The sequence below is a fragment of the Solibacillus sp. GQ1 genome, assembly GCF_059758555.1.
In genome coordinates, this window is sequence record NZ_JCAXEX010000009.1 from 1 (window position 1) to 50,028 (window position 50,028).

General features: G+C 40.0%; 44 protein-coding genes and 3 riboswitches. Of the genes, 33 read left to right on the forward strand and 11 right to left on the reverse strand.

Going from position 1 to position 50,028, the window contains the following annotated elements; all coding sequences use genetic code 11:
• Positions 1-94 precede the first annotated feature (94 nt).
• The 6 genes from AC6CH1_RS18720 (at position 95) to tsaD (ending at position 4,549) form a co-directional block, all read left to right on the forward strand.
• On the forward strand, positions 95-1,186 hold the full coding sequence (locus tag AC6CH1_RS18720; protein ID WP_251691660.1) for an NADH-dependent flavin oxidoreductase: 1,092 nt from the start codon (positions 95-97) through the stop codon (positions 1,184-1,186).
• Between the two features lie 149 nt (positions 1,187-1,335).
• The gene (locus tag AC6CH1_RS18725) at positions 1,336-1,674 is read left to right on the forward strand and encodes a hypothetical protein (RefSeq protein WP_251691661.1); all 339 of its coding nucleotides are present in this window, start codon (positions 1,336-1,338) and stop codon (positions 1,672-1,674) included.
• A 265-nt stretch (positions 1,675-1,939) separates the two neighbouring features.
• Positions 1,940-2,392 (forward strand): tRNA (adenosine(37)-N6)-threonylcarbamoyltransferase complex ATPase subunit type 1 TsaE, encoded by a 453-nt coding sequence (gene tsaE / locus AC6CH1_RS18730; protein WP_427714244.1) that lies wholly within the window; start codon positions 1,940-1,942, stop codon positions 2,390-2,392.
• Entirely contained in the window at positions 2,389-3,093 is a 705-nt protein-coding gene (gene tsaB / locus AC6CH1_RS18735; RefSeq protein ID WP_427714246.1) for a tRNA (adenosine(37)-N6)-threonylcarbamoyltransferase complex dimerization subunit type 1 TsaB, read from the forward strand. Before tsaE ends, tsaB begins: the two co-directional genes overlap by 4 nt.
• On the forward strand, positions 3,093-3,536 hold the full coding sequence (rimI, locus tag AC6CH1_RS18740; protein WP_251691668.1) for a ribosomal protein S18-alanine N-acetyltransferase: 444 nt from the start codon (positions 3,093-3,095) through the stop codon (positions 3,534-3,536). The genes tsaB and rimI overlap by 1 nt, the downstream gene beginning before the upstream one ends.
• Positions 3,536-4,549, forward strand: coding sequence for a tRNA (adenosine(37)-N6)-threonylcarbamoyltransferase complex transferase subunit TsaD (gene tsaD / locus AC6CH1_RS18745; RefSeq protein WP_498318796.1), 1,014 nt, complete (start codon positions 3,536-3,538; stop codon positions 4,547-4,549). Before rimI ends, tsaD begins: the two co-directional genes overlap by 1 nt.
• Positions 4,550-5,124: 575 nt before the next feature.
• Here the strand turns inward: tsaD and AC6CH1_RS18750 are convergent.
• Positions 5,125-7,065, reverse strand: coding sequence for an ABC-F family ATP-binding cassette domain-containing protein (locus AC6CH1_RS18750; protein ID WP_498318798.1), 1,941 nt, complete (start codon positions 7,063-7,065; stop codon positions 5,125-5,127).
• Between the two features lie 244 nt (positions 7,066-7,309).
• Between AC6CH1_RS18750 and AC6CH1_RS18755 the strand changes: the two genes are divergently transcribed.
• The 3 genes from AC6CH1_RS18755 to tatC all read left to right on the forward strand — a co-directional run bounded on the left by AC6CH1_RS18755 (position 7,310) and on the right by tatC (position 9,093).
• Entirely contained in the window at positions 7,310-7,945 is a 636-nt protein-coding gene (locus tag AC6CH1_RS18755) for a redox-sensing transcriptional repressor Rex (protein ID WP_251691674.1), read from the forward strand.
• A 78-nt stretch (positions 7,946-8,023) separates the two neighbouring features.
• On the forward strand, positions 8,024-8,251 hold the full coding sequence (tatA, locus tag AC6CH1_RS18760) for a twin-arginine translocase TatA/TatE family subunit (RefSeq protein WP_008408483.1): 228 nt from the start codon (positions 8,024-8,026) through the stop codon (positions 8,249-8,251).
• Between the two features lie 17 nt (positions 8,252-8,268).
• Positions 8,269-9,093 (forward strand): twin-arginine translocase subunit TatC, encoded by an 825-nt coding sequence (gene tatC, locus AC6CH1_RS18765; RefSeq protein WP_251691678.1) that lies wholly within the window; start codon positions 8,269-8,271, stop codon positions 9,091-9,093.
• 88 nt (positions 9,094-9,181) lie between these two features.
• On the opposite strand, the gene AC6CH1_RS18770 is transcribed toward tatC, so the two are convergent.
• Complete coding sequence (locus tag AC6CH1_RS18770; protein ID WP_498318800.1) at positions 9,182-9,910, reverse strand: CPBP family intramembrane glutamic endopeptidase; 729 nt, start codon at positions 9,908-9,910, stop codon at positions 9,182-9,184.
• Between the two features lie 277 nt (positions 9,911-10,187).
• On the opposite strand from AC6CH1_RS18770, the gene groES reads away from it, so the two are divergent.
• Positions 10,188-10,472 carry a co-chaperone GroES gene (gene groES / locus AC6CH1_RS18775; RefSeq protein WP_008408486.1) on the forward strand — a complete coding sequence of 95 codons (285 nt, stop codon included), beginning with the start codon at positions 10,188-10,190 and terminating at the stop codon, positions 10,470-10,472.
• 115 nt (positions 10,473-10,587) lie between these two features.
• Positions 10,588-12,219: a chaperonin GroEL gene (gene groL / locus AC6CH1_RS18780; protein WP_251691682.1), complete on the forward strand. Its 1,632-nt coding sequence runs from the start codon at positions 10,588-10,590 to the stop codon at positions 12,217-12,219.
• A gap of 109 nt (positions 12,220-12,328) precedes the next feature.
• Here groL and AC6CH1_RS18785 read toward each other — a convergent pair whose 3' ends face one another.
• Both AC6CH1_RS18785 and AC6CH1_RS18790 read right to left on the reverse strand, forming a co-directional pair.
• Entirely contained in the window at positions 12,329-12,475 is a 147-nt protein-coding gene (locus tag AC6CH1_RS18785) for a hypothetical protein (protein WP_498318801.1), read from the reverse strand.
• Between the two features lie 128 nt (positions 12,476-12,603).
• Positions 12,604-15,258, reverse strand: coding sequence for a beta strand repeat-containing protein (locus AC6CH1_RS18790; protein ID WP_498318822.1), 2,655 nt, complete (start codon positions 15,256-15,258; stop codon positions 12,604-12,606).
• Between the two features lie 367 nt (positions 15,259-15,625).
• On the opposite strand from AC6CH1_RS18790, the gene AC6CH1_RS18795 reads away from it, so the two are divergent.
• Entirely contained in the window at positions 15,626-15,751 is a 126-nt protein-coding gene (locus tag AC6CH1_RS18795) for a hypothetical protein (RefSeq protein WP_498318802.1), read from the forward strand.
• 261 nt (positions 15,752-16,012) lie between these two features.
• On the opposite strand, the gene AC6CH1_RS18800 is transcribed toward AC6CH1_RS18795, so the two are convergent.
• Positions 16,013-17,101: a glycosyltransferase gene (locus AC6CH1_RS18800; RefSeq protein WP_498318803.1), complete on the reverse strand. Its 1,089-nt coding sequence runs from the start codon at positions 17,099-17,101 to the stop codon at positions 16,013-16,015.
• Between the two features lie 139 nt (positions 17,102-17,240).
• Here AC6CH1_RS18800 and AC6CH1_RS18805 point away from each other — a divergent pair, with 139 nt between their 5' ends.
• Positions 17,241-18,614, forward strand: a complete 1,374-nt coding sequence (locus AC6CH1_RS18805) for an S-layer homology domain-containing protein (RefSeq protein ID WP_498318804.1) — start codon at positions 17,241-17,243, stop codon at positions 18,612-18,614.
• A 147-nt stretch (positions 18,615-18,761) separates the two neighbouring features.
• On the opposite strand, the gene AC6CH1_RS18810 is transcribed toward AC6CH1_RS18805, so the two are convergent.
• Positions 18,762-19,508 carry an alpha/beta hydrolase gene (locus AC6CH1_RS18810; RefSeq protein WP_340733395.1) on the reverse strand — a complete coding sequence of 249 codons (747 nt, stop codon included), beginning with the start codon at positions 19,506-19,508 and terminating at the stop codon, positions 18,762-18,764.
• Positions 19,509-19,694: 186 nt separating this feature from the next.
• Here AC6CH1_RS18810 and AC6CH1_RS18815 point away from each other — a divergent pair, with 186 nt between their 5' ends.
• The 10 genes from AC6CH1_RS18815 (at position 19,695) to AC6CH1_RS18860 (ending at position 32,729) form a co-directional block, all read left to right on the forward strand.
• Positions 19,695-20,582 carry a LysR family transcriptional regulator gene (locus AC6CH1_RS18815; RefSeq protein ID WP_498318806.1) on the forward strand — a complete coding sequence of 296 codons (888 nt, stop codon included), beginning with the start codon at positions 19,695-19,697 and terminating at the stop codon, positions 20,580-20,582.
• A gap of 5 nt (positions 20,583-20,587) precedes the next feature.
• Positions 20,588-21,430: a tetratricopeptide repeat protein gene (locus AC6CH1_RS18820; RefSeq protein ID WP_498318807.1), complete on the forward strand. Its 843-nt coding sequence runs from the start codon at positions 20,588-20,590 to the stop codon at positions 21,428-21,430.
• Positions 21,431-21,573: 143 nt separating this feature from the next.
• Positions 21,574-22,065 carry a chemotaxis protein gene (locus AC6CH1_RS18825; protein WP_251691691.1) on the forward strand — a complete coding sequence of 164 codons (492 nt, stop codon included), beginning with the start codon at positions 21,574-21,576 and terminating at the stop codon, positions 22,063-22,065.
• A 144-nt stretch (positions 22,066-22,209) separates the two neighbouring features.
• On the forward strand, positions 22,210-23,595 hold the full coding sequence (gene hemG, locus AC6CH1_RS18830; RefSeq protein ID WP_498318808.1) for a protoporphyrinogen oxidase: 1,386 nt from the start codon (positions 22,210-22,212) through the stop codon (positions 23,593-23,595).
• Between the two features lie 87 nt (positions 23,596-23,682).
• A riboswitch (SAM riboswitch) is annotated at positions 23,683-23,780 on the forward strand.
• A 102-nt stretch (positions 23,781-23,882) separates the two neighbouring features.
• Positions 23,883-25,727 (forward strand): bifunctional homocysteine S-methyltransferase/methylenetetrahydrofolate reductase, encoded by a 1,845-nt coding sequence (locus AC6CH1_RS18835; RefSeq protein WP_251691695.1) that lies wholly within the window; start codon positions 23,883-23,885, stop codon positions 25,725-25,727.
• Entirely contained in the window at positions 25,720-29,151 is a 3,432-nt protein-coding gene (metH, locus tag AC6CH1_RS18840; RefSeq protein ID WP_498318810.1) for a methionine synthase, read from the forward strand. Before AC6CH1_RS18835 ends, metH begins: the two co-directional genes overlap by 8 nt.
• A 69-nt stretch (positions 29,152-29,220) precedes the next feature.
• Positions 29,221-29,733, forward strand: coding sequence for a GNAT family N-acetyltransferase (locus tag AC6CH1_RS18845; RefSeq protein ID WP_498318811.1), 513 nt, complete (start codon positions 29,221-29,223; stop codon positions 29,731-29,733).
• Positions 29,734-29,861: 128 nt separating this feature from the next.
• Positions 29,862-30,893 (forward strand): Delta(5) desaturase DesA, encoded by a 1,032-nt coding sequence (gene desA, locus AC6CH1_RS18850; protein ID WP_498318812.1) that lies wholly within the window; start codon positions 29,862-29,864, stop codon positions 30,891-30,893.
• A gap of 88 nt (positions 30,894-30,981) precedes the next feature.
• Complete coding sequence (locus AC6CH1_RS18855) at positions 30,982-32,118, forward strand: sensor histidine kinase (RefSeq protein ID WP_427714274.1); 1,137 nt, start codon at positions 30,982-30,984, stop codon at positions 32,116-32,118.
• On the forward strand, positions 32,115-32,729 hold the full coding sequence (locus tag AC6CH1_RS18860; protein WP_065216319.1) for a response regulator transcription factor: 615 nt from the start codon (positions 32,115-32,117) through the stop codon (positions 32,727-32,729). The genes AC6CH1_RS18855 and AC6CH1_RS18860 overlap by 4 nt, the downstream gene beginning before the upstream one ends.
• An 88-nt stretch (positions 32,730-32,817) precedes the next feature.
• On the opposite strand, the gene AC6CH1_RS18865 is transcribed toward AC6CH1_RS18860, so the two are convergent.
• The 3 genes from AC6CH1_RS18865 to AC6CH1_RS18875 all read right to left on the reverse strand — a co-directional run bounded on the left by AC6CH1_RS18865 (position 32,818) and on the right by AC6CH1_RS18875 (position 35,837).
• Positions 32,818-33,789 (reverse strand): proline dehydrogenase family protein, encoded by a 972-nt coding sequence (locus AC6CH1_RS18865; RefSeq protein WP_498318815.1) that lies wholly within the window; start codon positions 33,787-33,789, stop codon positions 32,818-32,820.
• 324 nt (positions 33,790-34,113) lie between these two features.
• Entirely contained in the window at positions 34,114-35,466 is a 1,353-nt protein-coding gene (locus AC6CH1_RS18870) for an ammonium transporter (RefSeq protein WP_251691705.1), read from the reverse strand.
• A gap of 29 nt (positions 35,467-35,495) precedes the next feature.
• Positions 35,496-35,837, reverse strand: a complete 342-nt coding sequence (locus AC6CH1_RS18875; RefSeq protein ID WP_079523171.1) for a P-II family nitrogen regulator — start codon at positions 35,835-35,837, stop codon at positions 35,496-35,498.
• 362 nt (positions 35,838-36,199) lie between these two features.
• Between AC6CH1_RS18875 and AC6CH1_RS18880 the strand changes: the two genes are divergently transcribed.
• The 8 genes from AC6CH1_RS18880 (at position 36,200) to AC6CH1_RS18915 (ending at position 46,217) form a co-directional block, all read left to right on the forward strand.
• Positions 36,200-37,669, forward strand: coding sequence for a nicotinate phosphoribosyltransferase (locus tag AC6CH1_RS18880; protein ID WP_251691707.1), 1,470 nt, complete (start codon positions 36,200-36,202; stop codon positions 37,667-37,669).
• An 18-nt stretch (positions 37,670-37,687) separates the two neighbouring features.
• Positions 37,688-38,512, forward strand: coding sequence for an NAD(+) synthase (nadE, locus tag AC6CH1_RS18885; RefSeq protein ID WP_251691731.1), 825 nt, complete (start codon positions 37,688-37,690; stop codon positions 38,510-38,512).
• Between the two features lie 152 nt (positions 38,513-38,664).
• Positions 38,665-39,606, forward strand: a complete 942-nt coding sequence (locus tag AC6CH1_RS18890) for an AAA family ATPase (protein WP_251691709.1) — start codon at positions 38,665-38,667, stop codon at positions 39,604-39,606.
• Complete coding sequence (locus AC6CH1_RS18895; RefSeq protein WP_498318816.1) at positions 39,606-40,793, forward strand: DUF58 domain-containing protein; 1,188 nt, start codon at positions 39,606-39,608, stop codon at positions 40,791-40,793. Before AC6CH1_RS18890 ends, AC6CH1_RS18895 begins: the two co-directional genes overlap by 1 nt.
• Positions 40,790-42,940 (forward strand): transglutaminase-like domain-containing protein, encoded by a 2,151-nt coding sequence (locus tag AC6CH1_RS18900; RefSeq protein WP_251691714.1) that lies wholly within the window; start codon positions 40,790-40,792, stop codon positions 42,938-42,940. Before AC6CH1_RS18895 ends, AC6CH1_RS18900 begins: the two co-directional genes overlap by 4 nt.
• 31 nt (positions 42,941-42,971) lie before the next feature.
• A riboswitch (purine riboswitch) is annotated at positions 42,972-43,073 on the forward strand.
• Positions 43,074-43,191: 118 nt separating this feature from the next.
• Positions 43,192-44,745, forward strand: a complete 1,554-nt coding sequence (gene guaA / locus AC6CH1_RS18905; protein ID WP_353056591.1) for a glutamine-hydrolyzing GMP synthase — start codon at positions 43,192-43,194, stop codon at positions 44,743-44,745.
• A 189-nt stretch (positions 44,746-44,934) separates the two neighbouring features.
• A complete protein-coding gene (locus AC6CH1_RS18910) occupies positions 44,935-45,084 on the forward strand; it encodes a hypothetical protein (protein WP_251691717.1) in 150 nt (49 codons plus the stop codon).
• A gap of 245 nt (positions 45,085-45,329) precedes the next feature.
• On the forward strand, positions 45,330-46,217 hold the full coding sequence (locus tag AC6CH1_RS18915; RefSeq protein WP_498318819.1) for a DUF2382 domain-containing protein: 888 nt from the start codon (positions 45,330-45,332) through the stop codon (positions 46,215-46,217).
• A gap of 283 nt (positions 46,218-46,500) precedes the next feature.
• Here AC6CH1_RS18915 and AC6CH1_RS18920 read toward each other — a convergent pair whose 3' ends face one another.
• Together AC6CH1_RS18920 and AC6CH1_RS18925 are read right to left on the reverse strand one after the other, a co-directional pair.
• On the reverse strand, positions 46,501-46,911 hold the full coding sequence (locus AC6CH1_RS18920) for a hypothetical protein (RefSeq protein ID WP_251691721.1): 411 nt from the start codon (positions 46,909-46,911) through the stop codon (positions 46,501-46,503).
• An 80-nt stretch (positions 46,912-46,991) separates the two neighbouring features.
• A complete protein-coding gene (locus AC6CH1_RS18925) occupies positions 46,992-47,399 on the reverse strand; it encodes an NUDIX hydrolase (RefSeq protein ID WP_251691722.1) in 408 nt (135 codons plus the stop codon).
• 199 nt (positions 47,400-47,598) lie between these two features.
• Positions 47,599-47,700: riboswitch (purine riboswitch) on the forward strand.
• Between the two features lie 141 nt (positions 47,701-47,841).
• On the opposite strand from AC6CH1_RS18925, the gene AC6CH1_RS18930 reads away from it, so the two are divergent.
• Positions 47,842-49,176: an NCS2 family permease gene (locus tag AC6CH1_RS18930; RefSeq protein ID WP_498318821.1), complete on the forward strand. Its 1,335-nt coding sequence runs from the start codon at positions 47,842-47,844 to the stop codon at positions 49,174-49,176.
• A gap of 96 nt (positions 49,177-49,272) precedes the next feature.
• On the forward strand, positions 49,273-49,749 hold the full coding sequence (locus AC6CH1_RS18935; RefSeq protein WP_427714293.1) for a GNAT family N-acetyltransferase: 477 nt from the start codon (positions 49,273-49,275) through the stop codon (positions 49,747-49,749).
• Positions 49,750-50,028: the final 279 nt, after the last annotated feature.

A 50,028-nucleotide genomic window follows, 5' to 3' on the forward strand; every position in this document is an offset into this window, starting at 1 on the left:
TTAAAATGAATATTTAAAATTAAAGAGGACCTCTAACTTGAAAATAAAATACAGTTTCGTTAAAGTACATACATAGCAAAAGGGAGGAATTTTAATGAAAGCACTTTTTGAAAAATTTAAATTGAATGAACAGGTTGAACTACGAAATCGTTTAGTTATGGCACCTATGACAACCTACTCTGCAAATGAAGATGATACAGTTTCCGATGAGGAAATCACATATTATAAAGAACGTGCTGAAGGAGCTGGAATGATCATTACAGCATGCGCATATGTTGCAGCAAACGGTAAAGCATTCCCAGGACAAATTGCCGCACATGAAGATCGTTATATTCCAAGCTTGCGAAGAATTGCACAGGCTATTCAACAAGGCGGTGCTAAAGCTGTTTTACAAATTCATCATGGCGGTCGACAATCACTTCAACATCTAGTACCAAATGGAGATGTTGTAAGTGCGAGTGTTGCTGTTACAATTGAGAAAAAAGAAGCTCGTGCATTAACTCTTGAAGAAACTAAAGAGATGGTTAAAGCATATGCGGAAGCCACAAGAAGAGCAATTGAAGCAGGTTTTGACGGCGTTGAAATCCATGGTGCAAATACGTATTTGATTCAACAGTATTTCTCTGCCTTTACAAATAAAAGAACAGATGAATACGGCGGGACATTTGAAAATAGATTGCGTTTCCCATTGGAAGTGGTAAATGAAGTAATTAAAGTTAAAAACACATATGCAGATGAAAAGTTTATCGTCGGTTACCGTTTCAGCCCGGAAGAGCCTGAAGAAGATGGTATTACAATGGATGATACAGTCAAATTAGTAGATGAATTAGCGAAAACAGCGCTAACATATTTGCATATTTCACTTGGAGATTTCAAATCCGAAACACATCGTTATGAAAACGGTCAACAAAACCGTATTTCTGTAATTCACAGCTTATTAAATGGACGTAAACCGTTAATTGGTGTCGGATCAATTTATACTCGTGAAGAAGCAGAACAAGCATTACAGTTAGGTGCAGATTTAGTAGCACTTGGTCGTGCTCTGTTAATTGAGCCGCATTGGGTGGAAAAGGTATACAATGAGGAAAACGTTGTAACAGCTTATGATGAAAAAATTGATACTGTAATTCCTGGTCCTTTAATGGAGAAGATCCTGTCAAGACCAGGTTGGATTCCGGGTATATAAGGCAGTAAAGATTATTAAAGAATATAAAAATTTAAGCTTATTTAAATAGGGAGGATGCGAATACGTTCGTATTCTCCTTTTCCTCTTGGTAATGTTTGAACCGTTTAATTTAGGGAATGGTTTCATAAGGATATTGAGGGGGGATACGAATGAATAAAAAGGCTTTTTATGTCTTCCTGTCTATTTGTCTCGTTATGTTGCTGACAATGCTAATAACAGCTTGTCAGGATGAAGTTTTAGAGATAGAGGAAAGTAATACATATGTTTGGCAAAAATACATGAATGAAGAAGAATATGAAGAAGTAAAAGAAGGGATGTCTTATTTAGAAGTAGTCCGCATTTCAGGAGGGGCCGGTCAGGAAGTAGAAAACGGTACTTATGAATGGAACGACGAAATTCTGCTGACGAAAGGATATCGCTTAAAATTTGAGAATGATGTATTGGTTAAAAAAGAAGTTGTGGAACGTAAAGGTAAGTCAAAGCGTTAGGATCGGCAAAAAATGTGGTTAAGCATGGGGATGCTCATAGTATTTCTCCAATAGCCTAAACAATCTCGAGAATGAAAATCAAATAAAGGGAAGTCCGAAAACATTCACTTTTTCTTAGAAAAGATGAGTGTTTTTCTTTTTTTCACAGCTACTTTATATTAACGTAGTTGAGTAAGAACCAATCTAAAAGTGATACATTTTGAACAATTGCTTCAGTTCAAGTAAACTAGAGATAATGGATTTTTTTGTGGAAGGAAGCAATCAAATGATATTTGAAAAAGATGTAAATACGCTGGAAGAAACGCAAGCGCTTGCGATGAGACTGGCAGACTTAGTCGAGCCACAGTATACGATTACCCTTGAAGGTGATTTAGGTGCTGGCAAAACGACATTTACACAGAGCTTTGCAAAAGGGCTTGGCGTAAAAAGAACGGTCAATAGTCCAACATTTACGATTATGAAGCAATATATAGGACGTATTCCGCTTAATCACCTGGATGTATATCGTCTGGAAGATAGCGATGAAGATTTAGGCTGGGAAGAAATTTTTTATGGAGATGCTGTAACAGTTGTGGAATGGGCACATCTTATACAGGAAGATTTACCTGAAGAGCGTTTAGCAATTGAAATTACACGCATCGATGAAACGAAACGCAAATTTGTATTGAAACCGATAGGCGAAAAGTATGTTCGTCTTTGTGAGGAGTTATTAAAATGATTTGGTTAGGAATAGAGACAGCAAATGCACCGCTTTCTGTCGCCATAGTACAAGATACTAAAGTAATTGCAGAAGTCGTGCAAAATATAAAATTGACACATTCAGTTGGTGCAATGCCGGCAATTGAAGAAGTTATAAACAGAGCAGGCTTAAAACCGGCACAAATTGACGCGATTGCCGTTTCAGAAGGTCCCGGCTCTTATACAGGAGTCCGTATTGGTGTCACTATTGCCAAAACTTTGGCCTGGTCATTGCAAAAGCCATTGGTTGGCGTATCAAGCTTGAAAGCACTGGCTGCAAATGCCCGTGTTGCAAACTTTGCAATTTGTTCATTAATCGATGCCCGTCGTCAAAATGTATATGCCGGTGTTTATGAATCAGATACTATGGAGCCGATTGTTGAAGATTATCATGATCATATCGACGGGTTATTACAGAAGCTTCAGCAATTAGAAAGACCAATATTGTTTGTCGGAACAGATGTCGATTTATACATGGAAAAAATTCAGCAAGTATTAGGTGATTCCGCTATCCGTGCGCCATATACAATGAATTTACCGCGTGCATCCGAACTAATTGCTTTAGCACAACAAATGCCATTACCGACAGTTGAGGCAGTCCATGCTTTTGTTCCCCAATATCGCCGTATTGCAGAAGCCGAAGCGAATTGGATAAAGGAACAGAAAAAGGAGCAACTTTAATGGTACAGTATCGCAGAATGACAATAGATGATGTTAAGGCTGTTCATAAAATTGAGCTTGCAACATTTCCTACACCATGGACATTGGATTCGTTTTATTACGAAATGACCGAAAACCAATATGCCCATTATTTAGTGGCGGAAGACGAGAACGGCGAAATTATCGGTTTCTGTGGAATTTGGCTTGTTATTGATGCAGCACAGATTACAAACGTAGCGGTTGTACAATCTGTACGTGGTCAAGGCATTGGTGAGACACTTATGCGTGAAGCGATGCGAGTAGCAAAAGAAGCAAATATGGACGTCATGAGCTTAGAAGTACGTGTAACAAATACTGTTGCACAAAATTTATATCGCAAACTTGGTTTCCAAGATGGAGGACTTCGTAAAGGCTACTATACGGATAACCAGGAAGATGCGTTAGTAATGTGGGTGAATTTATAATGGATAACTATATATTAGCAATTGAAACTAGCTGTGACGAAACAGCAGCAGCCATTATTAAAAATGGCACAGAGATTATTTCGAATGTTGTATCATCACAAATTGAAAGCCATAAGCGTTTCGGCGGGGTTGTCCCGGAAATCGCATCACGTCACCATGTTGAACAAATGACAATTGTTTTAGAAGAAGCATTAAAGCAGGCAAATATGGAACCGAAAGAATTAACAGCTGTTGCCGTAACTGAAGGACCAGGACTAGTGGGTGCTTTGTTAATCGGTATTAATGCGGCTAAGGCTTTCGCTTTTGTACACGGTTTGCCATTAATCGGGACACATCATATTGCCGGGCATATTTATGCAAATAATCTAGTACAGCCAATGGAATTTCCACTGTTGGCACTCGTTGTTTCAGGTGGACATACAGAGCTTGTCCTAATGCGTGAACATGGTTCATTTGAAGTTATCGGTGAAACACGTGATGATGCTGCAGGTGAAGCATATGACAAAGTAGCGCGCGTATTGAATATGCCATATCCGGGTGGTCCTCATATTGACCGACTTGCACATGAAGCGACAGAAGCCGTTCCTTTCCCGCGTGTATGGTTGGAGGAAGATTCATACGACTTTAGCTTCAGCGGCTTGAAATCTGCAGTGATTAATTATAAACATAATTTGGATCAGCGCGGTGAAGAAATTATTCCCGAAAATGTTGCAAAAGGCTTCCAAGACAGTGTAGTAGAAGTATTGACAGGTAAGACAGTACGAGCAGCTCGTGAATTTCAGGTAAAACAAGTAATTGCAGCTGGCGGTGTATCAGCCAATAAAGGACTACGTACAGCGTTGGAACTTGCGTTTAAAGAAGAAGGTATTCCATTTTATGTACCGCCTTTAAAATTATGTACAGATAATGCTGCAATGATTGGTGCAGCTGCATATGAAATGTATGAAGCAGGGGTTCGTGGTAATTTAGCTATGAATGGGCGACCTGGGATGGAGCTCTTGAGCTGGAAATAGGGTATATAAGCATGGTGAAAAGATGTAGCAGTACATCCTTTTCTCATGCTTTTTTTGTATAGAAAATAATTTTTTCTTAATTTGTTTTCTTTCAATAATATAAAAAAGTCGAATCTAGTAATTTATGATGGATAAATCTCATTTATAACAAGTTTTTATTGACTGTTCAACTTTTCTGAAAATTATCCACAGATAAAGTTAAATACCCACAAAAAAACTTGCGAACATGCGTACTTATACACAAACTGTGTATAACTTGTGGGTAACATGTGACTTATCTATATATAGTAGTGTCTTTTTCACACAGCAATGTGTATAACTTAGATTTTAAATGTGGATAATGTGGAAAACTATGTTGATATGTTGATATTACTAGATTTATATTGTGAATAAAATTGTGGAGAAATTTGTAGAAATTTGGCGTATTGACCTATATATATGATTATTATGTAGACAGGGTGATAGAAAGGTTTAGTATTATACAATAACAATACAATAAATATGTTTCTGTAGAAAAAGACTTTTCGTGTACATATAAAAAAGGAGTGTCCATATGTTGATGGACACTCCATAAATTATAGCTGTTCAAGCTCTTCGTTTAGTTCAAGCCATTCCATTTCAAATACTTCATGCTGTTCTTTAACATCATTCAGTTCAGATTGAATTGTTAATGTTTTTTCATGATCCGAATATATGTCAGGATCACAAAGTTGTTCTTCAAAGATGGCAATTTTCTCATCTAAAGCGCCCATTTGCTTTTCAATATCTTCAATTGCACGACGAATTTGACGTTCTCTTTTTTTCGCATCCTTATCAATCATCGATGTGGTCTTTGTTTGAACAGTCGATTCAGCTGAATTTTTTTCAATTGCTGCGGCTTTCATTGCAGCTAATTCTTCAAGCTCCTCTTTCTTTTCCACATAGTAATCATAGTCACCTAAATATTCGAAAGAACCTGTGCCTGAGAGTTCAACGACTTTAGTAGCGATACGATTGATAAAATAGCGGTCATGCGAAACGAATAGCAGTGTACCGGGATAATCAATTAAGGCATTTTCCAGTATTTCTTTACTGTCCAAGTCTAAATGGTTTGTCGGCTCATCAAGTACTAGGAAATTTGATTTTTGCATCATTAATTTAGCAAGTGCAAGTCGCGCCTTTTCTCCACCTGATAGGGAGTTTACTGTTTTTGATACATCATCTCCACTAAATAGGAAGCGACCTAAAATGTTGCGGATATCCTTTTCATTCAGTAATGGCCATTCATCCCAAAGCTCACTAAGTACAGATTTATTTGAATGAAGCTTCGCCTGCTCCTGATCATAATAGCCGATTTGAACATTCGTACCGTAACGGATATCCCCGGCCAGTGCCTCGATATCTTGAACGATTGTTTTCAATAAGGTAGATTTCCCCACACCGTTTGGACCGACAAGTGCAATACGATCTTCTCTAAAGACGCGCATCCCAATATTTTGGGAAATAGCCTTGTCCGTAAAACCGATTGTTAAATTATCCACCGACAGCACGTCATTTCCGCTTTGGCGCTCAATTGTAAAGCCGAAGTTGGCACTCTTTTCATCGCCATCAGGAGATTCCATCCAACTTGTCTTCTCCAGCACTTTACGACGCGACTGGGCCATCTTTGTAGTTGAAGCTCGGGCAAGGTTTTTTTGGATAAACGTTTCGAGTTTGGCCTTTTCATCCATCTGACGCTCATACATTTTTAAATCACGTTCATAGTTTTTCGCCTTTTCATCTAAATAGGCACTATAGTTCCCTACATACTTCGACACTTTTGTACGAGACACTTCGTAAACAATCGACACGACCTGATCTAAGAAATAACGGTCATGCGAAACAATTAAAATCGCGCCATCATAACCTTTTAAATAGCCTTCCAGCCAGGAAAGTGTTTCAATATCCAGATGGTTGGTCGGCTCATCTAAAATAAGGAGGTCAGGCTTTGACAAAAGAAGCTTAGCGAGGGCTAGGCGTGTCCGTTGTCCGCCGGATAGAGAGCGAATCGGCTTTTGATAATCTTCAGGGAAAAATTGCATCCCATGTAAAACAGAGCGGGTATCGGCTTCATACTGGTAACCGCCTGCATCTTTAAAGTCATGCTGCAACTGATCATATTCCGCCATAATGCGTGCATACTGTTCGCTATCTTCATATATTGCAGGATCGGCCATTTGCTGTTCAAGTTGACGCAACGTTTTCTCCTGATTTTGCAGGTTTACGAAAATTGTCATCATTTCGTCCCAAATCGAAAGTTCAGAGTCAATGCCTGCATGCTGCTCTAAATAGCCGACTTGGATATCTTTTGGAATAATAATTTCACCAGAGTCATAGCTCATTTGTCCGGCAATTATTTTTAATAACGTGGACTTGCCGGCACCGTTTCGTCCTACTAATGCCACACGATCACGGTGCTGTACTTCTAATTTTACACCGCTTAATATTTCATCTGTAATAAAGGATTTATATAATTGATTTACTTGTAAGACAATCATGTTTACACCTCAGTTTCTCCTATTTAGTTTAATGGATGGGAACATTGTACGCAACGATGGATACTTTACTTGTCGCTCCTTGTTTAGTAAGATTAACTTGCTTCTGCACAAAGAGTGGAGTTCATGTTAAGCGTGTCATATCGCTTGGCGACAACTATGTGATTAAATCATGTTGGTCATCCTCGACAGGTTATACGGGGCATTATTTGAAAAAGATTTCCAAATGTACATAGGAGGAGAATGTGTGAAACAAGAAGTAAAAATTCCACAAGCAACAACAAAAAGACTTCCTCTTTATTATCGATTTTTAAAAAACTTCGCAACTGAAGGTAAAAAGCGTATTTCTTCACAGGAATTAAGTGATGCGATGAAAATAGATTCGGCTACGATTCGACGTGACTTTTCTTATTTTGGAGCACTTGGTAAAAAGGGATATGGATATGATGTCCAGTATTTACTCGAATTTTTCCGTCAAACTCTGGACCAGGACGAGGTGATGAATGTTGCATTAATAGGGGTCGGGAATCTGGGAAATGGCTTACTAAAATATAACTTCCAAAAAAATCATAACACGCGTATCGTTGTTGCATTTGATACGAAGGCACCGATGGAAGGAACGACGATCAGTGATATTCCAGTATTCCATCCAGATCGTTTGGAGGAAATGTATGAGGAATTTGGCGCGGAGTTAGCAATATTAACGGTTTCATCCCGCTCAGCACAAATGATGACAGACCGACTCGTTAAAATAAATGCAAAAGGTATATTAAATTTCACACCAGTACGATTATCTGTTCCCGATACGATTAAAGTGATGAACATTGATCTATCGGTAGAACTACAGGCTCTTACGTATTTAGTGCGAAACTCAGGTAAGTAATAAAATGTTCATTACTATAAATAGCATATTCTAGTTAATTAATGTAAAATATACATAATAATAGAGGAGGTGGCTATAGTGATAGTACATCTAAACGCGATTACACCTGTGAGCCTGATTATCATTGGACTGATTGCTTTGTTAATATTCGGACCCAAAAAATTGCCATCATTAGGTCGTGCGATGGGGACAACTTTACGTGAATTCCGTAGCGCTACTAAAGGCTTGACGGATGACGATGACGATTTCGATACAAAGAAAAAAGTGATTGAACATAAAGAGAACGAAAAAAACGAAGTAAAGTAAAATAAGGATGTCTTGCTATGAATTCAAGAGAATTAACCGTAGTTGAACATATGGAAGAGCTTAGAAAACGCCTATTTTTCGTAGCGATTTTCTTCGTGATGGCTCTTTTCATCGGTTTCTATACGGCGAAACCACTTATTCGATACATTCAACGCAGTGATCTAGCTGCCAGTTTTTCAATGAACGCATTTAGTCCGGCAGATCCTTTAACCGTTTATTTACAAGTTACATTTATTGTAGCTGCCGTTATTGTATCTCCATTATTGCTTTACCAGCTATGGGCGTTTATAACACCTGGTTTGCATGAGGCAGAACGTAAGGCAACATTGAAATATATTCCGTATGCTTTTGTACTGTGTATAGGGGGAATAGCCTTTGCTTATTTTGTGTTATTTCCATTTATAATGCGCTTTATGACGGATTTATCCAATGATTTGAACATTACGCAAACAATCGGTATTAATGAATTCTTCTCATTTCTAATTAAGTTAATTGTACCCTTTGCGGTGCTATTTCAATTGCCTGTTGTTACACTGTTTCTTTCTCGTCTCGGAATCATCAGCCCGAAGCTTATGGTGAAATTTCGAAAATATGCCTATTTTGTATTGATCGTAATTTCGGTATTGCTGGCACCGCCTGATTTAGTATCGAATATCATTATTGCGATTCCGCTATTTGTTTTATATGAACTGAGTATTGTCATTGCACGTCTCGGTTATCGAAAATATGAAGTGGCTGAAAAAGAACGCATATTAGCAGAAGAAGAACGTGAACGTGAACTGCAAGTAGAGGAGCTACTTGAAATGCAGCGTAGGCAAATGGAACAGATGAATAATAGTTAACGTAACGCTATCGAACGAGGTAGCGTTTTTTTATTTTCTATATATGGGGGAATATAAAAAACCCGCTATTCTATATAGCGGGCAAAAGTTATATTTGAAACTTATCGGCATTCATTTGGATAAATGTGACGAAACCATTCAATAGAATATGGGCGATAATCGGTGTGAGAAGACGCTTTGTTTTATGGTATAAAAATGCGAAGATCATACCGCATATTGTATACAATAAAATGTGCGTAAAATCCATATGGATCGCAGCGAATACAATTGCACTAATTATGCTCGCAATCCAGAAATTATAGTTTTGAATAATCGATCCGAAAATAACACGGCGGAATACAAGCTCTTCCAAAATCGGTCCTAAAAAGACAGTAGCAAGGATCATAATCGGTGCTACCTTTGTGACCCCCATAATTGCTTCCGTATTTTCAGAGCCCATATCAATTCCAAGTGCGAGCTCGATGTAGGCGCCGATTGTCTGCCCTAAAAAGACTAGGAAAAAACCGATGATCCCCCAACCGATAGAAGCTCCAATTGATGCTTTTTCTCCTTTAAACACTTCCCAGAATTGCTTATTGCGGGAGATTAATATAAAACTCACAATAAAGGCAACCGCAAATGATATAGTTGACCACCAAGCAGATAATTTTATAAGTTTATCCTGCTCAGATATACCAGAAAATAATTGTAAAAGGGAATCTTTTAAGCCGGGAATGAATATAAGTAATAAGACTGATAACTGACAGATGATATAAGTTAGTAACACATAAAATGCGGTCTTCTGCGTTTTGAACTTATCTGATGAACGGGAAGTCACGAATGAAAAACCTTCTTTCTCTTAAAGACTAGTAGAATTACACATCCCAAAACGCATGAGGAATGCTGTATCTTCTATTATAGAATTTACTATGGGCTCTTATGAATGCCCCACAGTTATACATTAAACATTATTGTAGAGGAATTTGCCAATAAATCAAAATTTTTTTGGTGCACATACTTGCAAAAAAATATGGAATTCTTTAAACTAATAAATGTGTTAGCACTCGACAAACGAGAGTGCTAAAAATAGAAAATTTTTTAGGAGGTTGTTTCTATTGTTAAGACCATTAGGAGATCGCATCATTATCGAACTTGTTGAGGTAGAGGAAAAAACAGCATTTGGTATTGTTTTACCCGACTCAGCAAAAGAAAAACCACAAACAGGTAAAGTTGTGGCAGTAGGTACAGGTCGTGTTCTTGACAACGGCACTCGTCTTGAGCTTGACGTAAAAGAAGGCGACGAAATTATCTTCTCTAAATTCTCTGGTACGGAAGTTAAGTACGACGGCGTAGAATATTTAATCCTACGTGAGAGCGATGTACTTGCAATTGTCGGATAATTACAAAATCAAAAGAAAACTGCAGCTAGTTATACATATTAATCTTTGCTAGCTGCACATCTTCATAAACAATAAATTAAAAAATAGATCGTAAATTTTAGGAGGAAAATGAATTATGTCAAAAGATATTAAGTTTTCAGAAGAAGCACGTTCATTAATGGCAGCTGGTGTAGATAAATTAGCTAACGCTGTAAAAGTAACTTTAGGACCTAAAGGGCGTAACGTTGTTTTAGAGAAAAAATTCGGTTCTCCACTTATTACAAATGACGGTGTATCAATCGCAAAAGAAATTGAATTAGAAAACGCATATGAAAATATGGGTGCAAAATTAGTAGCAGAAGTAGCTTCTAAAACAAATGAAATCGCGGGTGACGGTACAACAACAGCTACAGTTCTAGCGCAAGCAATGATTCGCGAAGGACTTAAAAACGTAACAGCTGGTGCAAACCCTGTTGGTATTCGTAAAGGTATGGATAAAGCAGTAGCAGCAGCATTAACAGAGTTACAAACTATTGCTCGCCCGGTAGAAAACAAAGAATCAATTGCACAGGTAGCAGCAATCTCTTCATCAGATGAAGAAATCGGTCAATACATTGCAGATGCGATGGAGCGCGTAGGAAACGACGGCGTTATTACAATTGAAGAATCAAAAGGCTTTACAACCGAATTAGATGTTGTAGAAGGTATGCAGTTTGACCGTGGTTATGCATCACACTACATGGTTACTGATACAGATAAAATGGAAGCGGTACTTGACAACCCATTCATTTTAATTACTGACAAAAAAATCTCAAACATTCAGGAGATTTTACCGGTATTAGAGCAAGTCGTTCAACAAGGTCGTCCAATTTTAATTATTGCTGAAGATGTTGAAGGTGAAGCACTTGCAACTTTGGTAGTAAATAAACTACGTGGTACTTTCAACGCAGTAGCAGTTAAAGCTCCAGGCTTCGGTGACCGTCGTAAAGCAATGTTAGAAGATATTGCTGTATTAACTGGTGGTCAAGTAATTACACAAGATCTTGGTTTGGATTTAAAATCAGCTGATTTATCATCTTTAGGTCGTGCTGCTAAAGTTATCGTATCAAAAGATAACACAACAATTGTTGAGGGTGCTGGTAACACAGATGCAGTAGCTGGTCGCGTTAACCAAATCCGTGCACAACTTGCTGAAACAGCATCAGAATTCGATAAAGAAAAATTACAAGAGCGCTTAGCTAAATTAGCTGGTGGTGTTGCAGTTATTAAAGTTGGTGCTGCAACAGAAACAGAATTAAAAGAGCGCAAATTACGTATTGAAGACGCATTGAACTCAACTCGTGCAGCAGTAGAAGAAGGTATCGTATCAGGTGGTGGTACAGCACTTCTAAATGTATACGCGGCAGTTGAAAAAGTATTGGATCAAGTAGAAGGCGATGTAGCAACTGGTGTACGCATTATTTTACGTGCATTAGAAGAGCCAGTTCGTCAAATTGCTGAAAACGCTGGTTTAGAAGGTTCAATTATCGTTGACCGTTTAAAACGCGAAGAAGTAGGCATTGGTTTCAATGCGGCAACAGGCGAGTGGGTAAACATGGTTGAAGCGGGTGTAGTTGACCCAGCAAAAGTAACACGTTCAGCATTACAAAATGCAGCTTCAGTAGCTTCACTGTTCTTAACAACAGAAGCAGTAGTTGCAGACATCCCAGAACCAGCAGGCAGCGGTATGCCGGACATGGGCGGCATGGGTATGCCAGGAATGATGTAATTACTAGTTAAACTAGTAATTGTAAAAATGAAGACAAAAAAATGCCACTTCTCAAGTTTTCTTGGGAAGTGGCATTTTAATTTCTCTGTATAAAATGTCTATTCAGCCTCTAAGAAATTCGGTGACAGGACCATACAATACCAGTAGATGAAGCGCCTGTTCCTCCTAAATTAAGAGTTAATGATAAACCGCCAGATTGATAATGCAAATCAATAGTATCCCCGGCAGTTAACTGTGCTTCCCCCGTCAATGTCACGGTTCCACTTCCTAATATAGCTCTTAAAGTTAATAATGTTACAGCTATATTTAAAATCGGGAACAGACCGCTAATTATATTAGAAGAAGTGTTTCTTCTAATTTCAAATGCAGGATTAATCCCAGCTCCTATAGAAAGGCTAACTGCAGCAGTAGTGGAGTAGTTAATTGTGGCCTCAAATACATACCTTCCTGTTGCAGGAACAGTAAATATGCCAGTAGTAGGGTTAAATGCCGTGTTGTGAAATATGGTGCTGCAACGCTCCAGTTGTTGATTGTGGTAGATCCACTAACTGTTAAATTATTCCTGAAAGCTGAAAACCCTTCTGTGAATACAGGACCTGTTGGCCCAGTAGGTCCAGTACCGCCAGTAGGACCGGTACTGCCAGTGGGACCAGTAATCCCAGTTGGCCCAGTAGGTCCGGTACTGCCAGTAGCACCGGTAATTCCAGTTGGCCCAGTAGCCCCCGTAGAACCAGTTGATCCAGTAAGTCCGGTAGCGCCAGTAGCGCCGGTTGCACCGGTAGGCCCAGTGTCGCCAGTAGCACCAGTTGTTCCAGTAGGTCCGGAAGCACCTGTTGGCCCGATTTCGCCGGTAGCCCCCGTTGCTCCGGTAGGCCCAATCTCGCCAGTAGCCCCTGTAGAACCAGTTGCTCCAGTAGGCCCGATCTCACCAGTAGGTCCGGTTGCTCCGGTAGGTCCAGTGTCGCCAGTAGCGCCGGTAGCCCCAGTAGGCCCGATCTCTCCAGTAGCGCCGGTTACTCCGGTAGGTCCGATATCGCCAGTAGCGCCTGTTGCTCCGGTAGGCCCGGTAGCCCCCGTAGAACCAGTTACTCCGGTAGGTCCGATGTTGCCAGTAGTCCCCGTTGCTCCAGTGGGACCGGTGTCGCCAGTAGCGCCGGTTGCTCCAGTAGGCCCGATGTCACCAGTAGGCCCGATGTCACCAGTGGCACCAGTAGCTCCGATTGTTCCAGTAGGACCGGTATCGCCAGTAGGACCGGTTGCTCCAGTAGGCCCAATGTCACCAGTAGCGCCAGTTGTTCCAGTAGGACCGGTTGCTCCGGTAGGCCCAATCTCGCCAGTAGCCCCGGTTACTCCGGTAGGTCCAGTGTCGCCAGTAGCGCCCGTTGCTCCGGTAGGCCCGATGTCGCCAGTAGCGCCCGTTGCTCCGGTAGGCCCGATGTCGCCAGTAGCGCCGGTAGCCCCTGTTGGTCCGATGTCGCCAGTAGCCCCGGTTATTCCGGCAGGTCCGGTAGCCCCTGTAGAACCAGTTGCTCCGGTAGGCCCAGTATCACCGGTAGCCCCCGTAGAACCAGTAGCTCCAGTAGGTCCAGTGTCGCCAGCAGGTCCGGTATCGCCAGTGGCCCCCGTTGCTCCGACAGGTCCGATGTCGCCAGTAGCCCCCGTTGCTCCAGTAGGTCCGGTATCACCAGTAGCACCAGTTGCTCCGGCAGGTCCGATGTCGCCGGTAGCGCCCGTTGCTCCGGTAGGCCCAGTGTCGCCAGTAGAGCCGGTTGTTCCAGTAGGACCGGTAGCCCCTGTTGGTCCGATTTCGCCGGTAGCACCCGTTACTCCGGCAGGTCCAATGTCACCAGTAGCGCCGGTTACTCCGGCAGGTCCGATCTCGCCAGTAGCACCCGTTGCTCCGGTAGGCCCAGTGCCGCCAGTAGTGCCGGTTGTTCCAGTAGGACCGGTAGCCCCTGTTGGCCCGATTTCGCCGGTAGCACCCGTTACTCCGGCAGGTCCAATCTCTCCAGTAGCGCCGGTTGTTCCAGTAGGCCCGATGTCGCCAGTGGCACCAGTGTCTCCGGTAGGCCCGATCTCCCCAGTAGCCCCCGTAGCGCCGGTTGCCCCAGTAACTCCGGCAGGTCCGATGTCGCCCGTAGCGCCCGTCGCCCCAGCAGGTCCGGTATCGCCAGTGGCCCCCGTTGCTCCGACAGGTCCGATGTCGCCAGTAGCCCCCGTTGCTCCGGTAGGTCCGATATCGCCAGAAGGCCCGGTAGCCCCGGTAGAACCAGTTGCTCCTGTAGCTCCAGAAGGTCCAGTGTCGCCAGTAGCGCCGGTTGTTCCAGAAGGTCCGATAGCACCTGTTGGCCCGATTTCACCGGTAGCACCCGTTGCTCCGGTAGTCCCAATCTCTCCAGTAGCACCTGTTGCTCCGGCAGGTCCGGTAGCGCCAGTAGCGCCGGTAGCTCCGGTAGGCCCAGTGCCGCCAGTAGTGCCGGTTGTTCCAGTAGGACCGGTAGCGCCAGTAGAGCCGGTTGCCCCAGTGGGTCCGATCTCGCCAGTGGCACCCGTTGCTCCGGTAGGCCCGATGTCGCCAGTAGCACCCGTTGCTCCGGTAGGCCCGATATCGCCAGAAGGCCCGGTAGCCCCGGTAGAACCAGTTACTCCAACTGGTCCGATGTCGCCAGTAGCCCCCGTTGCTCCAGTGGGACCGGTGTCGCCAGTAGCGCCGGTTGCTCCAGTAGGCCCGGTGTCGCCAGTAGCGCCGGTTGCTCCAGTAGGCCCGATGTCGCCAGTGGCACCAGTGGCTCCGGTAGGCCCGATCTCCCCAGTAGCCCCCGTAGCTCCGGTAGGTCCAGTGTCGCCAGTAGCTCCAGTAGGTCCAGTAGGTCCAGTAGGTCCAGTAGGTCCAGTATCACCAGTTACTCCGGCAGGTCCGATGTCACCAGTAGCACCCGTTGCTCCGGTAGGCCCGATGTCGCCAGAAGTGCCCGTTGTTCCAGTAGGTCCGGTAGCACCTGTTGGCCCGATGTCGCCGGTTGCCCCTGTTGGTCCGATGTCGCCAGTAGCCCCTGTAGAACCAGTGGCTCCGGTAGGCCCCGTATCGCCAGTAGCACCGGTTGTTCCAGTAGGTCCAGTACCACCAGTACCACCAGTAGCACCAGTCGTCCCAGTAGGTCCTGTATCCCCAGTAGCGCCAGTTGTTCCAGTAGGTCCGGTATCGCCAGTAGCGCCGGTTGCTCCAGTTGCTCCGGTAGCCCCTGTAGAACCAGTAGGTCCAGTATCACCAATAGCCCCGGTTACTCCGGCAGGTCCGGTATCGCCAGTCGGCCCTGTTGGCCCAGTAGATCCGGTAGGTCCAGTGTAGCCAGTAGCCCCCGTTGCTCCGGCAGGTCCGATTTCCCCGGTAGCCCCAGTAGGCCCGATGTCGCCAGTAGGGCCACCAGCAGGACCAGTAGCGCCAGTAGGCCCAGTGGGACCAACAGGACCGGGAGGACCAGTAGGACCGGTTATACCTGTATTACGCCCACAGTATGGAGAACATTTATGATAAGCCCCGCAACAATTTAAATAGCCTTGGTTGTATTTCCTTATGTCGAATTCCATATAATGCCTCCTTTACATAGGTAGTTATTATTAAAAATATTATTTCAAAATAATATATTCGAAAATATATATAGTAGTTATGACAATGAACTATAAAAACCGGAAATAACTTTTGTAAAAGAGGTTTATATTAGAACAGTAAAATTGAAGACAGCAATATTTTAAAATGCAGATTCTTAAAAAATTTAAATAAGACAACTCCATTTTAAGGTTCTAAGGAATGGTTATTTTTTAAAATCTTATTAAAGTACTTTTGGTTAAACAGTATTCTTTCATCATTTGGTTTGAAACTTCTTGCTTTTTCATTGTGGAAATATGCTAACTCGTATTGCTGTAACCGGTCATAGAGGACGCATAATTGTAGATGAGGGAGCCATGTAGTATAGGTGTTATTTTTAAAAGGGGAATTAGGCGGGATTTTTACTGTTAACGCTTGCTTATACCAATAGATCGCTGCTTTGTTTTTGGATTGTTCCATAAAGTGAAAGCCTAATCGACAGCATGCTTCAGGTCTGGGGATATCGTACTCAAAACTTCTCAAAACAGAAGTGATTTTATTTTCATCATCTTTAATAGCTGCATAACAATCAGAGAGTTTATAACAAGCTTGAATACAGTCCTCGACCCAACCTAAATTTGTAGTTAAAAACTGCTCATAATAGTAAATGGCTTCTTCATAAATCTGGTGGTCTTTAAGTTCATTTGCATAATAATAAATATCGCGAGGTGATAATTCCTTTCCATCACGGATCAACTTCTTATAAATTTCAATATTGCGATGTGTATCGTGGGAAAGGGGGAGGTGACTAATCCCAATGTCACTGTCTAAAATTGTTCCGTAAACTTCTAAATATTCATGTACAGCCCCAATCCACTGAAAGTTTTTTTCGCGTTTTACTAAGCGGTTTCTTCTTATTAAAGAAGCTATATTTCCATCATCATTAAAACTTAAATAATAATTCATTGAGACGACATCGGTTTCAGGATCGAGAGTATTTTTTAGTGATTTAAACTTTGCATGTTCTTCAATGGTAAGAGTGTCATCTGCATCCAGCCAAAGAATATAATCTTTCGTTGCTTGCTGGAATGAAAAATTCCGTGCTGCGGCAAAGTTGTCAATCCAATTAAAATCAAACACTCGATTTGTGTATTGTTGTACAATTTCTTTTGTATTGTCTGTAGATCCCGTATCCACAATATTAATCTCGTCCACTAAATCTTTTACCGAATCTAAGCAGCGGGCAATCACGGCTTCTTCATTTTTGACAATCATACATAAGCTAATTGAAATCATTTTCTATCCTCCAAAAGTTGATCTTCTAATATATGTGAAAGTAGTATTTCAGGCATAACCTCTTTGTTTTAATAATATTTTGTATTTTAATAACTCATAAATTATAATATGGAAGGGTTCCAAAATAAGGGGGAATTGGATGAAGAAATTTTCGGTATTACTGACATTAGTACTGGTTTTACAACTCGTTTTACCATTAACAAATATAGTGCAGGCAGAAGATGAAAGTAAGTCGCTTTATTATGTAGCACTTGGTGACTCGCTGGCAGCGGGAATGAATGAAAACGGTGAGATTGGTTTTGGTTATGCAGACTTACTTGCTAAAAATTATCAAGAGCAGAAAAGTGAAGTTATATTCAATAAAGGGTTTTCTTATCCAGGATTTACAACAGTCGATGTGTTAAAGGGTATTGAAGAAAACGTAACTAAGCCTATATACGATTTAAATGGTGTTTCGCAAAAGACAGTAGCAATCAAGGATGCAATACAACAGGCAGACCTAATTACATTGAGTGTAGGAGCAAATGATATTTTGAAAAATGTAAATCGCTCTGAATCCGGTGAATTTAGCTTTGATACTGCAGGTGTTATTAAGAGCATTCAGGATGTATCAGTGAATTATAAAAAGATTTTCGACAGCATTTATAAAATTAATCCCGAAGTTGATATGATTGTGATGGGTCTTTACAATCCGTTTCCATATATCGAAGATCCGGCAGTTCAAAAACAGTTAAGCATGCTAGTAACGACTTTGAATAATTCAATGAAGAGTATTGTAGAAAATAATGGTGGCATATTTACTGAAGTAGCTGCACAGATCGCTACGGATGCAAAAACGTATTTACCGAACCCTAAAAATATTCATTTAAGTGAAGCGGGTTATCAAGTTGTAGCAGATGCGATGATGAATGATTATTTGAATGCCTTGATGAAAGAGTCAGAAGAAGATCCTACGGAAGGCGAGATTGTTAAAGTGCCATTTACTGATATTCAAAACCATTGGGGTAAAGATTATATTGATGTTGCCTATGCAAAAGGTATTATGAATGGGTATGAGGATGGTACATTCCAGCCGAATGCCAACATGACGCGTGCTCAAGTAATATCTGTCATTTCACGGGCCTTTGGATTAACTGCAACAAACAAAGCCCCTTTTAAAGATATTAGTCATTATGCACAGCAAACTCAAAATGGAATTGCCGCTGCATATGAAGCTGGCTTAATAAAAGAAAATAACGGGTATTTTAATCCACAAGGTAAAATTACACGTTCACAGTTAGCATTGATCCTAATGCGTCTTTCAACTGTTCAAGCAGGTCAGCAATATATACCTGCAAAACAGGCACCTTTCCATGATATTGCGAACTATGATCGTGAAGCACAGTTAGCAATTACATTTTTATATGATACGGGCGTAGTACAGGGAACAAGTGCTACAACATTTTCACCTAAAGGCAATGTAACACGTGCTCAAGTGGCGAAAATTTTAGTGCTAGCAATAAATGAAAAATAAAAAAACAAGCGTTAAATGGACGGGGATCCATTTAACGCTCGTTTTTTGCTGACGAGTAAACAAAAGCAAACTCGTCTATATCATTGCAAAAACGGGGATTTTTGCAAGGGGACACAATGTCATGTATAAGCTAAAGTGGGCTAACGATTATTCTTTCCACTTTAACCCTTCAAAGAAACGGTAAATTTCTTCAAACACTAATTCACGTTCTTTACCTAATGTTAATATATGTCCGGAATTAATGAAAGTTTTAACTGATTTAATTCGTGAATTTACTGAACTATAAATTAAGTCGGCACTTTCACAATAATATTCATCATCTTCCAAGCCACGTAAAATGTGGACTGGTGTTTGGATAACATTAAGTTTTTCACTTGTTTCGTTAATCATATTTTGTAAATAGTTTAATGAAGGCATTTTTACAAGTTCAGCAATTTTATTACGGCTATCAACTGTCTCATCATAAGTGCCTGATAACTTTTTATAGTTAATAGCATAGTCAATAATACGATTTTGTAAACTATCTGTTGATTTTGCTGTTGCTGGAGCAGACATTGTAACAATCGCTTTTGTCGGACGTTCTTCACCAAGCTTTAAAGAGAATATGCCGCCGAGAGAAACACCTGCTACCGCAATTTCATCATAGCCACGATTACGCAATTCATCATAGCCTTCTATAACACTGTCCCACCATTCAGCGGGTTGTGATTGAATTAATAAGTCAGGGCCACCACCATGGCCTTTATATAATGGTGCATGTACTGTATAGTTACGATCCGCTAAATATTTTCCTAAACGTTTTACATCATTTGTATTGCCGGTAAAGCCATGCAGTAATAAAACAGCACGTTTCCCGGATTCAATTGTAAAAGGTTTCGGCGCGATGAGTTTCATTGTCAATTAGACCCCTTTTTTTATGTCAATTTTATATATCTTCAAAAAAATGCTTGAAATTTTAAAATAATTTTGTTATGAAAAGCTCTTGTTATCGACTATTATAAAGGTATTAATATATAAGTACAATTTATTATTTTTATTGTTTCGATGCAAAAAAGTTATGAATGATGTGAGGTATGTAAAATGGAGATTGAACAGCTTCAATATTTCAAAACCGTTGCTACAATGCAACATATGACACGTGCGGCAGAAGTTTTAGCGATTTCCCAACCGGCGTTAAGTAAGTCCATCGCGAACATTGAACAAAATTTGGGAGTACCACTTTTTAACCGCGAAGGAAGATCCATCTATCTGAACCGTTTTGGCGAGCTTTTCTTGCAAAGTGTCAATGTCATTTTGGATGAATACGATCGTATTAAAGAAGAATTTGAAGATATTATCAAACCGGGTTCTGGAGAAGTATCATTTGGCTTTATTCATACACTCGGTATGGAGATTGTGCCGGAACTGATTGCTTCAACAAGTGAGGCATTTCCGAATATGCAATTTTCTTTGACACAGGCGACTTCATTAAGCCTATTAAAGCGGCTTGAAGAAGGAGCCATCGATTTGTGCCTATCGCAAAAAATAGAATCAAAAGTAATTGAAATAGAAACAGAAGAATTATTTGTGGAAGAGCTGTTTGTTATTGTCCCGACAACACATCGATTAGCACAGCAAGATGCTGTCAAATTTGAGGAAGTAAAGAATGAACCATTTATTGCGATTAAAAAGGGGAATTCGCTCCGTCAATTAGTGGATGAGCTTTTTTTAGAGCGGGGCATTGTGTTAAACACAACATTCGCTGCTGAAGAAATGCATACAGTAGCAGGATTTGTCGGTGCGGGAATGGGTATATCCGTAATACCGAATATTAAAGGGCTTGATCATTATAAAGTAAAACGTTTGAAGTTAGATCCGCCCTGCTATCGCTCAGTCTGTGTTTCATGGGCGAAAAATCGTTATTTGCCTCCAGCAGTATCCGAATTTAAACAATACTTACTGGATTATTTTCAGCAAAGAGAAGAGTGAATAATATGGAGCACAATCAATTTAAAACCTGGCTGAAACAACATGAAATCGAGCATGAGAAAAAGTGGCTTGAACGATTTGAATCGGCAATTTATGGGGACGAGCAGGCAATTGTTAATATCGCATTGTTATATAAAGAATATGGACAATATGACGAAATGTACGACTTGCTAGATAAGGCAAGTAAGCGGCAAAATAGTGAAGCTATGTATGAACTAGGAAACTGTTATTTTGAGGGTCTTGGTGAAAAAGGCAGCGAGCATCAGGCGTTCTTACTCTACAAAAGTGCTGCACAATTAGGTCACCGTGCTGCAATGAATAATTTAGCAGATATGTATTTGAACGGTGAAGGAACAACAGTTGACGAACAACAAGCGCTCAGATGGTTCAAGAAAGCTGCGCAATTAGGTGTCGCTGAAGCGATGTTTACACTCGGAATGATGTATGAACAAGGATTGGGAACCGAATGTGATGAATCACAGGCCTTTGCCTATTATTCTCGCAGTGCAGAACAGCAAGATGTCGAGGCAATGTATCGCATTGGTATGATTTATTTTTCAGGAGAACTAGGGCAACAGCAAGATAACGAAAAAGCGTTGGAATGGTTTTTAAAAGCGAGTGAACAGTTTCATGTCGATGCAACATTTAATATCGGCTACTGCTATGAATATGGTTATGGTGTAACCCAAGATAACGAAAAAGCAACCCATTACTATAAAAAGGCAAGTTTACTTGGTGATTTAGAAGCGACAAAAAAAGTTTTAAGCTACTATGAGATGACGGATGCAGCTGAAGCATCCAAGTGGCGGGAAAAGCTAATAGTTCTAAATAACGATATATATGAATAATAATGTGATAGAGACAATAAAAGTTTTAATTTCCTATTTCCCTGTCATAATTTAGACCCATTTCATGGGGAAAAATAGGTTTAATTTTAGTGAGAAATAGGAAATATATTATAAGGGGAAAGTATTAAGAAGGGGGAATTTCCATGTTTATGTTTGCAGTCCATCAATTCTCTTCTGAACACAATGAGGATAGTATTCAAAAACTACAACAAATGCTATTAGAACAGAGAGAGAATCTGACGACGCTATGTACAATCGTTGAATATTTAAAAAGTTATGTCCAAACAGGATTAGATCATAAAGATGTTGTTAAATACAAGCAAAAAATCCAAATGATGACGGATAAACAAATCAAACGTTACAATCAGATTGATGAGCTTATCAATACTAATATTTTGGAATTGAAGAAGGGTAAAACAGCAGATAATACCGCACTTATATATGGTAAAGAAGTTCGGAAAATTGAGTCTGGTGTTCGTACTTTAAAACTGTTTGCGAGCGATGCAGTGAATATGTTAGATCTAAATAAACATTTAGAAAATCGCAGTAGTGAACGTATACGTTATTTTGATAAACGCTCCACGTCTTTGGAAGCAGAAATTATTTCCCTAACAAAGCAACTATCTTATAAATAAATTAAGAGGCCATCCTAACATAGTTTTTTGGTAGGATGGTTTTTCTTATGTGGTTCTATAAATTGTAATACCCCACTGACCATATTTCGCATAAAAAAGTTTATACTTATAAAAGAGAAGCGAACGAAATAGGAGAGAATGGATATGAAAACAGTAGTAGTTGTAGGTGGCGGGATTACCGGGCTATGTACGATGCATTATTTGAAAAATAAAATGCATGAGCAAAATGTGGAAGCACGGTTAATACTGATTGAAAAGAACGCATATTTAGGCGGGAAAATTCATTCCGAAAAGGATAAAGGTTTTATTATGGAAACGGGGGCTGACTCAATTGTAGCTCGCCATCCAGGGGTTTTAGAGCTTGTAAAAGAGCTTGATTTTGAATCAGAGCTTGTCTATAACGAAACAGGAATTTCTTACATTCATACGAATAATGAGCTCCATGCAATTCCGGCAGGATCGACATTCGGTATTCCGATGAGTGTGGAATCACTCATGTCGAGTACGTTAATTTCTGAAGAAGGAAAGAAGAGAGCACTTCAAGATTTAGAAATCCCGAATACTAAATTTACAAAAGAAAGCTCGATCGGTACGTTTTTGGAGTATTTTTTAGGGGAAGAAATTGTCCGCAAGCAAATTGCCCCTGTATTAGCGGGTGTTTATTCAGGCGACTTATATCAATTAAGCCTGGCATCCACATTGCCTTATTTAGTGGACTATAAAAACAAATACGGATCGATTATTAAAGGATTCGAAGCACATCGAGAGCAATTTGAAAAAGCTGCGAATAAGAAGTTTATTTCTTTCCGCTCAGGTTTATCGGCATTGATCGATCGCTTAGAGGAACAGCTGCCGGAAGTTGAATTCATGAAAAATACAGTAACAAAGCAAATCCGTAAAAAAGAAGAGCAATATGAAGTCGTGCTGGAAGAAGAAATAATTTTATCGGATGTTGTTGTATTGGCTGTTCCAAATGAAACAGTACGTCATGTCATACAGGATGACTCACTGGAAGAACAGTTGAAAAAGTTCACGACGGCATCTGCTTTAACGATGTATTTGGGCTTTGATGTACCGGATGATATTTTACCGGCAGATGGTACAGGCTTTATAGTTTCGCATAATAGTGATTTAGTTTGCAATGCGTCAACATGGACGAGCCGTAAATGGAAACATACATCGGCGGAAGGTAATTTACTTGTTCGCCTGTTTTATAAAAATATTAATCCGCGTTATGAAGAGTTGGCTGTTATGTCTGATGAAGAACTTACGAAAGTTGCATTGGAAGATATACGTGTTAGCTTAGGTGTTGAAGCGGAGCCGACAGTCGTCAATGTAACAAAGTGGGTTGACCAAATGCCCCGCTATGATTTGGCGCATAATGAAGCATTATCGGAAGTTATACAGCAGCTGGCAAATGATTACCCGAATGTTCTATTAGCGGGATGTGCCTATTTCGGAGTAGGAATCGGTGCCTGTATTTTAAATGGAAAAAAAACAGCTGAACAAATTATTAGTCGAATTATGTAAAGAAATACTTCATTCGGCTAAAGGGTATTGACGGAAGTATTAGATAACGTTATGATTCATTTAATTATTTTAAAAATTCATATTATTTTCTTATCAAGAGAAGTAGAGGGACTGGCCCGATGAAACTTCAGCAACCAACGTTAAGTCAGGTGCTAAATCCAGTGGCAAATGCCAGAAGATGAGAAGGGATTAAGTTGATAACTATTATGCCTTCTTTTATTTAATGAAAGAAGGCTTTTTTGTATCGTTAATATACTGAAAATACTGTAAATGATGGAGTGAAGGCAATGGGTTTACTTGAAGAATTACAAACACGGGTTTTAACAGCAGACGGGGCAATCGGAACACTTCTTTATTCATATGGATTGGATTATTGTCATGAAGAGATGAATATTGCACGTCCTGATATTATAGAAAAAATTCATAGTGAATATATTGCGGCGGGTGCAGATATTATTCAGACAAATACATACGGAGCCAACCGAATTAAGCTTGCACGTTATGGCTATGAAAATCGTGTTAAGGAGTTTAATGAAGCTGCGTTAAAAATTGCAAAGCGTGCTGCTTCCCTGGATGGACAATATGTGCTGGCGACAATCGGTGGTATTCGTGGAATCCGAAAAAGTGATGCGACATTAGACGAAATTTTAACTGCGTTCCAAGAACAAGCGGAAGTATTACTAGCTGGTGAACCAGATGGATTCTTACTGGAAACGTATTACGATTTTGAAGAATTATCGCATTGTGTCCATCTATTACGTTCTATGACTGATTTACCGATCATTGCCCAAGTGACAATGCAGGAGCCGGGTGTCCTTCAAAATTTAATGTCTTTAAATGAAGCACTTCAGGATTTAGAAAGACTAGGTGCGGATATTGTTGGGAGTAACTGCCGATTAGGTCCTTTCCATACGATTCAGGCATTTGAAGGAGTCAATTTACCGAATAAGGCCTTTCTATCGGCTTACCCAAATGCATCATTATTAGATATTGAAGATGGTCGTGTTGTCTATGAATCGGAAACCGACTATTTCGCACGTGCAGCCGTTGAACTTGTAAACCAAGGAGTCCGTTTAATTGGCGGGTGCTGCGGGACGACACCGAAGCATATTGCAGCCGTAAAAAAACGTTTGGCGAATATGCAGCCAATCGAAACGAAGGAAGAAAAACACAGGTCTACACAATTCGTCCGTATTCCGGAGCCACGTAAACAAGAGCCGCTCCACGAAAAAGCAAAACGTGAACGCTCTGTTATTGTTGAGCTGGATACACCGCGTCACCTGGAAATCGATGGGTTTGTCGAAGGGGCAAAACAGCTGGCAAAAGCGGGAGCCGATGTCATTATGATGGCTGATAACTCACTTGCTTCGCCGCGCATCAGCAATATCGCGATGGCCGCTATTTTAAAAGAGCACGGAATTCGTTCATTGCCGCATTTAACGTGCCGTGACCGAAATTTAATTGGGCTTCAGTCACATTTAATGGGACTTGATGCGTTGGAGCTTCATGATATTCTGGTCGTAACAGGGGACCCGACAAAAGTGGGGGATTTCCCGGGAGCGACGAGCGTATATGATGTTTCGTCAATGGAGCTCATTTCCTTAATTAAGCAGTTAAATAAAGGTGGTTCTTTTACTGGGAAGTCACTCCGTAAACAGGCGAATTTCTCGGTGGCCGCTGCTTTTAATCCGAATGTCCGTGTGTTGGATCGTGCTGTTGCCCGTTTAGAGAAGAAAATCGAGCATGGTGCAGATTACTTTATTTCACAGCCGGTTTATACGAAAGAAAAGATTATCGAAATCTATGAGGCGACTAAGAATTTGGAAACACCGATTTATATCGGGATTATGCCACTTACTTCATCACGCAGCGCGGAATTTTTACATCATGAAGTACCGGGCATTAAATTGTCCGATGAAGTACTTGCGCGTATGGCTGCCTGCGGGGACGACAAGGAAGCATCGGCAGCAGAAGGAATCGCAATTGCGAAAGAGCTGCTCGATACGGCATGCAAATATTTTAATGGTATTTATTTAATTACACCGTTTTTACGCTATGATATGACGCTGGAATTAATGGACTATGTAAAACAATATGATGTGGAAAGTAAAGGAGTTCAGTCGAATGTATAATCACCCAATTCATGAGCAATTACAAAAAAGAATACTTATCATTGATGGTGCCATGGGGACGATGCTTCAGGCAGAAAACCTAACATATGAAGATTTTGGCGGGGAAGACTTAGACGGTTGTAATGAAAACCTGGTACTTACGAGACCCGATGTTTTAGGCAAAATTCACCGTGAATATTTAGCTGCAGGCGCTGATATTATTTGTACAAATACGTTTGGCGGAACACCGCTTGTTCTGGATGAGTATGACCTAGGGGACAAAGCGGTAGAAATTAATAAGCAGGCGGTTGAAATTGCACTAGAAGCAGCGAAGGAGTTTTCGACACCGGAATGGCCGCGCTTTGTCGCAGGTGCAATCGGCCCTACGACAAAAACATTGTCGGTAACAGGCGGTATAACATTTGAAGAGCTGGAAGAAAACTTTTATATCCAGGCAAAAGCACTAATCGAAGCGGGAGCGGATTTGCTTTTAATGGAGACCTCCCAGGATATGCTCAATGTTAAAGCGGGAACGATTGCCATTCACCGTGCATTTAAAGAACTCGGCAAAGAGCTGCCTGTCATGATTTCAGGGACAATTGAGCCAATGGGAACAACGCTTGCCGGGCAATCAATCGAAGCATTTTATATTTCAATCGAGCATATTAAACCATTGTCTGTCGGACTGAACTGTGCGACAGGTCCGGAATTTATGACCGATCATATCCGTTCATTGGCGGAGCTTTCGAACGGCTATATTAGCTGTTATCCGAATGCCGGTTTACCGGACGAGGAAGGCTGCTACCATGAAACGCCGGATTCATTATCGAAAAAACTGCAAGGCTTCGCAGAAAAAGGCTGGTTAAACATCGTCGGCGGCTGCTGTGGTACAACGCCAGCACATATCGCGGCGATCCGTGAAGCTGTAGATGGCTATAAACCGCGTGAGCCGAAAGATGTAACACACGGACATGTCGTATCAGGTATCGAGCCATTGCAATACGACGAATCTATGCGTCCGTTATTTATCGGGGAGCGTACGAATGTTATCGGCTCTCGTAAATTCAAAAACCTGATTGTTGACGGCAAATTTGAAGAAGCTGCGGAAATTGCGCGTGCACAAGTTAAAAACGGGGCACATGTCATCGATATTTGTTTAGCAAACCCTGACCGTGATGAAGTAGAAGATATGAAAAACTTCATGCAGGAAGTTGTGAAAAAAGTTAAAGTGCCGCTAGTTATTGACTCTACAGATGAAAAAGTAATGGAAGTCGCACTGAAGTTTTCACAAGGGAAGGCCATTATTAACTCGATTAACTTGGAAGATGGAGAAGAGCGTTTCGATGCTGTTATGCCACTTGTGAAAAAATATGGGGCTTCGCTTGTTGTCGGTACGATTGATGAAACTGGAATGGCTATTACACGTGAGCAAAAGCTTGAAGTTGCGAAGCGTTCTTATAAGCTCTTAACAGAAAAATGGGGCATGTCAGCAGAAGACATTATCTTTGACCCGTTAATGTTCCCGGTAGGTACAGGTGACGAGCAATATATTGGTGCCGCTGAGGAAACAATCGAAGGAATTCGCCTCATTAAAGAACATTTACCTGGCTGCTTAACGGTGCTCGGTGTAAGTAATGTTTCGTTCGGCTTACCGCCAGTTGGGCGTGAAGTATTGAATGCGGTGTATTTATATCACTGTACACAGGCAGGCCTGGACTATGCGATTGTAAATACTGAAAAACTGGAGCGCTATGCATCGATTCCTGAAGAAGAAATCAAGCTGGCGAACGATTTAATCTTCAATACAAATGATGAAACACTCGCTGTATTTACTGACTTTTACCGTGATAAAAAGAAGGATGCAGTTGTGAAAGAATTGCCGGCGACAGTGGAAGAACGCCTTGCGTATTACATATTGGAAGGTACGAAGGAAGGGTTAATTGAAGATTTAAATGCAGCTCTTGAAAAGTTCGATACACCGCTTGATATTATTAACGGACCATTAATGGCAGGGATGGCGGAAGTCGGCAAGCTGTTTAACGAAAACCAGTTGATTGTAGCGGAAGTGCTACAAAGTGCCGGTGTCATGAAAGCGGCTGTAGCTCATTTAGAGCAGTTTATGGAAAAGGGTGATACGAGCGCCAATAAAGGAACAATGGTATTGGCGACGGTAAAAGGCGATGTCCATGATATCGGGAAAAACCTGGTAGACATTATTTTAAGCAATAACGGCTATCGTGTTGTAGATTTAGGGATTAAAGTAACACCTGCACAGCTGATTGAAACAATTCGAAGAGAAAAACCCGACTTTATCGGCTTGTCAGGTTTACTTGTAAAATCGGCTCAGCAAATGGTCATTACGGCACAAGACTTTAAAGAAGCCGGTATTGATATTCCGATATTAGTAGGAGGCGCGGCATTGTCACGTCGCTTTACTGAGACGAAAATTGCCGATCAGTATGATGGACCGGTAATCTATTCAAAAGATGCAATGCAAGGATTGGAACAGGCGAATCGTTTAATGAATACAAATGAGCGTGATGTATTAATAGAAGAATTGCGTGATGCAAGAGAAAAACGTGTGGAATCGGATGCGAAGCGTGCAGCACGTCCGGCAGTGGCAGTACTAGAAAAGCCGGTTCGAACAGTGGGAGATACCGCTGTTTGGAAGCCGAAAGATCTAGTGCCGCATATTAAGCCGGATTATTCGGTAGCGCATTTACACCCGTATGTGAATATGCGTACATTGATCGGGCATCATTTAGGGCTTAAAGGAAACTTGGAGCAATTGCTTGCAGATCAGGATGACCGCGCAATTTTATTAAACGATTTAGTGAATGGTTATTTAACAAGCGGTGGATTGAGTGCTTCAGGAATGTATCAATTCTTCCCTGCACAATCCGATGGTGATGATGTTGTCGTGTACAGTCCGAAAGATGCAAAAACGGAAATTAAACGCTTTACATTCCCGCGCCAGCAAGCTGCACCATATTTATGTTTATCGGATTATTTAAAGCCGGTTGATAGTGGTGAAATGGACTATATTGCATTAATGGTCGTAACGGCGGGTAAAGGGGTAAGCGAAAAAGCAAAAGAACTGAAACAAGCAGGCAAGTTCTTGGAGAGCCATGCATTACAAGCAACTGCACTTGAACTTGCGGAAGGCTTTGCGGAGCGTATTCACCAGGAAATCCGTGATCAATGGGGCTTCCCGGATGCAACGGACTTTACGATGCGTGACCGATTTGCAGCGAAATACCAAGGACAACGATTTAGCTTTGGCTATCCTGCATGTCCAAATTTGGAAGACCAGGAAAAACTGTTCTCTCTATTGAAACCGGAAAAAATTGGCGTACATTTAACGGAAGGCTTTATGATGGAGCCGGAAGCAAGTGTATCGGCGATTGTGTTTGCTCACCCGGATGCACGCTATTTTAATGTATAATTGATTCAAAAATACCGCTTTACCTTATTTAAGGTAAGGCGGTTTTGCAACCTTTAGGAGGAAAAGATGATGATTCGACGCGCAACAAAAGAAGATATACCGACGATTTTGGAAATATTTAATGATAATATCCTAAACTCCACAGCGATTTACATGTACAAGGAACAAACATTGGAAGACCGCTTAAGATGGTTTGAACAAAAACAGGCTTCAGGTTATCCGCTATTCGTATTTGATGAAGATGGTGAAGTAGCGGGTTATGCAACGTATGGAAGTTTCCGTGATTATCCAGCAAACCTTTATACAGTAGAACATTCAGTATACGTGCATAAAAATCATTATAAAAAAGGGATTGCCAGTAAACTGATGCACGCAATTATAGAGGAAGCAAATACAAAAGGTATAAAGACAATGGTTGGATGTATCGATAAAGAAAACATCGCCAGTATTAAAATACATGAGAAATTCGGTTTTTTATATAGCGGAACAATCCGCAATGCCGGTTATAAATTCGGGAAATGGCTGGATTTAGTGTTTTATCAATTAGATCTGGATGGTCCGGAAAATCCCCGGGAAAGTTAAAGGGTACTCGAGTTGTTACCAGGTCATATGACATCTGTCATAAAAAATATATGATGTTTGAGCGTTTTATCATGTTCGTTCTTTTTATATGATGAGGTTAATAATTTTGTGAAAAGAGGGATCGACACATGGTAAGCACACATGCAGATAAAACAAAGCAGCTGAGAAAAGATGTTGCGCCGTTTGCAAAATCAGAAACGCGACTTAGTATTCAACAAATATTAAATACGCTTGTACCACTTGTATTAATTTGGGGAGCAGGTTATGTATTGCTCCAGTACTCTCCTTGGTATACGGCATTATGTAGTATCCTTGCTTCAGGATTTGTTATTCGTGCATTTATTATTTTCCATGACTGTACACACGGTTCATTCTTCAAAAGCAAAAAGGCGAATGCCATTATCGGAAATATTACAGGTATTGTGACATCGTTCCCTTATGAAAAGTGGAAACGCGAGCATACGATTCACCACGCGACAAGTTCAAACTTGGATAAGCGCGGGATTGGCGATATCGATATGCTGACAGTTGATGAATACCTTGAAAAGTCAAAATTAGGTCGTTTAGGTTATCGTTTATATCGTAACCCGATTGTCCTGTTCGGTTTAGGACCACTATTTATGGTACTTATACTGAATCGTTTCAATCGTAAAGATGCAAAGCGTAAAGAGCGCTTAAACACGTATTTCAATAACATCGCATTATTAGTTATTTGTACAACCCTTATTTTAATATTTGGTTGGTCAACATTCTTATTAGTACATGGTTTAACATTGTTTATTGCAGGTTCATTAGGGATTTGGCTGTTCTATATTCAGCATACTTACGAAGATTCATACTTTGAAGTTGATTCGGAGTGGGATTATGTAAAAGCTGCAGTAGAAGGAAGCTCATACTACAAATTACCGAAAGTACTGCAATGGATTACAGGAAATATCGGATTCCACCACGTACACCATTTGTCACCGCGTGTACCGAACTATAAGCTGGAAGATGCACATGAGTCAATCAAGCCGCTTCAACAGGCAACGACGATTACATTAAAGACAAGCTTAGAATCAATTCGCTACAAATTATACGATGCCGACAATTACCGCTTTATTACATTTAAAGAAGCGGCAGAACTTGAGAGATCGCGTAACCGAACTGTTGCGAACTAACTTTATACAAAAATTAAGGTACCTCAATTTATAGCTTGAGGTACCTGTTTTATTATAGAATATAGGTAAAAAGAGAATCGAGGCAATTATGCAAACATGGTATAGTATCATCCCGAAAAGTCCGATGTTGAGTATTTATATATGGATAATCTTTTGTATTATGCCATTTTTCTTCATTATACAATCGTTCACATTATGGCAGATTATTTTAGGGATCACTTTAATTTTTAGTTATTTCTTGTGTCATTATTTTTCATTCAGTGCTAGACCTGGACTGAAGTATATGTGGATCAGCTTTCAAATGTTGCTGAATATCGCAATGACACTTGTATTTGGCTACGTATATTTGGCATTGTTTACCGCGTTTTTCATCGGTAATATTAAACAGCCAGTTGGGTTTTATATTATGTATGGCTTACATATAGGCTTTACCGTTCTTTCGATTGTCGGGGGTTACTTCATCTTCCTTGACTTATTTTTATCGCAAACACCATTTATTATTATTAATGTGCTGGGTGTTGTGCTGTTGCCGTTTACGCTCTTTTCAAGAACGCGACGGGAAAACCTGGAGGGTGAGCTGGAAACAGCGCGGGAACGTATTTCAGAATTGACGGTTATTGAAGAACGTCAGCGTATTGCACGCGACTTACACGATACACTTGGTCAAAAACTTTCCATGATTGGTTTAAAAAGTGACTTGGCAGCACGACTGGTTGAGAAAAGTCCGGAACAAGCCATTATAGAAATAAAGGATATTCGCCAAACTGCGAGCGTCGCGCTAAAAGAAGTACGTGAGCTTGTAGCCGACATGCGCGCAGTAAGGGTGGAAGAAGAGCTCTATCGTGTGGAACAAATATTAAAAGCTGCACAGATTAAACTGCGGTTAAATGGAGATAAAAGTGAAATCAAAATGCCGATTTTAGCGGAAAATGTTATTAGTATGTGCTTGAAGGAAGCAGTTACAAATATCGTCAAACATAGTAAAGCGACGATTTGCCGTATTAGCTTTTATCAAAGTGATGATGAATTCAAAATGACGATTCAGGATAATGGGGTTGGCTTTGAATACTCCAATACATTACTCGGTGGAAATGGCTTAAAAGGGATGCAGGAGCGTATTGAATTTATCAATGGTTCACTTGAAATAGAGAGCGATGAAGGGACGACGGTCGTGCTGAAAATACCGTTGGCGATCACGCATCAAAAGGGAGAGAACGTGAAATGATTCGAATTGTAATTGCTGAAGATCAAGGAATGCTGCTTGGGGCGATGAAATCATTGCTCAGCATGGAAGAGGATATGGAAGTAGTCGGCCTTGCAAAAAACGGTGAAGAAGCAATTGAAATGGTAACAGAATTAAATCCGGATATTTGTATTATGGATATAGAAATGCCGATCAAAACTGGGCTGGATGCTGCCGAAGCGTTAAGGGGAAGCGAATGTAAAATCATTATTTTAACGACGTTCGCGCGACCAGGTTATTTTGAACGTGCTAGAAAAGCGGGAGTGCGCGGCTATTTATTGAAGGACAGTCCGATTGAGGAGCTTGTCAATTCCATTCGGATCATTATGGATGGGCGTCGCATTTACGCACCGGAGCTAGTGGATTTTGTATATGAAGATGATAGTGAAAACCCGCTCACAGAACGGGAAAGCCAAGTGCTGGAACTTGTTGCGGAAGGGAAAACGACAAAGGAAATTGCCGCAGAACTTTATTTATCGGCAGGTACAGTACGAAACTACATTTCTGTCATACTTGATAAACTTGGTGTAGGTAATCGAATTGAAGCAATCGCACGCTTCAAAGAAAAAGGCTGGAATAAAAAGAAGATGTAATTGAGCCTCAAACTAATTTAAGTACTAAATAAACCCCCTTATTTTGTCTGTGAACAAAATGAGGGGGTTTCTGATTGAGGTAAGCCCTTTATTTCTTTTTCGTTAATCGCCCGAGAAGGTATGCTCCCGCTGCTACTGCCAGTAAAGTGTTTGTCTTTTTATTGAACACTTGTTTAGTGACGAGACTGATGTTTTGTGGACGTTCTGCTAAGCGACGCATGAAATAGCCGTACCAGTCCTTGCCATATGGTACATATACACATACTTGATAGCCTTCGCGTGCAAGTTCCAGCTGCAAGTCTTTACGGAACCCGTAAAGCATTTGGAACTCAAATTTTTCTTTCGGAATATCATATTGCTCAATGTAATACTTCACATGCTTAATAATATTGTGGTCATGTGTGGCAATCGATGTAAAATGTCCGTGCGCTAAATGATATTCAATCAGCTCGATAAAGTTGATATCAATATCAAGTTTATCCTGGTAAGCTACTTCTTCCGATTCTTTATAGGCACCCTTTACAACCCGTAGACGGAAATCCTTAAAGTTTTCAATATCGTCTTTTGCGCGGTGGAAGTATGCTTGAATGACTGTTCCTACATTATTGAACGATTTTGCAAGTTCCTCCACAATATCGAATGAAGGCTGAAGTCGCTTATAATCTTCCATGTCAAAATTGACGAAAATGCCGTATTCATGGGCACGTTCCACAATTTCATATAAATTGTCGTAGCAGAGGTCAATGTCGATATCCAACCCTAGCTGTGAAGGTTTCAAGGAAATGTGTGCATCCAATTCTTCAACCTGAATGGCTTCGATCATAGCTAAGATTTCTTCTTTCGCTTGTGTTGCTTCTGACTCATCAGTAACGTATTCGCCTAAGTTATCAACAGTGCAAGAAATCCCTTGCTCGTTTAATTTACGAATACTTTCGATTACTTCTTCGATAGTTGTCCCTGCAACAACGCTTTGTGCACCCAATTTTAAACCGTATTGCTGCGCTGCATTAGTAAGAGTTTGGTTTTCAGATAATGAAATGAAAAAATCACGTAATGCCATAAAAACATCTCCTTAAAATTCGTCATTTTCTTAAAATTATACCATAGCGCTATTTTCGTAGATTACGAACAGCTGCCTTAATTAATACCCGTTTTAATCTTCTGCATGCGGTTAAACGCTACATTGTTAAAGTGAATACCTTTTCTATCATATGTTGCTCCTTCACTATCAATTTCTATATATTAGGATAATCCTAATGAGTAAAGAAAGCAAAATAACAAGGAGCTGTCTGAAAAAACTTTCAGAACAGCTCCTTGTTGAGTTTATAATTTATTGAAAGAATGGTTCGAAAATGTGTGGGGGAAGGGGGCACACATTTCGCTTTTAGCTCTTGGTAGAGCTTAAAGAATTCGGGAACCCTGTTTTAGTTTTAGACCCGCTATCTTGTAAGTTAGAAGGAGTAGGAACTCTTCCTAAGTTCGTTAGACGTTGGGCAAAACTGTCATTTGATTTTGTAAGACCTTTAAAAGTTTCCTGCATTTCATAAGCGTATGCGCCATGTTCTGCAATATCCAAACCTTGGACTTCTTCTTCGTGTGTAACACGTAGAGGAATAAATACTTTAATAATATATGTTGCAATGGCAACAGTACTCGCAGTCCACGCAATTACTGCGACAACACCTAATGCCTGCACGCCTAGTAATTCAGCACCTCCGCCGTAAAATAGACCGCCACCAGCAGTATCAAATAATCCGACTGCTAACGTACCCCAAATACCAGCTACACCATGTACAGCAACAGCACCAACCGGATCATCCACTTTTAGTTTATGTTCAATAAAGCGGACCGCTTCTACTAACACAACGCCACCAACAGCACCTGCAATAATAGATCCGACAATGCTTAAGTTAGCAGCACCGGCAGTAATACTTACTAAACCAGCTAAAGCACCGTTTAGTGTTAAAGAACCATCAATAAAGCCATAACGAAGACGTGTATAAAATGCAGTAGCAATTACACCAGCAGATGCAGATAAGAAAGTATTTGCAATAACGCCAGGAACTAATGCTGGATCTGCTGCCAATGTTGATGCACCATTAAAGCCATACCAACCTAACCAAAGGATGAAAACACCTAATGCGCCAAGTGGAATGGAGTGACCGGGAATAACGTTTACAACACCTTTAGCATACTTCCCGACACGAGGACCGACGATTGCTGCAACTACTAGAGCTCCAACAGCACCAGTTAAATGTACAACAGTTGAGCCGGCAAAATCGACGAAGCCTAAAGAAGTTAACCAGCCATCACCTTGCCATACCCAATGCCCGACAACTGGATAAATAATTGCTGTCATGATAATGACCAAGGCGATATAGGCCATAATATTTGTACGTTCAGCAACAGCACCTGAAATGATCGTTGCACATGTTGCAGCAAACATTGCCTGGAATACGAAAAATGCGATATCATCTACACCGCTTAATGCAAAACCGGAAGTGCCGATCAATCCGCCGGAGCTTTCACCGAACATAATGGCATATCCGACTGCGAAATAGACAAGACCCCCGATTGAAATTGTTAAAATGTTTTTCATTAAAATATTGACGGCATTTTTAGAGCGTGTAAACCCTGCTTCCACCATCGCGAATCCCGCATGCATGAAGAATACGAAAAACGCCCCAAGCATTACCCAAACTAAGTTAATCGATAATTCCAATGCTTCATTCGTCATTAAAAACTCCTCCTTTTAGGTACACTTTTTTAGTCAATTGCAATTGAGCCAAGCTCTTTTGTGCGTATACGAATTGCCTGCTCTACAGGATAGATAAAGATCTTACCGTCACCAACTTCACCTGTAGAAGCTTCACGCAATAATACATCAATAATCGGTTGAACTTTTGCGTTGTCAACAACCATCTCGAGCTTGAGCTTTTGCGAAAATTCCATTGAGAAAGAGTTTCCGCGGAACAATCCGATTTTTCCCTCTTGTCGCCCAGCTCCGGCAATCTCGGAAATACTTAATCCATCAATTCCTTCAAGAGCTAACCCCTCTCGAACTTGTGCAAACACCTCAGGTCGAATAATCGCTTCAATTTTTTTCATGCTCAACAACTCCTTGTGTTATGTTATCTAACATGATAAATTGAATTTTCGGATAAATCAATAACTAATGTTAGGAAAATTAACATGAATTTTCGATTGGTTTAATCGCATTGTGAGATGATGTCAAAAAAAGGAAGGTGGGATAAGGTTTGTTGGATGGTTGAAATCCGGAAGTTGATTGCCCGACTGAAGTTTCGAAACGTTTTTTATTTAGTCAATTGGGGAAAACTATATAACCAGCACAGCAAAATAAACTGCCATGTAAAAGTAGGTCACATGGAAGAAATAATCTTCATACTTCGAATTAATTGAAGATGGTGTATACTATGACTAAATTATGTTTTGGAAGAAGGGAACTTACGATGAACGATAAGTATGTAGATGATAGTTTTGCTTTGCATACCGATTTATATCAAATTAATATGGCGGAAAGCTATTGGGCAGACGGAATGCATAACCGAAAAGCTATATTTGAGTTGTATTTCAGACAATTGCCGTTCGGGAACGGCTATGCAATTTTTGCTGGTTTGGAGCGCATGCTGAATTATTTAAAAGACTTTCGATTCAGTGAAACGGATATCGCATATTTACGAGATGAACTTCATTATAAAGAAGATTTTATCGAATACTTAAAAACGATTCGTTTTACAGGTTCCGTGTATTCGATGGAGGAAGGTGAACTTGTTTTTGCAAACGAACCGATTGTGCGAATTGAAGCGCCGCTAGTGGAAGCACAGCTGATTGAAACAGCGCTATTGAATATCGTAAACTACCAAACGCTGATTGCGACAAAAGCGAGCCGTATCAAACAAGTTGTTCAGAAAGAAATTGCAATGGAGTTCGGTACACGCCGCGCGCAAGAGATGGATGCAGCTGTTTGGGGAGCTCGTGCCGCAGTAATCGGCGGTTTTGAATCTACTTCAAATGTACGAGCAGGGAAGCTGTTTAATATTCCTGTATCGGGTACACATGCACATGCATTAGTTCAAGCATATAAAAACGATTATGATGCATTCCATTCCTATGCCAAGCGTCATAAAGACTGTGTGTTTTTAGTTGATACGTACAATACATTAAAGTCAGGTGTTCCGACGGCGATCCAAGTAGCAAAAGAACTTGGCGATAAAATTAACTTTATCGGAATTCGTTTAGACAGCGGAGATATTGCCTTTCTTTCAAAGGAATCACGCCGAATGCTTGATGAAGCAGGTTTCCCTGATGCGAAAATTATCGTTTCAAATGACTTGGATGAATATACGATCTTAAACTTAAAAGCGCAAGGTGCCCGAGTGGACATGTGGGGAATTGGTACAAAACTCATTACTGCATATGACCAGCCTGCTCTAGGTGCTGTCTATAAAATGGTTTCCATCGAAAATGATCATGGTGAAATGGAAGATACGATTAAAATTTCAGCTAATGCTGAAAAGGTAACGACACCTGGTTTAAAAAGAGTCTACCGGATTATTAATAAAAAAAGCGGGAAATCAGAAGGGGACTACATTGCGATGGCTGATGAAAATCCTGCTGCTGAAGAACGAATTAAAATGTTCCATCCGGTGCATACATTTATCTCAAAATTCGTAACGAACTTTGAGGCGAAGGAATTACACCGAAAAGTGATTGATAAAGGTGAAGTTGTTTATGAAAATCCAACATTAATGGAAATCCGTCAATATGCGTTCAACAACTTGGATTTACTTTGGGATGAATATAAACGTTCGTTAAATCCCGAGGAATATCCAGTCGATTTAAGTCAAAAATGTTGGGATAATAAAATGCGCAATATCCAAGAAGTGCGCGATATGGTAACAGAACTCGAAGAACGATAAGGAGTGAGGACATTGTCTATGTTGCAAAAACAAATTATTGAAGAGTTAAAAGTACAGCCAACAATCGATGTAGAACAGGAAATCCGTAAGTCTATTGATTTTTTAAAGGAATACGCAAAACATCATCCTTTCTTAAAAGGATTTGTGCTCGGTATTAGCGGTGGCCAAGATTCAACGTTAACGGGTAAGCTAGCACAAATGGCTGTTGATGAACTAAATGAAGAAGCGGGGTCATCCGTTTACTCGTTCTGGGCGGTAAGATTACCTTATGGCAAACAATTCGATGAAAAAGATTGCCAAGATGCACTCGATTTCATTCAGCCTACAGAAGTGTATACAGTTAATATTAAAAATGCTGTGGATGCAAGTGTAAATGCGCTTTTGGAAGCAGGAATTACGTTGAGTGATTTTGCAAAAGGAAATGAAAAAGCACGTGAACGAATGAAAGTTCAATATTCGATTGCAGCATCGAATGATGGTGTCGTACTTGGCACGGATCATGGTGCAGAAGCAGTAACGGGCTTTTATACAAAGTATGGTGATGGTGGCACGGATTTAATGCCGATTTTCCGTTTAAATAAACGCCAAGGTCGTGCCATTTTAAAACATTTAAACTGTCCTGTACATTTATATGAAAAAATTCCGACTGCAGATCTAGAGGAAAACCGACCTGCGTTGCCGGATGAAGTAGCACTTGGTGTTACGTACGAGCAAATTGATGATTATTTAGAAGGCAAGGAAATACCCGAGCAGGCACGTGAGAAGCTTGAAGGGCATTACTTGCGCTCGATGCATAAACGTCATATGCCGATTACAATTTTCGATGATTTCTGGAAACAATAATACACATTAGAACATGATAAATCACCTTACTTCTTTTTGATGAAGTGGGGTGATTTTCCATTTTAAAGGGAAACTAGTTGTGCTCGCATTTTGTTTTCGTTATGCTTAAACTACATGCCAAAGAAGCAACGATTTCAAGTGGGAGGACTATTATGAATGAGCAGATCGAAGGAATAATCAGGAATATTGAAAAAGTGATGATAGGTAAAAGAGAGATTGCCGAGCTAAGTATTGTTTCACTATTAGCAGGAGGGCATGTATTACTGGAAGACGTGCCGGGCGTTGGGAAAACGATGATGGTACGTGCGCTTTCAAAGTCTTTAGGCGCAAGCTTTAAACGTATTCAATTTACACCGGATTTACTACCATCTGATGTAATAGGTGTTTCTATATATAATCCGAAAACATTGCAGTTTGAATTCCGTCCGGGGCCGATTGTCGGCAATATTGTATTAGCGGATGAAATAAACCGTACTTCACCAAAAACACAGGCCGCTTTGTTGGAAAGTATGGAAGAGGGGTCAATTACGGTAGACGGTGAAACAATTCAATTGCCGAAACCGTTTTTTGTAATGGCAACACAAAACCCGATTGAATATGAAGGGACATACCCGCTTCCGGAAGCGCAACTTGACCGTTTTTTACTGAAAATAAAAATGGGCTATCCGACAAAAGAAGAGGAAATCGAAGTGCTGAATCGTGCCGAAAGGTCTGTTCCGATTGATGACCTTTTCCCGGTATTAACAATTGAACAGCTGAACGATTTAAGAGAACAAGTAAAACAAGTACATGTAGAAAATAATATTAAAGAATATATCGTGTCGATCGCACAGCATACACGTCATCATGAAAATGTGTATTTAGGTGTAAGTCCCCGTGCCTCCATCGCATTAATGCGTGCCGCGCAAAGCTATGCCTTTATGAAGGGGAGAGATTATGTCATCCCCGATGATATTCAATATTTAGCGAAATTCGTGTTCGGCCACCGAATTATTTTAAAACCAGAAACACGCTATGAAGGAATTACGGAAGAACGAGTGATTGAAAGTGTTCTGCGTTATGTCCATGTTCCTGTGAAAAGGTATATACCGTAATGAAGGGAATTAAGCAGTTTCTGAAGCATGGCGGGCGTTTAATTACCGTTGTTTCGTTGCTCATTATTACGTATTGTTATGCAATGTTCCAAGGGGGCTTTGTAAGCTGGTTTGTTTTCTTCACGATTCTACCGTTTTTGGTCTATTCAATTTTACTGGCGATTATTCCGATTCGTTTTAAAGAAATATCCCGTACTTTATCGAAGGAACGAATTGAAAGTGGGAGCAATGTACAAGTTACCGTAACATTTCGGAATACGAGCTGGTTTCCGTTTGTTTTCATGATGGTCCGAGAACTGCCGATGAGGGAACAACATTTTGAAAAACCGAATGGAAATGTAACGAAACTATTTTTAGTTGGGTGGAAACGCGAGTTTAAGTGGACTTATGAATTGAAAGAGTTAAAACGCGGGGAGCATCATTTTAGAGGATTGCTGTTTACATGTACGGACTTTTTTGGATGGACAATACGGAATGTTGTAATAAATCACCCGCAGCTATTTTTAGTATATCCGAAAGTATCCGACGTCAATTTATTGCCGATTGGAATGCAATATGACCATGGGACAAGCCAGTCCCGCTATTCTTTAATCAAGGATACAACGGTTGCGACAGGGGTTCGCGAATATGTACCCGGTGACCGCTTTTCCTGGATTCACTGGAAATCATTTGCGAAAAATGGTGAACTGCGCACGAAAGAATTTGAAGATCAAAAATCGCAAAATACCTTTGTGCTAATCGATCGTGCAGTACAGAAGAACTTCGATAATGTTGTCGATTACACAGCGTCTTATATAAATAAAATTGTAAAAAAACAGGGCGATGTTTCACTGTTAAGTGTTGGAGTTGACCGTTATTTTACGCCTATAATTAAAACAGGCAAACAATATGAAAAGGTGCTGCAGCATTTGGCGACAGTTGAACCGGATGCTCAGTTTGGTGTCGAACGTCTGTTATTTGAAGAACAGAAAATGATGAGCCGCTCTATTGTTGTCATAATAACGGGTGAAATGACTCCGGATTTGCAAGAAGTACTGAATGCCGGAACGAAATATGCCCGCAAAATTATATGCTTTGTTGTAAGTGACCAAAAAGATCCGGTTCCACATATAAGCCAAAATAATGAAGTGCATTATATTGGGATGGACGAAATCCAGCGAACGTATTCGGAGGTGAAGCACGCATGAGACGCAGCACAGCCGAAAAAGTAGAACTCGCGATTTTTTATTTTGTTGTTTTTCTGATTTTACGAGAATGGCTAGTGCCGGTTATGGAGTTGACGAACACCGGCTACTTTACGCAATTTGTATTATTCATAGGAATTTGTTTAATTCTAGGTATCTATTCACTGCCTTTTATTATTAACTGGCTCGTTAAATTAGCTTATATTACGTGGTTTATTGTCAGTGTGTATAAAGATGAGGCATTGACGACGATGCAATTTTTATCAGAAGAACTGAAATATAATTTGGATATACTGCTTGCGGGAGAGTGGATTTATGTAAGTGACCCATTCAGGACAAGCCTGTTTTTCATATTAATTTGGATGCTGATTTATTTAATTCAGCATTGGGTAAGTGTGCGCTATAGCATTTATTATTTCCTGGTGCTTACAGTATTTTTCATCGGGACACTCGATACCTTTACGGAATACGATGGCACAACGGCAATAATAAAAGTAATGCTGCTAGGTCTTGTGCTTACATCTTTGCTGTTTATAAAACGGCTTATGCAGGCAGCGGAAATGCAAAAAGACTGGATGAACTACTTGAAGTATGCAACTCCGATTATTATTTTTGTCATGATGGCAGGTATTGTTGCAACACTTATGCCGAAAGCAGAGCCTCAATGGTCGGATCCGGTGCCGTATGTAAAAAGTATAGCGGGTATTGGAGGTAATGGGAGTCAGTCAGTTGCAACAGTTGGTTATGGGGAAAATGATGAGCAACTGGGCGGACCGTTTGCAGGTGACAATACGATTATCTATGAAATAAAAACACCGATCCGTCAATATTGGCGTGTGGAAACAAAGGATGTTTATACGTCTAAAGGTTGGGAACAATCGAGTGATGAGTCTGTACAGTACACGCTCCTGTTATCAGATCCACTGTCGCTTTCAATCGAACCTGGAAACGAAGACCCCCAATCGGTGGAAGTACAGGCTATAAGTGAAGAATATTTGTTTCTGTTACAGGCCTATGGAGTTACTTCTTATGATTTAAACGGGATGCATACCGGGTTGCAGTATAATACAGGCAATGAGAAAATTTTGCCGCTTATCAATAGTGATGTTATAGCGCCTGCATCATATGAAATGACCTTCCAGCAGCCGGAATATAGTTATGTAGCTCTGAAGGAAACATTATCTTCAACTGAAAGTAACCCGCGCTATTTACAGCTTCCGGCTAATTTACCGCAGCGTGTAACTGATTTAGCGCATGAAATTACGGAAATGTATGACAGTGTATATGACAAGGCGCGGGCTATTGAAGGTTATTTTGCGCGTAGTGGTTTTCAATATGATACGAAAAATGTACAAGTACCTTCAGCGGACCAAGATTATGTAGACCAATTTTTATTTGAAACAAGACTTGGCTATTGTGATAACTTCTCTACTTCAATGGTTGTCATGTTGCGCTCAATAGGGATTCAGGCGCGTTGGGTAAAAGGTTTTTCAAGCGGAGAACGGATCGGTGCACAAGACGGTACGTTTACGTATCAGGTGACGAATAATGATGCCCACTCATGGGTTGAAGCGTATATTGACGGTATTGGCTGGATGCCGTTTGAACCGACAATTGGGTTCAGCAATCCGATGAATATTAACTATGACGTTGATTTCGAAGCTCCGGAAGAAGAGCAGTTACCTGAAATGGAAGAACCGGAAGCACCAAAGCCGGAGTTGGAAGAGCAAGATACAACTAAGCAATCAACTAACGGTACAAGTGGAATAGACTGGTCAAAATATAAATGGGTGTTGTACGGGTTACTGGCACTTGTTGTGATCGGGTTAATTATTGCATGGAGAAAACGCGGAAAGTGGCAACCGAAACTTGCTGTCCAAATGAATCGTTCAAAATTAGAAAAAGCGGCAACATTTGAAGAAGCTTACTTTGTATTGTTGAAACAACTGGAGCGCATTCATTTAAAACGAGGGCAAGATGAAACGTTGCAACAGTTTGCAATACGTGTCGATCGACAGTTGGATACGACAAAAATGAGTGAGTTGACGGCGTTTTATGAGCGTCTTATTTATGCGAAAAAGACCGATCAAATGAACACGGCTGAAATGAAAGAAATTTGGGAATATTTAATCAATCGTACGAGTGGTTGATTTTAATGCGACGAAAGAGTAAAATTTAGAAAAATAAATAGTATTGTGCCTTCATATAAGTCTGGTAATATGGTCCAGATGTTTCTACTAAGTTACCCTAAATAACTTATCTATGACGGTGGGTCTCACTATATCCTTATAAGGCATAGTTATACCCACTTGAAGAAGAGATGAAATATGAACGCGTAGAAATTATTTTCTTACGCGTTTTTTTTCTTAATATAGGCCGCAAAAAATTAGAAGAGGTGGAAATAGTGTCAACTCCTTTGTTAAAAGAGCAAGAAAAGATTGTCGTTCTTGATTTCGGTAGTCAGTTCAACCAATTAATCACGCGTCGTATTCGTGAATTCGGTGTATTCTCGGAATTACATCCACATACGATTACTGCTGAAGAAATTAAAGAAATGAATGCAGTAGGTATCGTATTCTCAGGTGGCCCAAACTCTGTATATGATGAATCGGCATTCCATGTAGATCCAGCGATTTTTGAATTAGGTTTACCGATTTTAGGTATTTGTTATGGCATGCAGTTAATGGCCCACACACATGGCGGTAAAGTGGAAGGCGCGGCAACTCGTGAATACGGGAAAGCTGAAATTAACATTACTTCGGATAATAAATTATTTGCGGAATTACCAAAAGATCAAGTTGTATGGATGAGCCATGGTGACCATGTAACAGCAGTGCCAGAAGGTTTTGAAGTAATTGCGACAAGCCCGGCATGTTCGATTGCGGCAATGGCTGATACTTCTCGTAAATTTTATGCAGTACAATTCCACCCGGAAGTACGCCACTCTGTATACGGCAATGACTTACTGAAAAACTTCGTATTCAATGTTTGTGAAGCAAAAGGCGACTGGTCTATGGCAAACTTCATTGAAATCGAAATTGCGAAAATCCGTGAGCAAGTTGGTGACAAGCAAGTACTTTGTGCATTATCAGGCGGCGTTGATTCATCTGTAGTAGCAGTGTTAATCCACAAAGCAATCGGTGACCAATTAACTTGTATGTTCGTGGACCACAACTTAAACCGTAAAGGCGAAGTTGAGCAAGTTATGAAAACTTTCACAGAAGATTTCGATATGAAACTGATCAAAATTGATGCTCGTGAACGTTTCATGAATAAACTTGCCGGTGTTTCTGACCCTGAGCAAAAACGTAAAATTATCGGTAACGAGTTCATCTACGTATTTGATGAAGAATCATCAAAGCTAAAAGATATGGATTTCTTAGCGCAAGGTACGCTTTACACAGATATTATTGAGTCTGGTACAGCAACTGCCCAAACAATTAAATCACACCACAATGTTGGCGGGTTACCGGAAGATATGAAGTTTGAATTAATCGAACCGTTAAATACACTATTCAAAGATGAAGTACGCGCTTTAGGTCTTGAATTAGGTTTACCTGAAGAAGTTGTATGGCGTCAGCCTTTCCCGGGTCCTGGATTAGGTATCCGTGTACTTGGTGAAGTAACAGAAGAAAAACTGGAAATCGTTCGTGAAGCAGACTACATTCTGCGCGAAGAAATCAAAAAAGCTGGTCTTGAACGTGACATTTGGCAATACTTCGCTGTATTACCTGACATCCGTTCAGTAGGTGTAATGGGCGATGGCCGTACGTACGACTACGCAATCGGTATCCGCGGTGTAACATCAATCGACGGCATGACATCTGACTGGGCACGTATCCCATACGATGTATTGGAGAAGATTTCTGTACGTATCGTAAACGAAGTAAAACACGTAAACCGCGTGCTGTATGATATTACTTCTAAGCCACCAGCAACGATCGAGTGGGAATAGTACTGAATAACGCTTAACTATTTACTCTCTTTTAGTTATTTTAATAATAACTAAAAGAGAGTTTTTGATTTTGTGGAAATTGGAATGATGAGATTGTGAATAGATTAATTTAAGGTTTACTTCAGTAAAATGAGGTATATTATATATTGAATAGGTTCTCTGTGAAGACAGGAAAAGTAGGTGAACAAAATGGGAAAATATCAATTGGATAGTAAAGGTAAGGCAGCTGTTACGAAGTATCATGAAAAAAACAAGCCGGCCCAATTCGATAAAAAGCAACAACTTGAAAAATTGCGTGCGCAGTACTTGGAAAAGAAACAGCAACAAAACGATAAATAGGTTGTATGGAAACGTAGAAGGAGTTACATCTTTCTATGTTTTTTTGTGCTCTGATTTCGCCTTACCCTTATTAATAATAAATTATTGTCATAGCAGTGTATCTTTTTCTTTCATTTTTATTACAGAATGTTAAATTTACTATCCTCACGTTTATTATTTAGGAGGAAAGGTATTGTATAGTATGCCAAACAAGTATAGACAGTCGGTATAAAAAAATTAACTTAATAAAACTGGAGGAATGAAACATGGAAACACGTGATAACAAATTATATGGTATTTATGACAATGAAGCGGAATTACAGGCAGAAATGGATCGCCTTCGTACACAAGGCTATGGTGAAGAAGATATGTACATCGTATCTAATCGTGATGATCAACTATCTATGTACCGAAACTCAAAAGGTTACAGCACAAACACGGATGGTTATGATACTGATAATAAAGAAGGTTCTTGGTGGGACCGCTTTAAAGCATTCATGATGGGTGAAGATTTAGTACGTGATCAACACTTTACACAAATGGGCATCTCTGAGGATGAACGAAACCGTTATTATGATGAACTACAGGCAGGGAAATATTTATTGTATGTAGATAGAGACTATGGTACTTATTTTGATGAAGGTACTAAAAATTATGGCGTGAATAATCATTATGAGCGGGATTATGAAAAAACGGATGAAGAACGTTTAGCGCTTCATGAAGAACGCTTGCAAGTAGATAAAAAACGTGTGCAAACAGGTGAGGTGCAAGTCGACAAACATGTAGTCGAAGAGCAGCAAACGATTGAAGTGCCAGTAGAGCATGAAGAAGTCTATGTAGAAAGACGTCCGGTGAATGAGGATACAACACTTAATGCAAATGGGAAACTTCATGACGGAATCAATCATGCCTATGAAGAAGGGGGTAAAATCCATATCCCGGTAACAGAAGAACAAGTGGATGTTACGAAAAAAGATGTCGTTACGGAGGAAATCGTAGTCGGCAAACGAAAAGTGACTGATACGGAAACTGTTTCTGACACGGTTCGCCGTGAAGAAGCGGACGTTAAGGATACGACCCATACTACAAATCATTTAAATGATTTGGACCATTTGGATAATGATCCGTTAAAACGAACAAACCGCGGATTATAAAATAGTCATAAAAAATAGGAAGCCTGTTTTACACAGGCTTCCTTGTTTTATATGTTAGTTTATATTCTAGTAAGTAGTTTTAGGTTTAAATTATTCTTCAACAGTGGCTTTTTCGCGAGTTTTCCACTCGATTCCACTAGTAACACATCCAAAAGTAACAATTATTAAAAGTACAAATAATGTGTTATGTAACCAATAGGGCATTCAAACCCCTCCTTTAATATTCTGTGTTTCTTTTTATTATTTTAACATATTAAAGGTGAATACACTTGTTTTTAGATTGTTAGCTATTATTATTTTTATTTATTTGTACAAAAAATGTCACAATTATAAATAAGAAAAATGCGATTAATAAAAGACTACCACCCACAATGAAGAACACCATGTTCATTGTTTCATTTGTATCTAACGGGTTTAAATAATGCAGCCACATTCCTATACATAAACCAAAAGCACCAATCATACCTAAAATACTTTGGATTTTAACAAAAATCAGCTTCCGGACAGGTACTGAATAATAGAAAATCCCCCACGCAAAAACCGATAACCAACCTACCAATACAAAGTGTGCGTGTACTGGACGTAAAGCATAGTTCATGTTACCGCTCATGATTGATCCGATGAATACACCGATAAAACCTGAAACAGCCGCAAAGCGAATTAAATGCATTGCCCATTTTCGTTGTTGTTGCAAAAAAATCCCCCCTCTATTTGTTTATACTTTACTATAAAGGAGCAATATAACATCTCTATAAACTTTCTATAAAATAATTATTAGGCTAACAAATCGAGCACGTTATGTTGGTGGAAATCTGCGATAATCTCTTGTGGTAACAATGTGAGCAGTTCATCTTTTGTCGCCCATAAATAGTGTAGATGTTCATTGGATAAAGTAATTTGCTCCTCTTTTGTATCGCATAAGAAAGTGAGCAGGACAATTTGTCGCGTTTTACTCGTGTGGAATGTTGTTGAAAACAACTGATTCTTTACAGTGATATTCAATCCAACTTCTTCTAAAAATTCCCTCTTCAGTGCAATTTCAAATGACTCGCCAAAATGCAGATTTCCTCCGACAGTCTCCCATGTGCCAGCACCAACTTCTTCAATCTGTGAGCGCTGCACGATCAGTATTTTATTATTTTTAACAAGAACTCCTTTTACCACTACCTTAATTTCATTCAATTTGAATTCCCCAATTCAGTATAAATATAGTGAAACTTTGATTAGACTTTTTTGTATTCCAAGTTTAATAATAACAAATATAGACACAAGAGAAGAAGTAAATGACTAATTTATGGATGTTTTTACGAACTATGAATTAAAATTCATAAAAAATGTTCGGAAATAGCTTGTAATTCAAAAAATGAAATGATATATTACAAACGTAAATTAAATACGTCGTCGTATAATGTCGGGAATAAGGCCCGTGAGTTTCTACCGAATCACCGTAAATGATTCGACTACGATTTATAAATAAGTAACATCACTACTATAATAGGAGTGTAATATACTTATTTTCCTTAAATCGTGGACATGCGGCATTTATGCTTTGCATGTCTTTTTTGTTTTTAAGGTTAAGTGTTCTTTAGATGTTGAAGACGACAACACGGAGGAAAATTTCATTATGAAAAAGTATTTCGAGTTCGATAAACTTGGAACTAATTATCGCCGGGAGATTTTAGGTGGCTTTACAACATTCTTGGCAATGGCTTACATTTTAGTAGTAAACCCTAGCATTTTAACGCTATCTGATATTGAAGGTTTACCAGATGCACTCCGCATGGATTACGGTGCAGTATTTGTGGCAACAGCTGTTTCAGCAGCAATTGGATGTTTCATCATGGGGATTGTCGCAAGATATCCTTTAGCTTTAGCGCCAGGTCTGGGCTTAAACGCATTCTTTGCTTACACGGTTGTATTAACAAACGGAAGCCCTTGGCAACACGCTTTGGCCGCAGTATTTGTATCAGGTGTATTCTTCTTATTATTAACGGTTACAGGATTACGTGAAAAATTAATCAACGCCATCCCAATGGAACTTAAAATTGCTGTTGGTGCTGGTATCGGCTTATTCGTTTCGTTCATCGGTTTAAAAAACGCGGGCATTATCGTTGCGAGTGAGGCAACAGTAGTCGGTTTAGGTAACTTACACGATGCTGAAGTATTGTTAGCGATTTTTGGTATTCTTCTTACAGTAATTTTCTTAGTGCGTGGAATGAAGGCCGGCGTATTTATTGCGATGGCTATTACTGCAATCGTAGGTATGGTCATTGGGTTAGTTGATTTACCATCCCAAGTTGTTTCAGCACCACCAAGTGTAGAGCCTACTTTCGGTAAATTATTCTCAGCATTCACTGATCCTGAGTTCTATTCGCTCACAATGATATCGGTTATTTTATCATTCTTGTTCGTAGACTTCTTTGACAACGCAGGTACTTTAATGGCTGTTGCCAACCAAGCAGGATTTGTTAAAAATAATAAATTACCTCGTGCAGGTAAAGCATTAATTTCAGATTCAATCGCTTCTATTTCAGGTTCGATCTTTGGTACATCAACAGTAACATCTTATGTAGAATCTTCAGCAGGGGTTGGAGCAGGCGCACGTACAGGTTTCGCTTCAATCATTACAGGTATCTGTTTCTTGCTGGCGCTATTCTTATCACCAGTATTAAGTGTTGTAACAAACGCAGTTACTGCACCGGCATTAATTGTCGTAGGTATTTTAATGGTATCTTCACTTGGACAAATTGAGTGGAATAAATTCGAAGTAGCTGTACCAGCATTCTTCACAATGTTAATGATGCCGTTAACATCATCAATCGCAACAGGTCTTGCAGTAGGTTTCGTGTTCTACCCATTAACAATGGTGTTAAAAGGAAAAGCAAAAGAAGTAAACCCGATTATGTATATTTTCGCAGTACTCTTCCTGATTTATTTAGGTACTGTCGGTTCAATGTAAAATCATTCACCAGTCAACTATTGTTGGCTGGTTTTTTTATTTTTGCAGGAAAATATAATTGGGGAATCGAACTGAATATTAAAGGGGGAGAGGTTAATGGTTATTAAAATAGAAGAAGCAAAGGAACAACACTATATAGAAGTAAATCGTTTAGTAAGGCAAGGCCATGACGATCATGTAAAGGGGGACAATACGGTGTTCCGTGAAGTGGAGAGTGTTATGCCAGAAGAATATTATTTGGAATTGCTTGAGCAAGAGCAAAGTACCGTATTAATAGCACGGGAGGAAAATAAAATAATAGGCTTTGCTGTCATCAGTATAGAAGCTTCTCCGGATTTCCCTTCATTAGTTCATAGGAGGTTTGCATACATTCATGATTTTGGTATAGATCAGTCAGAAAAACGGAAAGGAATTGGAACGCTATTATTTGAAGCTTGTTTAAAGTGGGCAAAAGAAATGAACGTGAATGAGGTAGAGTTAAATGTATGGGAGTTCAATGAAGAAGCCATTGCATTTTACAAAAAACATTCTATGAAAACAATCAGCAGGAAAATGAGATTGGCTATTCAATAGTTATTTCTTTAGGAAAAGTAATTTATTTTCAGGTGACAAGTAAATTAACTTTACTCTATATATAATAGGAAGAAACTCAATTTAAGTTAGAGAGCAAAAATCAGAAAATTTTTTCTTTAAATAAAGGGTTGCATAATCCTTTGTGTGGGGTGTATAGTTAATCACGTTGCTGCGAAACAAACGCAAACAACACAAACGAAAAAACAAATTTTAATAAAGTTGTTGACAAACATAAACAACGCTGTTAAAATTTAAACAGTCGCACAAACGACTGACACA

Bases quoted from the DNA above. Each gene is read 5' to 3' on its own strand.
- AC6CH1_RS18720 (WP_251691660.1), top strand. From the start codon at position 95: ATGAAAGCACTTTTTGAAAAATTTAAATTGAATGAACAGGTTGAACTA.
- AC6CH1_RS18725 (WP_251691661.1), top strand. From the start codon at position 1,336: ATGAATAAAAAGGCTTTTTATGTCTTCCTGTCTATTTGTCTCGTTATG.
- tsaE (WP_427714244.1), top strand. From the start codon at position 1,940: ATGATATTTGAAAAAGATGTAAATACGCTGGAAGAAACGCAAGCGCTT.
- tsaB (WP_427714246.1), top strand. From the start codon at position 2,389: ATGATTTGGTTAGGAATAGAGACAGCAAATGCACCGCTTTCTGTCGCC.
- rimI (WP_251691668.1), top strand. From the start codon at position 3,093: ATGGTACAGTATCGCAGAATGACAATAGATGATGTTAAGGCTGTTCAT.
- tsaD (WP_498318796.1), top strand. From the start codon at position 3,536: ATGGATAACTATATATTAGCAATTGAAACTAGCTGTGACGAAACAGCA.
- AC6CH1_RS18750 (WP_498318798.1), bottom strand. From the start codon at position 7,065: ATGATTGTCTTACAAGTAAATCAATTATATAAATCCTTTATTACAGAT.
- tatC (WP_251691678.1), top strand. From the start codon at position 8,269: ATGAATTCAAGAGAATTAACCGTAGTTGAACATATGGAAGAGCTTAGA.
- groL (WP_251691682.1), top strand. From the start codon at position 10,588: ATGTCAAAAGATATTAAGTTTTCAGAAGAAGCACGTTCATTAATGGCA.
- AC6CH1_RS18795 (WP_498318802.1), top strand. From the start codon at position 15,626: ATGTCGCCAGTAGGGCCACCAGCAGGACCAGTAGCGCCAGTAGGCCCA.
- AC6CH1_RS18800 (WP_498318803.1), bottom strand. From the start codon at position 17,101: ATGATTTCAATTAGCTTATGTATGATTGTCAAAAATGAAGAAGCCGTG.
- AC6CH1_RS18805 (WP_498318804.1), top strand. From the start codon at position 17,241: ATGAAGAAATTTTCGGTATTACTGACATTAGTACTGGTTTTACAACTC.
- AC6CH1_RS18810 (WP_340733395.1), bottom strand. From the start codon at position 19,508: ATGAAACTCATCGCGCCGAAACCTTTTACAATTGAATCCGGGAAACGT.
- AC6CH1_RS18815 (WP_498318806.1), top strand. From the start codon at position 19,695: ATGGAGATTGAACAGCTTCAATATTTCAAAACCGTTGCTACAATGCAA.
- AC6CH1_RS18820 (WP_498318807.1), top strand. From the start codon at position 20,588: ATGGAGCACAATCAATTTAAAACCTGGCTGAAACAACATGAAATCGAG.
- AC6CH1_RS18825 (WP_251691691.1), top strand. From the start codon at position 21,574: ATGTTTATGTTTGCAGTCCATCAATTCTCTTCTGAACACAATGAGGAT.
- hemG (WP_498318808.1), top strand. From the start codon at position 22,210: ATGAAAACAGTAGTAGTTGTAGGTGGCGGGATTACCGGGCTATGTACG.
- AC6CH1_RS18835 (WP_251691695.1), top strand. From the start codon at position 23,883: ATGGGTTTACTTGAAGAATTACAAACACGGGTTTTAACAGCAGACGGG.
- metH (WP_498318810.1), top strand. From the start codon at position 25,720: ATGTATAATCACCCAATTCATGAGCAATTACAAAAAAGAATACTTATC.
- AC6CH1_RS18845 (WP_498318811.1), top strand. From the start codon at position 29,221: ATGATTCGACGCGCAACAAAAGAAGATATACCGACGATTTTGGAAATA.
- desA (WP_498318812.1), top strand. From the start codon at position 29,862: ATGGTAAGCACACATGCAGATAAAACAAAGCAGCTGAGAAAAGATGTT.
- AC6CH1_RS18855 (WP_427714274.1), top strand. From the start codon at position 30,982: ATGCAAACATGGTATAGTATCATCCCGAAAAGTCCGATGTTGAGTATT.
- AC6CH1_RS18860 (WP_065216319.1), top strand. From the start codon at position 32,115: ATGATTCGAATTGTAATTGCTGAAGATCAAGGAATGCTGCTTGGGGCG.
- AC6CH1_RS18865 (WP_498318815.1), bottom strand. From the start codon at position 33,789: ATGGCATTACGTGATTTTTTCATTTCATTATCTGAAAACCAAACTCTT.
- AC6CH1_RS18870 (WP_251691705.1), bottom strand. From the start codon at position 35,466: ATGACGAATGAAGCATTGGAATTATCGATTAACTTAGTTTGGGTAATG.
- AC6CH1_RS18875 (WP_079523171.1), bottom strand. From the start codon at position 35,837: ATGAAAAAAATTGAAGCGATTATTCGACCTGAGGTGTTTGCACAAGTT.
- AC6CH1_RS18880 (WP_251691707.1), top strand. From the start codon at position 36,200: ATGAACGATAAGTATGTAGATGATAGTTTTGCTTTGCATACCGATTTA.
- nadE (WP_251691731.1), top strand. From the start codon at position 37,688: ATGTTGCAAAAACAAATTATTGAAGAGTTAAAAGTACAGCCAACAATC.
- AC6CH1_RS18890 (WP_251691709.1), top strand. From the start codon at position 38,665: ATGAATGAGCAGATCGAAGGAATAATCAGGAATATTGAAAAAGTGATG.
- AC6CH1_RS18895 (WP_498318816.1), top strand. From the start codon at position 39,606: ATGAAGGGAATTAAGCAGTTTCTGAAGCATGGCGGGCGTTTAATTACC.
- AC6CH1_RS18900 (WP_251691714.1), top strand. From the start codon at position 40,790: ATGAGACGCAGCACAGCCGAAAAAGTAGAACTCGCGATTTTTTATTTT.
- AC6CH1_RS18910 (WP_251691717.1), top strand. From the start codon at position 44,935: ATGGGAAAATATCAATTGGATAGTAAAGGTAAGGCAGCTGTTACGAAG.
- AC6CH1_RS18915 (WP_498318819.1), top strand. From the start codon at position 45,330: ATGGAAACACGTGATAACAAATTATATGGTATTTATGACAATGAAGCG.
- AC6CH1_RS18930 (WP_498318821.1), top strand. From the start codon at position 47,842: ATGAAAAAGTATTTCGAGTTCGATAAACTTGGAACTAATTATCGCCGG.
- AC6CH1_RS18935 (WP_427714293.1), top strand. From the start codon at position 49,273: ATGGTTATTAAAATAGAAGAAGCAAAGGAACAACACTATATAGAAGTA.